A 54939-nucleotide genomic window follows, 5' to 3' on the forward strand; every position below is an offset into this window, starting at 1 on the left:
AGATCTGGCTCCTCACCCTCCAGGGGGTCGAGCATGCGGGGCCCACCCTGCGGGAAACGGCCCAGCTGCTGCAGCAGCTGGGCCGTTTCCCGCAGGGTGGGCCCCGCATGCTCGACCCCCTGGAGGGTGAGGAGCCAGATCTGAGAGCCATCGCTGGCGATCACCGTGCGGGGCGCCCCCTGCTGCAGGAAAGCGGCGCTGAAGCCTTCGGCGCTGCCATTGAGCACGGTGCGCCCGTTCAGCAGCAGCAGCGGACCACCCCCGAGCACCGAGCGGCTCTGGCCGAGCGTATGGGTCGGCTGGCTGCTCAGGCTCAACCGGCTGCCCACGTCCCACGGCGGCACAACCCCGCCCCGCCCCACCAGCAGCACGTCCTCGGGGCCAAGCGCGATGCCCTGTTCCAGCTGGGCACTGTTGAACTGCTGCCGCACCACGCTGCCGTTGATCAGCAGGGCCGTTTCCCCACCGCTGATCGCCCGATAGCTTCGCCCCCATTCAGCGGTGTAGCGCGCCAGGCCTCGCTGCACATAGCCACTGTTGAGGGCCATCACCGGCAGGCGCTGGCCGCTGCCGTCACTCACCCATTCCGTGAGGCTCAGCCAGCCGAACTGCGGTACGGCGCCGTCCTGCCAGCCCACGGCCCCCCGGTTGAGGATCGGTCCTGAAAGCCAGCGCCCGTCGTCTTTGAGGGCTCCCAGGGGCAGACGCCGCACCCGGTTGAAGAACCCGCCGTTGATGGCCACCAGGGCCTGTTCCTGCCCTGCCAGCTGAGGAAGGGAGGTGAGGCCTTCCATCCCCTCGGCGCTGGTGAGCAGGCGCAGCTCCACAGGGCTGCGGCGGGGATCGAGCCGCACGCTGTTCACCAGCATGCGTCGGTTGCCTAGAGTGCGCACCTGCCGCTCCACGGTGATGCCCTTGTTGAGCAGGGCCTGCAGCTGGGCGGTGCTTGGCGCGGTGGCGCGCACCGGACCTGGAGCTGCACCGGTCAGATCAAGCACCACGCGGGCCGGCCCGCCCAGGGTGAGCACGGCCCCAGGTCCGCTGGCCGGCAAGGCGATCGTCAGGCCGTCGCTGCCGGGGCGCGCCTGCAGGCCGAGGGATTGCAGCTGGGCCAGCTGGGCCGGGGTGCTGCGCAGCGCCATCTGCAGTTCGCCAGCCTCGCGTCGCACGAACGCTGGGCCGCTGAGATCGAGCACCACACGCCGCACGCCCGAGCTGGCGATCGCCCCCGGCGAGGACACCCGGATCTGCTCCAGCGTGGCCGCCGGCAGTTCCAGCCGCAGGGTGCCCCGCTCCTGCCGCTGCCAGCTCACGCCGGCATCCAGCAGCAGGCGGCTCACATCCACGGCCACCTCGTCGTCGAGGCTGCGCTGAGCCCCGGCAGGCACCAGCAGCGTGCGGCCGAACCACTCGAGTTCCAGACCTCCCTGTGTGGACGAGCGGCTGGTGAAGCCCAGCTGGCCCTCCAGCACTTCCAGGGGCAGCCACAGCTCCAGATCCCCCCGGCTGGCGGAGCCCCGCTGCTCCCAGCGAGCCGTCTGCCGGCGGCCGTTGATCTCCAGGCGCTGGCCGGTCTCAGCGGTGGATGCTGTGCCGAACCGGTGCGGCAGGCGCTGAGGTTCGAGGGCCGGGGGCGGCGGAACGGGCGGCGGCCACCGGTTCTGCGCCCCAGCGCCCGGAGCGACGAGCAGCGGTGCGGCGCAAAGGCTGCCGCTGACGAACGCGCTGCCCAGCAGCAGCACACGCCTCAGGCCGCCGCTCACCTGGATAGCGCCAGACCCAGCAACGGCTTCCCGCCTGGCACGACGGCGGAACAGCGGCAATGGCCAAGGCCTCGGCATCAGGCCAGCTTCCGTTGGTGGTGAACGCTAACCCCGTGGGCCTGTCTCTAGAGTTCCCCTTCCTCAAGGAGCGGTCAATCCCGCAGTTCGGGTTTGCCGCCGGTCACCGCAGGTCTCTCCTGGGTTATGCCTCACTTCTCCCGTCCCGTCTGGCCCCATTGCGACAGTCCGGCGCCTGAGGCCGTGGCGGGCGAGCGCGATGCCTGCGGCGTTGGCTTTCTGGCCCAGCTCAGCGGCGAGGCGAGCCATGCTCTGCTCGCCCAGGCCCTGCATGGTCTCCACTGCATGGAGCACCGCGGTGGCTGCGGTGGAGACGGCGATTCCGGGGATGGCGCCGGCATCCTCTGTGGCATCCCCTGGCCCTACCTGGAAGCGGTCTGGCCCGCCGCCCGCAGCGAACAGGGTCGGCCCCGCGGTCTGGCGATGCTGTTCCTGCCCGCCGAGGCGGAGCGCCGAGCCGTGGCACGCGCCTTCTGTGAGCAGGCGGCCGCCGGCCTGGGCCTGCGCAGCATCGGCTGGCGTGAGGTGCCTGTAGCGCCTGAGGTGCTCGGCCCACTGGCCCGCCAGACCGCCCCCGCGATCGAGCAGTGGCTCGTGGAAGGCGAGGTGGCTGGCGATGCTCTTGAAGCCCTGCTCTTCCGCTGCCGCCGCCGCGTCGGGGATCTGGTGCGGGAAGCCTGGGGCCCCGGCCCCAGCGATCTCTACTTCGCCTCCTTCAGCAGCCGCACGGTCGTCTACAAGGGCATGGTGCGCTCCGAGGTGTTGCCGGCGTTCTACGCCGACCTGCGCGACCCCCGCTTCGCGGTGAGCTTCGCCGTATACCACCGCCGCTTCAGCACCAACACGTTGCCGCGCTGGCCCCTGGCGCAGCCGATGCGGCTGCTGGGTCACAACGGTGAGATCAACACCCTGCTGGGCAACATCAACTGGGCTCACGCTGCCCAGTCGCACCTCGATGCGATCTGGGGCGACGCCGCCAACGACCTCAAGCCGGTGGTCAACGCCGCCTTCAGCGATTCCGCCAACCTCGACGCCATGCTCGAGCTCATGGTGCGCAGCGGTCGGCCGATCACCGACAGCCTGCTCACGCTCGTGCCCGAGGCGTTCCGGCAGCAACCGGAGCTGGAATCACGGCCAGCGATCCAGGCCTTCTATGACTACTCAGCCTGTCTGCAGGAACCCTGGGATGGCCCGGCCCTGCTGGTGTTCAGCGATGGCCGCAGCGTGGGTGCCACGCTCGATCGCAACGGTCTGCGCCCCGCCCGCTACTGCATCACCAGCGACGGCCTGGTGGCGATGGGATCGGAAACCGGCGTCCTGGAGATCGACGAAAGCCGCATCATCGAAAAGGGCCGCCTCGGCCCCGGTCAGATGCTCGCCGTCGATCTCGAGCAGGGCCGCCTGTTGCGCAACTGGCAGGTGAAGGAGGAAGTGGCGGCCCGCCATCCCTACGGCGCCTGGCTGCTGGAGCACCGCCGCTCGCTCGACAGCCGGCCCTGGATCACCGAGACGAGCCTGGGGGCCCTCGACCTGCTGCAGCACCAGACCGCTTTCGGCTTCACCGCCGAAGACTTCGATCTGGTGATCGAGGACATGGCTGGCCAGGGCAAGGAGCCCACGTATTGCATGGGCGACGACATCCCCCTGGCGGTGCTGTCCTCCAAGCCCCACCTCCTTTACGACTACTTCAAGCAACGCTTCGCCCAGGTCACCAACCCGCCGATCGATCCCCTGCGCGAAGAGTTGGTGATGAGCCTGGAGATGCACCTCGGCCGCCGGGGCTCACCGCTGCGGCCCGAGCCCGGTTCTGCCTCGGTGCTGCATCTGCAGTCGCCGCTGCTCAATGAGGCCGAGCTCAAGGCACTGCCGGAGCAGGGCCTGGCCACCATCACCCTCTCCACCCTGTTGCCGGTGGAAGCGGGGCCGGCCGGCCTCGGCGACGCGCTGCAGAGGCTCTGCCAGGAGGCGGAGCAGGCCGTGCGCAACCAGGCCGAAATCCTGGTGCTCTCCGACCGCTGCGGATCCGGTCTTTCGCCCACAACCTCCTATATCCCGCCTCTGCTGGCCGTGGGTGCGGTGCACCACCACCTGCTGGGTCTGGGCCTGCGGCTGCATTGCTCTCTAGTGGTGGACACCGCTCAGTGCTGGAGCACCCATCACCTGGCCTGCCTGATCGGCTTCGGTGCCAGTGCAGTGTGCCCCTGGCTCACCTGGGAAACCACGCGCCACTGGCTGCAGCTGCCCAAGACCATCTCTCTGATCGAGCGGGGTCGGCTGCCCGCCATTGATGCCGCTGCGGCCCAGGCGAATGTGCGCCAGGCCCTGGAAGCCGGCCTTCGCAAGATCCTCTCCAAGATCGGCATCTCGATGCTGGCCAGCTATCACGGGGCTCAGATCTTTGAGGCGATCGGCATCGGCGCCGACCTGATCGAGCTGGCATTCCGAGGCACCACCAGCCGGGTGGCGGGCCTCACCCTGGCGGATCTCGCGAGCGAAACCCTCACCTTCCACGCCAAGGCCTTCCCCGAACTCCATCGCACCAAACTGGAGTTCATGGGCTTCGTTCAATACCGCACCGGCGGCGAATTCCATCTCAACAGCCCGGAGATGGCCAAGGCCCTCCATGCCGCCGTGGCAGCGGGCCCCGGCTACGACCACTTCTCCACCTACCGCACTCTGCTGGAGAACCGTCCGGTCACCTCCCTGCGCGACCTGCTTGAGCTCACCCCCGCCCCCCAGCCGCTGCCCCTTGATCAGGTGGAGAGCGCCGAAAGCATCTGCTCCCGTTTCTGCACCGGTGGCATGAGCCTCGGGGCCCTCTCGCGTGAGGCCCACGAAGTGCTGGCGGTGGCGATGAACCGCATCGGCGGCAAGAGCAACAGCGGTGAAGGGGGCGAGGATCCCGCCCGCTATCACCCGCTCCACGACGTCGACGCCGGCGGCCATTCCCCCACCCTCCCCACCATCGGTGGCCTGCGCAACGGCGACACAGCCTGCTCCGCCATCAAGCAGATCGCTTCCGGCCGCTTCGGCGTCACGCCGGAGTATCTGCGCAGCGGCACCCAGCTGGAGATCAAGGTGGCCCAGGGAGCCAAGCCCGGCGAGGGCGGCCAACTGCCCGGCCCCAAGGTGGATGCTTACATCGCCTGGCTGCGTAACAGCAAACCCGGCGTTGCCCTGATCTCACCGCCGCCGCACCACGACATCTATTCCATCGAGGATCTGGCCCAGCTGATCCACGACCTTCACCAGGTCCATCCGGCCGCGAAGGTGTCGGTGAAGCTCGTGTCTGAGATCGGCATCGGCACGATCGCCGCCGGTGTGGCCAAGGCCAATGCCGATGTGATCCAGATCTCCGGCCACGACGGAGGCACAGGTGCCTCGCCGCTCAGTTCGATCAAGCACGCCGGCAGCCCCTGGGAGCTGGGTCTGTCGGAAGTGCACCGCAGCCTGCTGGCCAACGGCCTGCGCGACCGGGTGCTGCTGCGTGCCGACGGCGGCCTCAAGACCGGTTGGGACGTGGTGATGGCCGCCCTGCTCGGTGCCGAGGAATTCGGCTTCGGCTCGGTGGCTATGATTGCCGAGGGCTGCATCATGGCCCGCGTCTGCCACACCAACAATTGCCCCGTGGGTGTGGCCAGCCAGAAGGAGGCGTTGCGCAAGCGCTTCACCGGCATCCCCGAACACGTGGTGAACTTCTTCGCCTACGTGGCCGAGGAAGTGCGCCAGTTGCTCAGCGTGCTGGGCGTGGCGCGGCTGGAGGACCTGATCGGCCGCAACGACCTGCTCCAGCGCCGGTCGGTGCAGCTGGTCAAGACCAGCTCGGTGGATCTCTCCTGCCTGCTGGATAAGGTTCCCCACGCCGGCGACCGTTCCTGGCTGCAGCATGAGGCGGCCGCCCACGGCAATGGCCCCATCCTCGAAGACAGCCTCTTGGAGGACGCTGAAGTGCTGGCGGCGATCGAAGGCCATGGCAAGATCCAGCGCCAGCTGCGAATCCTCACCACCGACCGCAGTGTGGGAGCGCGGGTTGCAGGCGAAATCGCCGCGCTTCACGGCAACAAGGGGTTCAACGGTCTGCTCGATCTCCGCTTTCAGGGCGGGGCCGGCCAAAGCTTTGGTGCCTTCCTGCTGCGCGGCATGCAGCTCACCCTGGTGGGCGAGGCCAACGATTACGTCGGCAAGGGCATCAACGGCGGGCGGCTCGTGGTGGTGCCCCCTGCCGGCGCGGCCGATCCCGGCGCCCAGGTGATCTTGGGCAACACCTGCCTCTATGGCGCCACCGGCGGCGAGTTGTTTGCGCTGGGCCGGGCGGGCGAGCGCTTCGCCGTGCGCAACAGCGGTGCGGTCGCTGTGGTCGAAGGCAGCGGCGATCACGCCTGCGAATACATGACCGGAGGCGTGGTGGTGATTCTCGGCAGCACCGGCCGCAACGTGGCCGCCGGGATGACCGGTGGTGTCGCGTTCCTGCTCGACGAGCACGACGGACTCGCCGCCCGGCTCAACCCGGAGATCGTCTCAATGGTTCCGCTGGACACCCCCGAGCAGGAGCAACTGCTCAAGCCACTGCTAGAGACCCATCTCGAGCTCACCGGCAGCCGCCGGGCTGCAGAGGTGCTTGCCAACTGGCCTCAGTGGCGTCCCCGCTTCAAGGTGCTTGTTCCCCCCAGTGAGCTGGCCACCGTCGGCCTGGCTGAGGGCCGCGTCACGGTGCCCGCCTAGGACCCCAACTAGCTCAGCGTTGCCACCAGGGGCTGTGCTGTGCCGCCAGCCCCCGTTTCCTTGCCGAGGTTGGCGTCGCCGCGTGGATGTTCCCGCATCAGGCGCCTTACCTCCCCGGCGTGGTAGCTGCTGCGGGTGAGCGGTGAGCTCACCACCTGCAGGAATCCCAGCTCCCCTTCCCCCTGCTGGCGGAAGGCTGCAAAGGTGGCAGGCTCCACGAAACGCTGAACGGCCAGGTGTTTCGGCCCTGGAGAGAGGTATTGGCCGATCGTCACGATGTCAACGTGGTTCTGGCGCAGGTCGGCGAGCACGTCGAGCACTTCGGCGTCGGTTTCGCCCAGACCCACCATCAGGCCCGATTTGGTGTAGGTGGCTGGCCATTGGTCGTGAACCCGCGCCAGGAGTTCCAGCGAGCGGCTGTACACCCCCTGAGGACGCACCTGCCGGTACAGACGCGGCACCGTTTCGATGTTGTGGTTCAACACCTCGGGCTTACCTGCCATGACGGCGGCCAGGGCCTCCCAGTTGCCGCAGAGGTCGGGGATCAACAGCTCGATGGTGGTGCCGGGGGAGCGCTCACGCACGGCGGCGATGCAGGCCACAAACTGGCTGGCGCCCCCGTCGTCGAGGTCGTCGCGGTTCACCGACGTGATCACCACATGCTGCAGACCCAGCCGCGCCACGGCCTCGCCCAGGCGTGCCGGTTCGGTGGGATCCAGTGCCCGCACGCTTCGGTCGAAATCGATGTCGCAGTAAGGGCAGGCGCGGGTGCAACCCGGCCCCATGATCAAGAACGTGGCCGTGCCACCGGCGAAGCACTCGCCGATGTTGGGGCAACTGGCTTCCTGGCAGACCGTGTTCAGCTTCAGGTCGACCAACAGGTCGGCAACCGCGCCGATGCGCTCCCGTTGCGGGGCTTTGACGCGCAGCCAGTCGGGTTTGAGCTGCGACACGGACCCACGCCTGAACAGCCCATGAATTTAGGGGCCCCGGAGCGGCGATCGCCTATCCTCTCCCCATCGGGATGTAGCGCAGCTTGGTAGCGCACTTCGTTCGGGACGAAGGGGCCGCAGGTTCGAATCCTGTCATCCCGACTTTCATCTTCAAGGCATCCGCTGATTTCGGTGCATCGTCACCGTCGTGGACCCGGAACACCGTGGCTCAGGCCAGATCAGCCCCGGGGTAACCGCGGGGGGTCACCATGCGACCGTCCTGAATCCGTGTGGTGCTGTTGCCGATCAGCACCAGCGTGAGCATGTCCACCTCCGCCACCGGCAGGTCCGCCAATCGGTGCAGGCTCACCTGCTCGTCCTGCCGCCCCAGCTGCCGGGCCAGGGCCACCGGCGTGTCGCCACCCCGCTGTTCGAGCAGAAGGGCGCAGGCCCGGGCCAGTTGCCAGTCGCGTCCGCGCGACCGCGGGTTGTAGAGGGCCACCACGAAATCCCCCGCAGCTGCCCCGCGCAGGCGGGTTTCGATCGTCTCCCATGGCGTGAGCCGATCGCTCAGGCTGATGGTGCAGAAATCGTGCATCAACGGGGCTCCGGCGCGGGCGGCCGCCAGCTGCAGCGCGGAAATGCCCGGGTGCACCGTGAAGCCGGGTCGGGCCTCGGCCGGCAGGGCCAGCCACAGCTCCAGCGCCAGCCCGGCCATGCCATAGATGCCACTGTCGCCCGATGACACCAGTGCCACCGTCAGGCCTTGCGCCGCCAGCTCCAGCGCCTGGCGGCACCGTTCCCGCTCCAGGGTGAGCTGGCCGTCGCAGCGCAGCTGATCAGGCCGACGCAGTGGTTCCAGCAGGTCGAGGTACAGGCCGTAGCCCACCCAGACCGTGCTCGCCGCCAGTGCGGCACGGGCATCGGGAGTGAGCAGCGCCAGCTCGCCAGGCCCGCTGCCGATCAGATGCAGCCGGCCCCGTTGCGGCGCCCACTGCTCGGCGGCGGCCGCGACCGCCACCGTGGCGGCCCCGCGTTCGTCGCTGCGGCAGCGTTCGATGCGTTTGGCCTGGCGCAGGCAGCCCCCGGGTCCGGCGGCCAGCAGCGCTGCCGCCTCCGCCACGCTGGCCGTGCCCATCTCCCGCGCCACGGCCGCCGAAGGGGTCGGCACCGGCACCACGGCGAGCTCGGCGGCACTGAACAGCCGCAGCGGCCACTGGCGCTCAGCGGCCAGCGCCAGCAGTGCCGGCTCATCCCCTTTGCGGTCGGCGCTGCAGAGGCCGGCGACGGCCTCCGGCGCCAACCCAGCCTCCTGCAGCGCAGCCAGCACCGCCCGCTCCAGCAGAGTGAAGCTCGTGCCGCGCTCGCAGCCCACCCCCAGCCAGAGGCTGGGAGGGTGCCAGCGACAGCCCGTGCCCAGTTGATCGCTGATCACCAGCACAGGAGCTGCCGGGTCGGGCACGCCGCTTAGCGGCTGGGTCGCTTCAAGCTCGCGCCAGAGGGGTGAGCCGCTGGTCTGCTGCACCAGTGGCTGCTCCCCCCTGGCCGCTGCCTGCATCAGGCTGTCCCAGTCACCGCTGCCGCGCCGCCATCCCCACGCGGTGCCGAAGCAATCGAGAGCAAGGCGGCCGCTGCCGCTGCTGGCGCCTGTCAGCACGGCCTGGCCGCCCAGCAGGGCCGCCACCTGCTGGCTCAGACGCTCTGCCCCGGCGCCATGGCCGCCCAGCAGCGGGATGGCGAAGCGTCCGGCCGGGTCCACCACCACCACCGCCGGATCCTGGCGTTTGCCCTGCAGCAGTGGTGCGATCAGCCGGGTGATGGCGCCGCAGGCACCCACGGCCACGAAGGAGCGGCTGTTGCCCCACTGCCGCGTCAGATAGGTGCCGCCGGCTTCCTCGGGGCTGGCGATGTCCTGCACAAGTCCGGCCTGGTGCAGCCGCTGAAGCAGGGGCAGGCCGGCAGGACTGAGGCTGAGTCCCCGGCAGGGCAAGGGCAGGGCGTCAGGCGTGGGGTCGTTCATGCGCCGAACCTGGCACGCACGATCGCCGGCGATTCGCCCGCATCGGCGGACGGGCCGGCTGTCGGTCCGTCGTCGGCATTGCTTTCGCTAGGTGCACCAGGGATGGAGACAATCCCATCGCTAAGAGCTGGCGGGTCTTCCGGCTCGTGTTCTGGTTCGATTTCGGGCCGAGGTTCGTTACCCGTTTTGAGCTGAGTTTCGATTTCGGCTTTGGCCTGACGTTCAGGTTGGCTCTCGAGCTCAGGCTCAGGTGGGGGGGCGTCCTTCTCGGCGATGGATGCTTCCCCCACCTGTTCCCCGTCTGCCAGGCCGGCAGCGGAGAGCGCAGCAGTGGCAGAAGGAGCGGCGAGGGTGGCAGGTTCCAGCTCCTCCGCCTCTGCTTCCTCCTCCGCATTTCTGGCGCTGGCGCCCGAGCTGTCGCTCGGATCCTGCGGCCCAGGAGCAGACGATTGCCCAGAAGCAGATGACTGCCCCAGTGGAAATGGCTTCCCTGGTGGCGCCGGCGGATTGGGCGGCGCAGGCTCTGCTGGGGAGGTTCCGACCGCTCCGCCCAGCAGGGCCCGCTTCAGCTCAGCGTCATTGAGGGGAGTGGAGGGCCAGCGCGATGGAGCCCCAGCCGTAAGTGTCACCGCCGTCACCAGGGAGTTGAAGGGTGCATTGAGCGGGTCGCCCCTCCCATCAAGCAGTTCCAGCTGGATGGCGTTTTCCCCGCTGGTCAGTCCCTTCAGCCAGATCGGGGTCTGACGGTCCACCAGGAAGCTGTCGCCGTTGAGGGTGATCCGCAACCGCCAGCTGTCGTCGCCGTCGCGCAGGTGTTGCAGGGGGGCATCGAACAGCAGCCAGTCGATCAGCACCGGTTCTGCCTGGATCAGGTCGAAAGGAATGGCCGGAATCAGCTGGGGGCTGGCGGGTTGTGGCACCCCCAGGGTGTTGGTGGCGGCGCGGTGCAACCGGATCTGGGTGCTGGCGCCGGGCGCTTTCACCGCTTCACCCCAGGGGTAGGCGGCGTAGACGCTGATCCGATGGCTCCCCGGGGTGAGCGGCTCCATCGGCACCTTCACTGTGCGCGGATCGGCGGAGTCCTCATCGCTGCGGCTGGCAGGCATCGCACCGACCCGGATCGGTGTCTCCTGGTCGCGCTGCACCACCAGATGGGTGCCGGGAGCGCCTGGGTTGGTCCCCGCCAGCGGCCAGTCAGACACACGCAGCTCCAGGGTCCAGGGGTCGGCGGGAAGAACGGTGTCCGGCGCTGGCGCAACGATCGTCAGCTGCGGGCGATGGGCGCTGAGCACCTCCTTGAGTTGCTCAGTCGGGCGGGGCGGCGCGACTTCGCGCACGGTGCCGCTGGCAAGCGGAGCCGGTGCAGCGGTAGGCGGAGGTGAGCCGGCGTTTCTCCAGCCCCAGCCTCCGCTGAGCAACACGCTGAGGCACAGCAGGCCGGCGCTGATGGTCCGCCCCAAGGCGCGTGAACCCCGCAAGTGCGGCAGCTTCCGGGCAGGCAGGCTCGCCATGACCATCTCCTTGCTCCTGCCCTGACGACGGCCTGGGCATTCTGCTGGCCCATTGGTGAGCGCAGAATCGATGCCGCACTGAGGACTTGAATCAACGCTCCAACATCCGGAATTGCCGGATAACAAATGGGGGCTTATCCCCGGCATTTCAATGACAAGAATCGGGCGGGAGAGCCCAGTCCCAGACAGGAGAGCCAGGGGATTGAACCTTTGTTACTTCCTCGGCAAACGGCCAGAAGCTCGCCCCTATACTCTCGCCAGCGGTCCCCTCATCGGGGCCCTTGCCCCAGTCGTGGCAACGGGTTTTGGCTTTCGCCACGCCCCTGCCCTCTGGAGTCAACGGCATGGCGGATTCCGATCCGCGGTGCTGTTCGGCCCGCCGGCCAGGTGCCTGCACCCGGCCGGAGCGGTGGACCTCCACCTCCACCTCGACCCCGTCCCTCGAGGAACGTCTCGATGACCATCAGCCCACCAGAGCGTGGGAAAACGGCGAAGGCCATGGTTGACCGGAACCCCGTTCCCGTCGACTTCGATGTTCTCGGTAAGCCCGGGCACTTCGATCGCACCCTCGCCAAAGGTCCCAAAACCACCACCTGGGTTTGGAACCTCCACGCCAACGCTCACGATTTCGACAGCCACACGAGCGACCTTGAAGAGGTCTCCCGGAAGATCTTCAGCGCTCACTTCGGCCATCTGGCCGTCATCTTCATCTGGCTGAGCGGCGCCTTCTATCACGGTGCCCGCTTCTCCAACTACACCGGCTGGCTGGCCGACCCCCTGCACGTCAAACCGAGTGCTCAGGTGGTCTGGCCCATTTTCGGCCAGGAAATTCTCAACGCCGATGTGGGCGCCGGCTTCCACGGCATCCAGATCACCTCAGGTCTTTTCCACGTGTGGAGAGCCTGGGGTTTCACCAGTGAGTTCCAGTTGCTCTGCACGGCAATCGGCGCCCTGGTGATGGCCGGTCTGATGCTCAACGCCGGTGTCTTCCACTACCACAAGGCAGCCCCCAAGCTGGAGTGGTTCCAGAACGTTGAGTCGATGCTCAACCACCATCTGGCCGGTCTGCTCGGGCTGGGGTCCCTGTCCTGGACGGGTCACCTCCTGCACGTGTCCCTGCCGACCACGGCCCTGATGGATGCCATGGATGCCGGCAAGCCGCTGGTGCTCAATGGCAAGACCATCGCCTCGGTGGCGGACATTCCCCTCCCCCACGAATTCCTCAACCAGGACCTGATCGCTCAGCTGTTCCCCGGTTTCGGAGCGGGCCTTTCCGCCTTCTTCACGGGCAACTGGGCCGCCTACAGCGATTTCCTCACCTTCAAAGGTGGGTTGAATCCCGTTACGGGCAGCCTCTGGATGACCGACATCGCGCATCACCACCTGGCGATCGCTGTCCTGTTCATCGTTGCCGGCCACCAGTACCGCACCAACTGGGGCATCGGCCACAGCATCAAGGAGATCCTTGAGGGTCAGAAGGGCGATCCCCTGCTGTTCCCCGCACCCAAGGGTCACGACGGCCTGTTCGAGTTCATGACCACCTCCTGGCATGCCCAGCTGGCAGTCAACCTCGCGCTGTTCGGTTCGCTCACGATCATCGTGGCGCACCACATGTATTCGATGCCCCCCTATCCCTACATCGGCATCGACTACGCCACCCAGCTCTCGCTGTTCACGCATCACATGTGGATCGGCGGATTCCTGGTGGTGGGTGCTGGCGCTCACGCTGCCATTGCCCTGATCCGCGACTACGACCCTGCCCAGCACATCGATAACGTGCTTGACCGGGTTCTGAAAGCTCGTGATGCCCTGATCAGCCACCTCAACTGGGTGTGCATCTGGCTTGGCTTCCACAGCTTCGGCCTCTATATCCACAACGACACCATGCGTGCCCTGGGCCGTCCCCAGGACATGTTCAGTGACACCGCCATTCAGCTGAAGCCCATCTTCGCTCAATGGATTCAGGGCCTGCACGCCGCTGCAGCCGGCACCACTGCGCCCAACGCGCTGGCCGGTGTGAGCGAAGTGTTCAATGGCGCTGTTGTTGCTGTGGGTGGCAAGGTGGCTGCCGGCCCGATCCCCCTGGGAACGGCCGACTTCATGGTCCACCACATCCACGCCTTCACGATCCACGTCACCGTGCTGATCCTGCTGAAGGGTGTGCTTTACAGCCGCAGCTCCAGGCTCATCCCCGATAAGGCGAACCTGGGCTTCCGCTTCCCCTGCGACGGCCCCGGCCGTGGCGGTACCTGCCAGGTTTCGGCTTGGGACCATGTGTTCCTCGGCCTCTTCTGGATGTACAACTCCATCTCGATCGTGATCTTCCACTTCAGCTGGAAGATGCAGAGCGATGTGTGGGGCACGGTGAATGCGGACGGCAGCGTTCAGCACATCACCAATGGCAACTTCGCTCAGAGCGCCATCACCATCAATGGCTGGTTGCGCGATTTCCTCTGGGCGCAGGCCGCTCAGGTCATCAACAGCTACGGCACCTCTTCCAGTGCTTATGGCCTGATGTTCCTGGGTGCTCACTTCGTCTGGGCTTTCAGCCTGATGTTCCTGTTCAGCGGCCGCGGCTACTGGCAAGAGCTGATTGAGTCCATCGTCTGGGCTCACAACAAGCTGAAAGTGGCTCCGGCCATCCAGCCACGTGCTCTGAGCATCACTCAGGGTCGTGCCGTGGGCGTTGCTCACTACCTTCTGGGCGGTATCGCTACCACCTGGGCCTTCTTCCTGTCCCGACTCATCGCGGTCGGCTGACCTCACACCTGACCTTTCCCAATGGCAACGAAATTTCCTTCGTTCAGCCAGGGTCTGGCACAGGACCCGACGACCCGCCGTATCTGGTACGGCATCGCCACGGCTCACGACTTCGAGAGCCATGACGGGATGACCGAGGAGAAGCTTTACCAGAAGCTCTTCTCCACCCACTTCGGTCATCTGGCCATCATTGGCCTCTGGGTTTCCGGCAACCTGTTCCATATCGCCTGGCAGGGCAACTTCGAGCAGTGGGTCGCCGATCCGCTGCATGTCCGTCCCATCGCTCACGCGATCTGGGATCCTCACTTCGGCCAAGGGGCCATCACCGCCTTCACTCAGGCGGGTGCCACCTCTCCGGTGAACATCGCTTATTCCGGCCTGTACCACTGGTGGTACACGATCGGAATGAAGACCAACGCCGAGCTTTATCAGGGTTCCATCTTCATGATGATCCTGTCGGCCTGGGCTCTGTTCGCTGGCTGGCTTCACCTTCAGCCCAAGTTCCGGCCTTCCCTGGCCTGGTTCAAGAACGCTGAATCCCGTCTGAACCACCACCTGGCTGTTCTGTTCGGTTTCAGCTCCATCGCCTGGACCGGTCACCTGGTCCACGTGGCGATTCCCGAAGCCCGCGGTCAGCACGTCGGCTGGGACAACTTCCTCAACGTGCTGCCCCACCCCGCCGGTCTGGCTCCGTTCTTCACCGGCAACTGGGGTGTGTATGCCGAGAACCCCGACACCGTCAACCAGGTGTTCGGTACTGCTGAGGGATCCGGCACCGCGATCCTCACCTTCCTTGGCGGCTTCCACCCCCAGACTGAGGCGCTCTGGCTCACGGATATTGCCCATCACCATCTGGCGATCGGCTGCATCTTCGTGATCGCCGGTCACATGTACCGGACCAACTTCGGAATCGGTCACTCGATCCGCGAGATCCTTGATGCTCACAACCCCCCCAAGGGCACCCCTGGTGACCTCGGCGCTGGGCACAAGGGCCTCTACGACACCGTCAACAACTCGCTCCACTTCCAGCTCGGCCTGGCCCTGGCTTCGCTGGGTGTGGTCACGAGCCTGGTGGCGCAGCACATGTATGCCATGCCGTCCTATGCGTTCATCGCCAAGGACTACACGACGCAGGCTGCTCTCTATACCCACCACCAGTACATCGCCATCTTCCTGATGGTCGGTGCCTTCGCTCACGGTGCGATCTTCTTCATTCGTGATTACGACCCCGAAGCCAACAAGAACAATGTTCTGGCTCGGATGCTTGATCACAAGGAAGCTCTGATCAGCCACCTCAGCTGGGTCTCCCTGTTCCTTGGTTTCCACACCCTCGGCCTCTACGTCCACAACGACGTGGTCGTGGCGTTCGGAACCCCCGAGAAGCAGATCCTGGTGGAGCCCGTGTTTGCCCAGTTCGTGCAGGCTGCCTCCGGCAAAGCCATGTACGGAATGGATGTGCTGCTCTCGAACCCCAGCAGTGCCGCCAGCCTGGCTTCGGCCAACATCCCTGGTGATCACTTCTGGCTCGATGCCATCAACGGCAACACCGATGTGTTTCTGCCCATCGGCCCTGGCGACTTCCTTGTGCACCATGCCATCGCGCTTGGCCTGCACACCACCACCTTGATCCTGGTCAAAGGTGCTCTGGACGCCCGTGGTTCCAAGCTGATGCCCGATAAAAAGGACTTCGGCTACTCCTTCCCCTGCGACGGCCCCGGCCGTGGCGGCACCTGTGACATCTCTGCTTGGGACGCCTTCTACCTGTCGGTGTTCTGGGCTCTGAACACGGTGGGTTGGGTCACCTTCTACTGGCACTGGAAGCACCTGGCGATCTGGCAGGGCAACGTGGCTCAGTTCAACGAATCCAGCACCTATCTGATGGGCTGGTTCCGCGACTACCTCTGGCTCAACAGCTCCCAGCTGATCAACGGGTACAACCCGTTCGGGTCGAACAACCTGGCCGTCTGGTCCTGGATGTTCCTCTTCGGTCACCTGGTGTGGGCCACTGGCTTCATGTTCCTGATCTCCTGGCGCGGTTACTGGCAGGAGCTGATCGAAACCATCGTCTGGGCACACCAGCGCACCCCGCTCGCCAACCTGGTGGGCTGGCGTGACAAGCCCGTCGCTCTCTCGATCGTTCAGGCCCGTGTGGTCGGTCTGGCGCACTTCTCCGTTGGCTACGTGCTCACATACGCAGCCTTCTTGATCGCATCCACCTCCGGCAAATTCGGCTGACCCTGCGGCCAGCCTGATCTTCGAGGGACGATCCTCCTTCACCCCCGGGTATACCCGGGGGTTTTTTCATGTGCTGAAGCAGGTGCTGACACAACGATGACATCGCAATCCCGTAACCCTCGCGACACGCTGAAGTCTTGGGGGTTTGGCACCAAATCCTGCCGTGCGGAAGTGGGGCCAAGGGATGGAAGGGGTGGCCCGGCTTCACTGTCTCACTGGTGAAACCTGCTTCGCGAGGTTATGCCTTCAGTGCCGACCTTCGAGCATCTTCACTTCGACGTACACCACCGGCACGACAAACAACGTGAGAACAGTTGCTACCAGCTGGCCGTAGAAGAGAACTGTGCTGATGCTGGTCATGCTGGCCCTTCCTGCAGCCCCGCTGCCCCCTGCCAGCAAGAGCGGCAGGATGCTGGCCAGTGATGCCAGAGCAGTGAGCAGGATCGGCCGCAGGCGGCTTAGGGCGGCTTCCTCCACCGACTCCTGCAGTCCACTTCCTTCCGCCATCCTTTGGTTGGCGAACTCGACAATCAGAATGCCGTTCTTGGCGGCAAGGCTCACCAATACCAACATCCCCATTTGGGCGTAGATATCAAGAAAGTTGCCCCTGCTTGCCAGACCCACCACCGCCCCGACCAAGGCAAGGGGAACAGTGATCAGAATGATCAGAGGATCGATGAAGTTCTCGTAGAGGGCGGCCAACACCAACGCCATGACGGCCACACCGAATGCAAACACCAGCCAGGCCCTTCCGCCTGACTGGCGTTCCTCGCGGGCCAGTCCCACCCATTCGAGGTCAGTGGTCAGGTTGGGTCGCGCCTGATGCACCTGCTCCAGCATGGCGATGGCTTGGCCGGTGCTGACTCCTGCCCTGGGCACAGCCTGAACGGTGATCGCTCGTCTCAGGCGGCTGTGGTTGATCGCCACCGGACCACTTGCTTGCTCCATCTGCACGATTTCCCGCAGCGGTATCAGTGCCCCGGCGGCACTGCGGATTTTCAGGGCCAACACGTCCTCAGCCGTGCTTCGGTCTGCGCCATCCAGTTGCACGACCACACGGCGCACCCGGTCGCCCTCGAAGCTGTCGTTGACGTAGCTGCTGCCGAAGCTGGCTCCCAGGGTGGACACCACCGTTTCCAGATCAACCCCGAGCGATGCCATTCGCAGTCGATCCGGCCGCAGTCGCAGCAGGGGGGAATCGGCGCTGAAGCGGGTGCTTACCCGCTCAAAGGCGTCGGTGGTGTTGGCAGCGGCGATGAAATCGCGTACCTCGCGCTCGAAATCTGCCAGGCTCATACGGCCGCCGCTGATGTCAAGGAGCTCCAGCTCCAGGCCTCCTTCGCCGCTGAAGCCCCGCACGGAAGGGGGAACGCTGACTTGCACAGATGCTTCCGGTAGGCGTTCTCTCAGAATCCTTCCGAGCCGCCGAGCGACGGCTTCATTGCTCATCTCCCTGCCTGATCCTCTCTCTGCCTGGGGCTTGAGCCGCAGGAAGAAGGTGCCCCGGTTCGCGGCACTGTCGCCGAAGGAGCGGCCTGCATTGAACGTGCCCACGCGGACGGCAGGCTCTTGTTGCACGACGATTTGCCTCACTTTTTCCAGCACCGTCTCGGTGCTTTCCAGGGAGGAGCCGCCGGGCAACACCACCACGCCCCGCACCTGACCGTCGTCCTCTTGGGGAATGAAGGCGGTGGGCAACTGACCCAGGCCCCACACTGCCAGGACCAGGCCTGCCGCCAGCCCGACCAGGATCAGCCGGCGCAAGCGGAAGCAATGCTGCAGTGCTTCGCCATAGTGACGCCGCAGCCTGTCGAGCCAACGCTGGGGACGAGCAAGGATCTTCAGCAGCCAGTGGGGTTCCTTCCAGCCGTGAACGAGGAGCCAGCTCGCTGCTACAGGCGTGAACGTGAGCGCGTTGACCGTGGAGATGAGAATCGTGGCGCTGATCGTGATGGCGATGGGCTGGTAGAGCCTGCCAACACTGCCGGGCAGCGCCAACACCGGCAGAAACACCACAACGAGCACCAGCGACGTGGCGATCACCGCCCCGGCCAGTTCGTTCATGGCGTTCCGCGCAGCCTGCAGCGGCGTTTCCCCCAGCTCCAGCCGGCGACCGATGTCCTCGCTCACCACGATGGCGTCGTCCACAAGGATCCCTGTGGCCAGCACCATGCCGAACAGCGTGAGGGTATTGATCGAGCTGCCGGCAAGCCTCAGGATCGTGAGGCTTCCGACCAAGGACACCGGTACTGCCACGGCGGTGACGATGGCCAGCCGCGTGTTGCCGAGCGAGAGCAGCAGGACGATAAGGACGAGCAGCACCGCCTCCCGCAGACTCGCCCAGGTGAGATCGATGCTTTCTCGAACGCTGTCGGCCACATCCACGATCTGCTGCAAGGCGATGCCAGGCGGAAAGCTGGGCGCCAGTTCCGCCAGTGCCGCATTCACGGCTTTGCTCACTTGCAGTGCATTGCTGCCGTCCCTCTGGAAGATCTGAACCACCACCGTGGTGTTTCCTTCCAGATTCCGGGCGGAGTTGTCGAAACTCTCGGGCTCAAGGCTGGCGCGTCCTACGTCGCTCAGCAGCACCACCCCGCCGTTGGCCGACCGGCTGACCACCAGCGACTCCAGTTCCTGCACGCTGCGCAGGCGGCCCTCCATCTCCAGGGGCAGGGTCGTCAGCTGTCCGGCTGGACTGGGGGCGTCGCCCACCTGGCCGAGGGCTGCCAGAACGTTCTGGCCGACCACTGCCCGTTCAACATCGCTGATCGTCAGCTGGCGCTGCTCCAGTGCCGCAGGATCGAGCCAGAGGCGGAAGGCGAGCTGCCCTCCACCGGAGATGGTGACATTGCCGACACCCGGCACTCGCTGCAGCTGGTCCTTGAGCTGTTGGTCGATCCAGCCGCTGAGGAAGGATGGTGCATAAAGGCCTCGCTGTGCGCTGAAACTCAGCACCATCAGCAGATCGTCAGAGCTGCGCCGTACCTGAACCCCCAGACGGGCCACCTGGGGCGGCAGCTGCCTGTTCACCAGGGCCGCTTCGTTCTGCGCATTGATCTGGTTGAGCTCCGCGTTACCGCCATCGAAGGTGAGGGTGATTGCGCTGCCATTCGCAGAGCTGGTGGAGCGGATGCTCTCCAGTCGCTCCAGGCCATTGAGCTGCTGCTCCAGAGGTGTGGTGACACCCTGTTCAACCACCGTTGCTCCACCGCCGGGATAACTGGCCCGGACGATCACGCGGATTGGCGCGATCGGCGGCAGGTTCTCCACTTGCAGTGCCGGCAGGCTGATCAGCCCGGCCAGCAGGATCAGCAGGGTCACCACCAGGGTGAGCACCGGCCGGCGCAGAAACGGATCAGACACCGACATGGATCCGATCCCGCAACTCAAGCCTGTCGTTCACCAATCCTTACAGAAACTGCCCCCGCTCCTGAGCCGTTTTGGCACCGCGCCGGCTGCTGGCGCCGCTGCTTCTGCCCCAGAGGCGGTGTGGGCCTCTTGCCAACCTTGGTTCCGGCCATGAAAAAGCCCCGCCTGGGCGGGGCTTCAAGGTGAACGTCGAAGACTCAGCGCATTCAGTTGACGCTCCAGACGCCACCGGCGAGGTTGGTGAGCGGAGCCACCAGAGCGGTACCGGCCAGGAACCAGGCGAAGGCGGCGCCGCCGCAGCCACCCAGCCAGAAGCCGCTGGCGAACTCAGCCCAACCGGCCTTGGTGAAGAGGTCTGCGGGGGGATTGTCGATCGTGGCGTCGGGGGGCTGCACGTTGGGGCCGGTGCCGGCGGTGCCGTAGATCGACAGGCAGACCGTGAGGATCGAAACCAGACCGATCGTGGCCAGCAGGCCGGCGGTGCTGGCGTACTCGGTGAGACGCAGCGGCCCGGTGAGGGCGAAAGGCCCATAGAGGAAGAAACCGTGGGCCATGCCCACTTCCAGACCACGCCGGTTGGGGGACAAGGCCGGACGGTAGGCGGGCAGCGCGTTCAGGAACGCCTTGGTGAAGTAGCTGCTGTTGATCGGGGTGGCCAGGTTGCCGACGGTGGGGTCGGCGACGGGGTGGACGGTCATGAGATGAAGCGAGCGAAGGGGAGGCGAACGGGCGAAGCGAAAGACCGGCGGGCGTTGACCCGTGCACCGGTTCAGTCGCGGGCTTCGATCACGTTGAACAGCAGGGCCATGGCGACAGCAGGACCGAGGATTCCCACCAGAGGCACGAACACAGACGGCAGCCAGGCAGCTACGAATTCTCCAGTCATGGCGTGGGCCAATACAGCAACCGCCGGTACTGTAAGGATCGCTTTCGGCCAGGCTCAGAAGCCTGCACAGGGCGACATAAAAGTTCAATCCGGCAGGGACAAACCCTCGCTCAGGCCGGGCCCACCGCTGCGGCCAGTTCAGCGCCACGGGGCCCCTTGAGGGTCTGCCGCACCCGGTAGATGGGCCGCCCCTGGCTTTCGTGATAGGTGCGCATCTGCAGCTCCGCCAGCAGCCCAAAGCAGAACAGCTGGATGCCGGCCACAATCGCCAGCACCGCCACCAGCAGCAGGGGACGATTGCCGATATCGGCATCGAGGAAAACCTTCTCGCCCAGCAGATAGAGGCTGATCAGTAGGCCCACCGCCAGGGAGGCCAGCCCCCCGAATCCGAACACGTGCATGGGACGGGTGAGGAACCGCTTCATGAACCAGACCGTGAGCAGATCCATCAGCACCCGGAAGGTGCGATCGATGCCGTATTTGCTGCTGCCGAAGCGCCGTGGATGGTGGTTCACCTTCACCTCGGCGATCCGGGCGCCCTCGATGAACGCGAGTGCCGGAAGGAAGCGATGCAGCTCGCCGTAGAGGTTCATGTCGGCCACCACTTCACGGCGGTAGGCCTTGAGCGAGCAGCCGTAATCGTGCAGGCGCACCCCGGTCACCCGCGCGATCAGCCGGTTGGCGATCAACGACGGCAGCAGCCGTTGCACGGCAGCGTCCTTGCGCAGGTGCCGCCAGCCGCTCACCAGGTCGTAGCCATCCTCCAGCCGCTCCAGCAGCAGTGGGATATCGGCCGGATCGTTCTGTAGGTCTCCGTCGAGGGTCACGATCATGGCGCCGGTGCTGGCATCGAAACCCGCCGCCATCGCAGCGGTCTGGCCGTAGTTCCGCCGCAGCAGCACGGCCACCAGCTCCGGCACGCGCGCGGCCAGCCCGGTCAGCACCTCGGCGGTGCGGTCGGTGGAGCCGTCGTCGACGAGCACCAGTTCGAAGGGCCGCCCCAGGGGACGCACGGCGCTCAGCACCTGCTCCACCAGCGGCGGCAGGCTTTCTTCCTCGTTGTAGAGGGGGATCACCACCGAGAGCTCCAGCCGAAGGGGCGCGCTCATGGGGCTGGCGGAAAGAGGTGAGCCTGCAACTTACGGGAGTGGGCTGCCGTCATGGCAGTGGACCACCCTGCCGGCGTCCCGCAGTTCCCGGCGGTAGTGGCTGGCCACCGGATGCGTGTCCCAGGGGGCCAGCTGGTCGATGCCCAGACCGTTGCGGCCGTGGTCGCGTCCGGAGCTGTGCAGATAGCGCCCGGAGCCCAGGTGCAGTCCCACATGGGTGCAGCGCTGGGGACGGCCGAAGAAGATCAGGTCCCCCGGTCGCAGCAGCGTCAAGGTGGAGGGGCTCACCGCCACCGGCTGGCAGAACCGTTCCTGTTGATAGGCGTCACGGGGAATCCAGATCCCCGCCTGGGCAAACGCGCTCTGGATGAACCCGGAGCAGTCGTAGTGGGGGCCGGTGGTGCCTCCCCAGAGGTAGTGGTTGGGGCAGGCGGCAGCGCCGGCCGCGAATGCCAGCACCTCAGGCAGCCGGGCCTGGATCGCTGCCGCCGTCAGCAGCCGCGGCACCGGACGGGCTGCCACTTCCGCTCTGCCAGCCAGTTCACCCGCGTCCAGCCAGCAGCCGTAGCCGTCTTCGAGCAGCCGCACCCGCAGCCTTCCCTCCGGCGGCGTTTCTGCCTGGAGCACCTCCAGGCAGCGCCCTGCCGCGGCCTGGGTGGCGAGTCCAGCCCCGCTGGGGCGGCTGTACCCGTCCAGCGGGGCCAGCAGGCGCCAGCGGCTGCCTGTCACCAGCAGTTCCGCCGCTGCGGGAGTGCCTAATCTCACCATTGCTGTGGCTGACATCGATGGCGTTCTACCGCCCGGATGGGGCCATGGGCACGATCCTGCAGGAGCGGCTCCGCGAACTGGAAGGGCAGGCCCGGCCCGGTCTTGCCGATCAGCTTGCCGTCACCTGGCTGCGGTACGAGACCTCCTTGATCGGCCAGGCCGATGGGCTTGATCCGGCGACGTTCTGGGCCCTGCCGCCGGCCGGAGCGAGCTGGGCGGGTGGCCGCTCCGTCTACCCCGCCAGCGTGGTGAAGCTCTTCTATCTGGCGGCGGCGGAAGCCTGGCTGCAGCGCCAGTTGCTGGAGGAGTCGCCGGAGCTGCGGCGCTCCCTCGCGGACATGATCCGTGACTCGAGCAACGACGCCACCGGCTATGTGGTGGACATGCTGACCGGCACCACCAGCGGTCCGGACCTGCCTCCGGCCGCTCTGGACGCCTGGATGGCGCAACGTCAGCTGGTGAATCGCTGGTTCGCCCGCCTGGGCTGGCCCGAGATGGAGGCCTGCAACCTCTGTCAGAAGACCTGGGGCGATGGCCCTTACGGGCGGGAGCGCCAGTTCTACGGACCCGATCGCGCCAACCGCAACCGGCTGAGCAGCGATGCCACTGCCCGCCTGCTGCATGCCGCCATGGCGGGCGCCTTCGTATCGCCACTGGCGAGCGCCCGTATGCGCGAGCTGCTGCGGCGTCCGCTCGATCCAGCGCTGCGGGCAGCGGATCCGGAGAATCAGGTGGACGGCTTCCTCGGTGAAGGGCTGCCGCTGTCCGCCCGGCTCTGGAGCAAGGCGGGCTGGATGAGCCAGGCCCGCCACGATGCTGCCTATGTGGAGATGGAGGGCCATCGTCCCTTTCTACTGGTGGTGTTCAGCGAGGGGTCCGAGCGGGCGCAGGATGCACGCCTGTTGCCCCAGCTGGCTGCCGGCCTGCTGAAAGCCAGCGCCGTGGATCCAGAGGTGCGGCCTGCCGATGCAAAGGGCGCCACTGACCACCAGCGCCAAGGCAGGCCCACGCTTCAGTGAGCCAGGAACAACGCGGGAGCTGCAGAACCAGGGAACGGAGAGGGAGGGATTCGAACCCTCGACAGAAGTTGCCTCCTGTAACTCCTTAGCAGGGAGCCGCTTTCAACCACTCAGCCACCTCTCCAGGGGCTGGCAAAGCTTATCAGCGCCTGTGACAGGCCTCCTCGGGACGGAGCCGCGGTAACCGATGCTTGAAGCCGCAGAGGATCTCCCAGGGGATGGTGCCGCAGGTGGCGGCCCAGTGCTCCGGACCGATGCGAATGTCCCCGTCGCAGCCCAGCAACGTCACCACCGATCCCACGCGCAGCTCGGGTTCGTCGGTGGCATCGATCAACAGCTGATCCATGGTGATCGCACCCACCTGGCGCAGCCGATGGCCCGCGAACAGCACCTCCATGCGGCTGGAGAGGGAGCGCGGCACGCCATCGGCGTATCCGATCGCCACCACCGCCAGGCGGCTGGGCCGCGGCGCGCGCCATTGGTGGCCGTAGCTCACCCCCACGCCGGCTGGGACATCGCGCAGCAGGGTGACCCGGGCACGAACCCCCATGGCCGGCTCCAGCTGCACCTGAGTGGCCAGATGGGGGGCAGGCGCATGGCCGTAGAGGGCCAGGCCGACCCGCACCAGGTCGTAGTGGAGGGAAGGCCCGCGCAGGCTGCCGGCGGAGTTGGCGAGATGACGCAGGCCGGTGGCCAGCCCGCGGTTCGCGGCCTGGCACAGCACGCATTCGAACCGCTCCTGCTGCTGGCGGGTCAGATCGGAGCCGCCGGCGTCAGGGGCATCGGCATCAGCGAGATGGGAATACAGCCCGGCCACCTCCAGGTGGTCGAGGTCATGCAGCGACTCCAGCAGCTGGGCACCCACGCGCCAGTCGACCCCCAGCCGGGCCATGCCGGTGTCGAGCTTGAGATGCACCGCCATACGGCGACCGGTGCCTGCCGCCAGGCGGTGGCTCAAGCTGGCCTCCTCCAGCGTGCTGATCGTGGGCATCAGCTGCCAGTGCAGGCAGCTGTGAAGCTCTTCGGCGCCCACCAGACTGCCCATCACCAGGATCGGTGCCTTAACTCCCCGCTGCCGCAGATCCACACCTTCCTGCAGGGTGGCCACCCCGAGTGAGCTGGCACCGCCGGCCAGCGCCGCCTGCGCCACGGGCAGGGCGCCATGGCCATAGCCATCGGCCTTGACAACGGCCATCAACGCGCAGCCGGGGCTGAGAAAGCGCTGCAACCGGCTGGCGTTGCGCTGGATTGCCGCAGCATCCACCTCCACCCATGCTCGCTGGGTGGGATGCAGACCGCAAGCGAGCGGGGCGTCGGTGGTGGAGGGAGTGGCGGAGGGGAAGGAAGGAGCGTCGGAAGCGGGAATCATCCGGGCGAGGGCGTGGCAGGGAGCCGCGTAGAGCGAACCTGGAGCGGATCTGAAGCAGGACCAGAAACTCCCATTAGCATGCCGCCACGCAGGAGGTCTGGCATGCCTCCCCTCGACAGAGCGTCGTGAGCCAGGTTCTCGTACTGAACGCCTCCTATGAGCCGTTGAACATCACGACCTGGCGTCGTGCCACGGTGATGGTGCTGAAGGGGAAGGCGGAAGGCCTCGAACACGACAGCAGCCGCATCCTGCGGGACGATCTGCTGCTGCCATCGGTGATCCGGCTGCGCCAGTTCGTGCGCGTGCCCTTCAAGGAGCTGCCCCTGACCCGCCGCAATGTCTTTCAGCGCGACGGCCATTCCTGCCAATACTGCGGCTATCAGGGCGATCAGCTGTCGATCGATCACGTGATCCCCCGCAGCAGAGGAGGGGGCGACAGCTGGGAAAACGTGACCACCGCCTGTCTGCGCTGCAACGTTCGCAAGGGCAACCGCACCCCGCGCGAGGCCTCCATGCCACTGGCGAGGGTGCCGCGGCGGCCCGTGAGCACCCTCTACTTCGAGGCCACACGCCAGATCCGCTCCGGCCGTCGCGAGTGGGCCAAGTATGTGATCGGGGCCTGAAGCCGGCGCCAGACAACGGACCTCCCGCTGATGGGCCAAGCAGCCCATCAGTGTTCACGCCGCTGCGTCAGCCGCCAGCTGCTCCAGTTGCCGGCGTTGATCGGCGGCGATGCAGGCTGCGATCACTTCGCCCAACTGGCCCTGCAGCACCGCCTCGAGCGCGAAGTTTCGGCCGAGCCGGTGATCGGTCACCCGGTTGTCTTTCACGTTGTAGGTGCGGATCTTTTCGCTGCGGTCGCCGCTGCCGACCTGGGCCCGTCGCTGCGAACTTTCGGCTGCGGCCGCGGCCGCCAGTTCACGCTCCAGCAGCTTCGCCCGCAGGATCGCCAGAGCCCGCTCCCGGTTCTGAAGCTGGGAGCGCTCCTGGGTACAGAAGACGCGAATGCCGGTGGGTTTGTGGAGGAGATCGACGGCGGTCTCCACCTTGTTGACGTTCTGTCCGCCGGCGCCCCCTGAGCGGGCCGTGCTGATCTCCAGGTCGCTGGGATCAAGCTGCACTTCCACTGGATCCGCTTCGGGCATGACGGCCACGGTGGCGGTGGAGGTGTGCACCCGCCCCTGCGACTCGGTGGCGGGAACCCGCTGCACCCGGTGCACGCCGGCTTCGTACTTCAGCTGGCTGTACACCCCATCCCCACGGATCGAGAGGATCACCTCCTTGTAGCCACCGAGATCGGCTTCAGACGCGCTGACGGGCTGCACCTGCCAGCCGAGCGTCTGGGCATGGCGTTCGTACATCCGGGCCAGGTCCCCGGCCCAGAGCGAGGCTTCGTCGCCGCCGGCGCCGGCGCGGATCTCCAGCATCACGCTGCGCTCATCGCGGGGATCGCTCGGCAGCAAGGCGAGGGTGAGGCGTTCCTCGGTGGCACCGATCCGGGCCGTCAGGCTCGCCAGCTCTTCCTGGGCCATCAGCTCCAGTTCAGCGTCGCCGCGGCTCTCCTTCAGCAGTTGGCGGGTCTGGGTCCACTCTCGCCGCAGCTCGTTCCAGCAGGCGTAATCGAGCACCAGCGGTTCGAGCCGTGACCGTTCGCGGGCCAGGTGCTGCAGCTGGGCCGGATCGGCGGCCACCGCCGGATCGGCGAGTTGCCGCTCCAGGGTGGTGAAGGTCAGACGGACGGCTTCCAGACGTTCGGCGAGGAAGGCAGGGTCCATGGCAGCGGTGGCGCGCTCAGCAAAAAGCCGGATGCCCTGGAGCATCCGGCCGTGGGTGTGAAATCAGCACGGTGCCGGGTGGGAGGCCAGACCGGCAGGGTCTCAAGCGTCGGCTGCAGGGGTTTCGCTGACTGCTTCGGCCGCCGGTGCTGTGGCCTTCTTGGCGCTGTCGGTGCTGGCCATGCCGTACTTGCGCATGAAGCGGTCGACGCGACCTTCGGTGTCGAGGATCTTCTGGGTGCCTGTGTAGAAGGGGTGATTGCCGCTCCACACGTCGACGTTGAGCTCGGGATGAGTGGAGCCGGTGGTCATCACCACCTCTCCGTTGCAGATCACCTTGGCATCGGGGTACCAGGTGGGATGGATGTCGCTCTTGGGCATGACGTGGATCAGCGCTTGGAGAACTGGGGAGCCTTGCGGGCTTTCTTGAGGCCGTATTTGCGACGCTCCTTGGCCCGGGGGTCGCGGCTCAGGTGGCCTTCGGTCTTCAGCGGTTTGCGGTTGTCTGGGGAGAGATCACAAAGCGCACGGGCAGCCCCCTGCTTGATCGCATCGGCTTGCCCAGTGAGGCCGCCGCCTTTGACGTTGACCAACAGGTCGTAGTCGGTGGACAGTCCCAGGGTGTCGAGAGGTGCTTTGACCGCAGCGAGGTAGCTGGGGTTGTAGTTCAGGTAGTTGTCGCCGGGGCGGCCATTGATCGTGATGGCGCCGGTGCCGGGCACCACGCGCACACGGGCGACGGCTGTCTTGCGGCGGCCGGTTCCCCAGTAGACGACGCGATTGGTGGAGGTGCTCATCGTGCGGAAGCGGAAGGATCGAGGGCCAGGGGCTGGGGCTGCTGAGCGGCGTGCGGATGCTCGGCACCCTTGTAGACCTTCAGCTTGCGGAACATCTGCCGCCCTAGGGCGTTGTGGGGCAGCATCCCCTTGATCGCCTTCTCAACGATGCGCTCAGGGAGGCGAGCCTGCAGGGCGGCGAAGGTTTCGGTTTTCATGCCGCCGGGGCGGCCGGAATGGCGCCGGTAGATCTTCTGCTCGGGCTTGTTGCCGCTCACACGCACCTTGTCGGCGTTGACGACCACGACGAAATCGCCGGTATCAAGGTGAGGGGTGAAGGAAGGGCTGTTCTTGCCGCGCAGCACGCTGGCCACCTCGCTGGCCAGACGGCCGAGCGTTTGATTCTCTGCATCAACCAGGTACCACTGGCGATCAAGGGAATCAGGAGAGGGGACGGAGGTCTTGTTCATTGCACCGGCAGGCCGGACGGAGGGATTGCGCCATCCCGCTGAATGGGGGGGCTGGACAGGAGGGAGGTGGCCCTGTTGTCTCCGCATGGAGAGAACGTTGAGGCCATCGCTGATCCGGAGCCTAGACCGTCGCCTTCTCCAGCTCCTGGGTAAATCCCTTGGAGGCGGCCGCGAAAGGCCCACTGGACTTGGTTTCAGGAGCTGGGCGAAAGAGGCGAAAACTCCGGCGGATCCTGGCTTCTCAACCTGAATCGCGGTTGGCAATCATACCATGCGCTCATGGGGAAGATTGGCTGTGGGTACCCAACCCGCAGCAGGCAGAGACCCTGGGGCGGAGCCGCTTCCTTCACCTCAGCGCGCGCTCCGGTGCGCCAACGGTGCTCGAACTGCTCCAGGCTGAGCCGGCCCTCCCCGAGCGCCACAAGCTGGCCCAGCACCAAGCGCACCATGCCGTACAGGAAGCCACTGGCCTGGATCTCCACGGTGATCAGGTCGCCGTCGCGCTCAAGGCTCACGTCCTGAACGGTGGTGCGGGCATGGGGGCGGCTGCTCCCGGCCCGCTGGAAAGCGGCGAAGTTGTGGGTGCCGAGCATTCCTTCCAGCGCGGCACGCATCCGGTTCTCATCGAGCCGGTGGCGGTAGCGATGCCAGGTGAATGGCGCCAGGAAGAGGTTGGGAGTGCGCCCGTTGTAGAGGGTGTAGCGGTAGCGCCGATAGGTGGCGGAGAAGCAGGCGTGCCAGCTCTGAGGCTGCTCAGAGGCAGCAAGCACGCGGATGCTCGCAGGTAAGCGTCCGTTCAGCGCGGCGGGCCAGCGCTCGGCAGGAATCGGGCCTGTGGCATCGAAATGCACCACCTGGGCTGCGGCATGCACGCCCGCATCGGTGCGGCCTGCCGCAACTGTGGATGGTGAAGGTGGGGGCTCAAGCGCGGCGATGGCTAGATCCAGGGTGGCCTGAACGCTCGCCTGGTGAGGCTGCCGTTGCCAGCCGTGATAGCAGGAGCCCTCGTACTGAAGACAAAGGGCGATGCGGCGCGGCGTTTTCAGACCAGCTCGATGATGGCCATCTCGGCGTTGTCGCCGCGCCGGGGCACCGTGCGGATGATGCGGGTGTAGCCACCTTGGCGGTCGCCGTAACGCTCCTGGGCCTTGTCGAAGAGCGAGTGGACCAGTTGCTTGTCGAAGATGTAGCCCATGGCCCGGCGGCGGGCCGCCAGGGTGCCCTCCTTGGCCAGGGTGATCATGCGCTCGGTCTCGTCACGCAGGGCCTTGGCCCGGGCCTTGGTGGTGGTGACGCGGCCCTCGCGAATCAACTGGGTGGTGAGTCCGCGCAGCAGTGCCTTGCGTTGGTCAGCTGGGCGACCAAGAAGGGGGACTCGGCATTGGTGGCGCATGGTTCCGGGGTGGTGTACGTCGAAGGGGAGAGATCGCGCAGGGAAGCGGGGTCTAGGCCGTGGTGCGGCTCTGGGGCAGAGAAATGCCGATGCGCTCAAGGGCTTCGATCACCTCGTCGGCCGATTTGGAACCGAAGTTCTTGATCTCGAGGAGGTCTTCGTAGCTGAAGCCCATGAGATCGGAAACCGAGTTCACCTGGGCACGCTTCAGGCAGTTGTAAGCCCTCACGGACAGGTTGAGTTCTTCCAGAGGGATCTGGCTTTCAGCAGAGGGCTCCGGCTCCGCGCCCGGCTCGTCGTCGATGGTGAGGCTGGCCAGCGGCTGGAACAGGGCAATCAACTGATTGGCGGCCTGGGCCATGGCGTCGTCGGGGGTGATCGCGCCGCTGGTGTGGATCTCGAGCCGCAGCCGCTCCCGCGCCGAGCCGCCTTCGCCGACAGCGGTTTCGTCGACGGTGTAGTTCACCCGCCGCACCGGCATGAACACGGCATCGATCTGGAGCAGGTCGATGGCGCTGGTGTCTTCGTTGTGACGGTCGACGGGGCGATAGCCCACACCCCGCTCCACGTGCACTTCAAGCTCGAGGCTGTGGCCTTCCGCGACGGTGGCGATCGGCCGTTCAAGGTCGATCACCTGAACCTGCGAGGAGAATTGAAGGTCGCCGGCGGTAACGGTGGCGGGGCCGGTGGCCACAAGCCGGCCGATCTCAAGATCGCGGCTGCGGCTGCTGACGACCACTTCCTTGCAGTTCAGGAGAATGTCGAGAACGTCTTCGCGGACACCCGGCACCGTGGCGTATTCATGGTTCACGCCGGCGATGCGCACGGCCGTGATCGCACTGCCTTCCATCCCACCCATGAGCACCCGACGCAGGGCGTTGCCCAGGGTGATGGCCTGGCCGCGATCGAGGGGCCCGATCACAAAGACGCCCGTCTGGGAGCGGTCTTCGCCGATCTGATGCTCGACGCGATCGATCTGATACTGATGCACGGCCTGAAGGTGGTGAAGAGGAATGCCCGAGGGCTTGGAAGTGAAGCGACTCAGACCCGGCGGCGCTTGGAGCGCCGGCAACCGTTGTGAGGCAGCGGGGTGACATCACGGATCAGGGTGATCTCAAGACCTGCCACCTGCAGAGCACGAATGGCGGTTTCACGGCCAGATCCAGGCCCGCGCACCAGCACTTCGATCTGCCGCATGCCCTGCTCGAGGGCGCGGCGGCCGGCAGCTTCGGCGGCCGTCTGGGCGGCGAACGGGGTGCCCTTGCGGGCTCCCTTGAAGCCACTGGCCCCGGCAGACGACCAGGAAATCACCTCGCCAGCGGTGTCGGTGATCGACACGATGGTGTTGTTGAAGGTGCTCTGGATGTGTGCCACGCCGTTGGGCACATTCCGCTTGGTTTTCTTTGCGCCGGTTTTCTTGGCTGGCTTCGCCATGGACAGGGGCCTGGGGTAGGGGACTGGGAAGGACTGACGCCGGTGAGGCGCTGGGCGAGAGGATTACTTCTTCTTGCCGGCCACGGTTTTGCGCGCGCCGCGGCGGGTGCGTGCGTTGGTGCGGGTGCGCTGCCCACGGACCGGCAGGCCCATGCGATGGCGGCGGCCACGAACGCAGCCGATGTCCTGCAGACGCTTGAGCGCCATGCCCTCCTGACGGCGCAGGTCGCCTTCGAGGGTGAAGGATTCCGCTGCGGCGCGCAGTTTCTGCACGTCAGCGTCGTCAAGGTCTTTCACCCGGATGTCCGGGCTGACACCGGCCTTGGCCAGGATCTTCTGGGCACGGGTCAAGCCGATGCCATAGACGTAAGTGAGAGAAATCTCAACCCTCTTGTCACGAGGGATATCGACACCGGCAATCCGAGCCACGAAGAAACGATTCAGTTGGGCAGAGGGGAGCCCAGCCACGGTGGGCTGGGTGGTGCGCCCAAGAGGGCGCAGATGAATGAGGCGGGAACAGCGCAGGTCAGCCCTGGCGCTGTTTGTGTTTGGGGTTGGTGCAGATCACCATGACCCGGCCATGGCGGCGGATCACCCGGCACTTGTCACACATTTTCTTGACCGAGGCACGCACCTTCATGAGCAGCGGTGCTCCAAATTTCCAAACAGATAACGTACCACAGCGCTCAACCCACAACAGCGGAGATTCGCTCGGCAATCGCCTCGACCGTGCCACTGGCCTCGACGGAACTGAGCAGCCCCTTGGCGCGGTAGTACGCGATCAAAGGCTCCGTCTGATCGCTGTAGACGACAAGACGGTTGCGGATCACAGCTTCGTTGTCGTCGGCGCGGCCGCGTGCCAGCAGGCGCTCCACGAGGGTTTCGTCATCGAGGGCCAGGAGCACCACCAATTCGATCGGTTGGCCGATCTCCTCCAGCAGTTGCTGGAGGGCTTCGGCCTGGGCCAGGTTGCGTGGGAAACCATCGAGCAGCCAGCCGCCGTTGCAGCAGGTCAGACGGGCACGAACGATCGCCAGCACCAAGGTGTCGCTGACCAGTTCGCCACGGGCCATCACGGCCTCCGCTTCCTGGCCGAGCGCACTGCCCGCAGCTACTTCGGCGCGCAACAACTCGCCGGTGGAGAGGTGCAGGAGGTTGTGGCTGGCCGCGAGACGCTCGGCCTGGGTGCCCTTGCCGGCTCCTGGGGGGCCGAGAAAAAGAATGCGCTGCTTCATGGAAGGGGGCGGATGAGCGGAAACCAGAGAAGGGGCGGGGGAGTGGCGATGACCTGTGGAGCCCTGGAAGGGGTGGGGCGCGTCACTGGCGCACCATCCCCTCGTAGCGCTGCGAGATCACGTAGGTCTGGACCTGCTTGGCGGTGTCGATCGCAACGCCCACCAGGATCAGCAGGGAGGTGGCCCCCAGACCCTGGAAGGTGCGCACCTGCGTGGCGCCCTCCACAGCCGAGGGAATGATTGCCACCGCACCGAGAAAGAGACCCCCGAGGATGGTGAGCCGGTTCTGCACGCCACTGAGATAAATGGCAGTGGCAGAGCCGGGACGCACACCCGGAACGGCTACACCGCTGCGCTTGAGGTTGGTGGCGATGTCGACCGGATTGATCGTGAGGGTGGCGTAGAACAGCGAAAAGCCGATGATCAACGCGAAGAACAGCAGGGCATAAAGCCATGGCGTGCTGCTGTTGGGGCTGAGGTAGCCGGCCAGCTGGATCAGCCAGGGGGCGCGGGTGAGGTTGGCGATGGTGAGGGGCAGGAACACCACGGCTGACGCAAAGATGATCGGCATCACCCCACCGGCATTGAGCTTCAAGGGCAGGTAGCTCTGACGCGCGGAAAGGGGGGTGTTTTGCCCGACCTGACGCTTGGCGCTCACGATCGGGATGCGACGGCTGCCTTCCTGCACGAAAATGATGCCAACGATCGTGACCAGGAAAATCAGCACCAGCACCACGATCCCGCCCACGGTGGCCCGGTCGCCGCTCTGGGCCAGCTCCACGGTGGAGCCAAGGGCACGCGGCAGCGTGGCCACAATGTTCACAAAGATCACCAGCGACGCTCCCTGGCCGATCCCCCGCTCGGTGATCACTTCGCTGATCCACATCACCACCATCGATCCCGCCACAAGTGCGAGGGAGGTCTGGATGACGAACACAGGAGCTGACACTCCCGGGATGGCGTATTGCCGCAGGATCAGGGCGAAGACCGTGCTCTGCAGGATCCCCCAACCCAGTGCCACATAGCGGGTGATCTGAGCGATCTTGCGCCGGCCGGCTTCCCCTTCGTTCTTCTGGAGGTCCTCCAGCTGGGGCACCGCCGCCGTGAGGAGCTGAAGAATGATCGAGGCGTTGATGAACGGCAGGATGCCAAGCGCGAACACACCAAGGGTGGAGATGCCCCCACCCGTGAAGATGTCGAGGAAGCCGATCAGCTGGCCGCCCTGCTGGATGAACTGCTGGAAGGCCACCCGGTCGATGCCGGGAACGGGGATGTAAATCCCCAGGCGCACCAACAGCAGCAAGCCAAGCGTGGTGAGCACCCGGTCACGGAGACCCTTGGACTGGATCAGCTGGGTGAGGATTTCGCCGGCGCTGGGATTGCGCCCCCGGCTAAGGAGCATGGTGTGTTCTCAGGCGGTGGGGAGGCAGAAAGGAGACGCTGCGGAGTGACACGAAAGCCGCCTGCCGTTCCGCAGGACGGTGGCAGACGGCTCTGAGACCAGGAAACCCCACCAGCATGGCTGGCGGGGTGTGGAGATGGGGTCAGGTGAGCTCGCAGGTGCCACCAGCGGCTTCGATCTTTTCACGGGCAGACGCAGTGAAAGCAGCAGCCTGAACGGTCAGTTTCACACTGAGATCGCCGTCGCCGAGGATCTTCAGAGGGTGCTTAGGGCTGGTGACCAGCCCTTCTTTCACCAGCACATCCAGGTTGACGGTGCTGCCGGCCTTGAGGCCCGACAGCTTGGCCACGTTCAGCACGGTGAACGACTTGGGGTTCACCAGTGGGAAGTGCTTGAGCTTGGGGACCCGCCGGTAGAGCGGCATCTGGCCGCCTTCAAAGCCGGGGCGGGTGGGGCTGCCGGAGCGGGACTTCTGTCCGCGCATGCCGAAGCCGCAGCTGGCACCCTGACCGGCGGCGATGCCGCGGCCTTTGCGGAGCTTGCGGCGCCGGGCACCGGCCTGGGGCTTGAGGGACTGGAGAGTGTGGGTCATGGGGCTCAGGAGTAAATCTGCTCGAGGGAGATGCCCCGTTCCTTGGCGGTTTCCTTGTGGGTGCGGAGCGCCTGCAGCGCCTCAATGGCGGCGCGGGCATTGTTGAGGGGCGTCTTGCTGCCCAGGCGCTTCGCCAGCACGTTCTTGATGCCCGCGAGCTCAAGCACGGTGCGGATGGAGCCGCCTGCGATCACGCCGGTGCCCGGGGCGGCCGGGCGCATGAGCACGCTGGCAGCGCCATCGACCCCACGGCTCTCGGTGGGAATCGAGCTGGTGCGGGTGAGCGGAACCTTGACGAGGTGCTTCTTGCCGTCGGCCACGCCCTTGCGGACGGCACCGATGACATCGCCGGCCTTACCGACGCCCACACCGACCTGACCGCGTTCGTTGCCGACCACGATGATGGCGCGGAAGCTCATCTTCTTACCGCCTTTGACGGTTTTGGAGACCCGGCGGATCTGGACCACACGCTCCTGCCATTCGGAGTCGCGCTCCTGACCGCCGCGCCGCCCTTCACCACGGCGACCACCGCCGCTGCCGCCGCGACGATCGCCGCCTTTGCCGCCACCGCCACCGCGCCGCTGTTCGGGCTGGCCTTCAGCCGCCGCTGGCACGTCGCTGGACTGGATCGTTTCGTTGATTTCGGTCATGGTTGGATCCGGTTCAGAACTGAAGGCCCGCTTCACGGGCAGCGTCGGCAAGGGCCTTGACGCGGCCGTGATAGAGGTTGCCGCCACGATCGAACACCACCTGTTGAATGCCTTTGGCGAGGGCACGTTGGGCCACCAGTTGACCCACGGCCACGGAGGCATCGCAGGTGGAGCTGGCGGTCAGGCTGGTGCGCAGATCTTTGTCGAGCGTCGAAGCGGCACAGAGCGTGCTCTGTGCGTCGTCGTCGATGACCTGGGCGTAGATGTGATTGTTGGAGCGGAACACCGCCAGCCGCGGACGGGCGGCGGATCCGGTGAGATGGCGACGCAGACGGCGGTGACGCTTCTGGGTCTGGGCTTTGCGGGAAACGGTGGACATGGGAGTGGAGGGGTGGGACGCTCAGGCAGGCCTCATTTCTTACCGGTTTTGCCGGCCTTGCGCAGAATGCGCTCGCCCTCGTACTTGATGCCCTTGCCCTTGTAGGGCTCAGGAGGACGAATGGCGCGGACCTTGGCCGCTTCGTTGCCGACCAGTTCCTTGTCGAAACCGGAGACCAGCACCTGGGTGTTGCCCTCCACGGTGAAGACGATGCCTTCGGGGGGCACCACTTCGACCGGGTGGCTGTAGCCGGCGCTCACCACGAGCTTCGTACCCTGAACTTGGGCCCGGTAGCCCACGCCCACGATTTCGAGCTTGCGGGTGAAGCCTTTGCTCACCCCTTCGACCATGTTGGCCACCAGCGTACGGCAGAGTCCGTGGCGCTCCCGCGAGCGGCGGGTGGCTGTGGAAGGGGCAACAACGAGCGTGTTGTCTTCCTGGCGAATCTGGACACCTTCAGGGAGGGTGCGGTTCAGTTCGCCTTTGGGCCCCTTGACATGGACCGAGAGGCCGTTGAGGCTCACGGTCACCTTGTCGGGGATCGGGATCGGTGCTTTACCAATACGTGACATGAATCAACTCCCTTTTCAGTAGATGTAGCAGAGGACTTCACCGCCGACACCCTGCTTACGGGCGTCACGGTCGCTCATCACACCCTTGGAGGTGGAAATGATCGCGACGCCGAGACCACCCAGCACCTTGGGGAGTTGACGTGTGTTCTTGTAGATCCGCAGACCCGGCTTGCTGACGCGCTTGACGGAGCGGATCGTGGGCTGACGATGCTTGCCGCTGTATTTCAGCTCAAGAACGAGATGCCTTTGCACCCCTTCACCTTCTTCGCTGATCTGGGCAATGAACCCTTCCTGCTGCAGCACTTTGGCGATGCTGTGCGACAGGCGGGAAGCAGGCACCTTGGTGGTCTGATGCTTTTTCTCACTCGCATTACGAATGCGGGTGAGCATGTCTGAAATCGGGTCGTGGTTGGCCATGTTGGGGGTCCGAAGAGGGCTCAGTTGCTGCGGAACGGCATTCCCATCTCGCGGAGGAGGGCCCGGCCCTCTTCGTCGTTACGGGCACTGGTCACGATGGTGATGTCCATGCCCCGGATGGCATCGATCTTGTCGTAGGAGATTTCCGGAAAGATGATCTGTTCCCGGACTCCAAGGGTGTAATTCCCCCGTCCATCGAAACTCTTGGGGCTCACACCGCGGAAATCGCGGATGCGGGGCAAGGCCAGATGGATCAGGCGCTCGAGGAAGGCATACATCCGGTCACCACGAAGGGTGACGGCGACGCCGATCGGCATGCCCTGGCGGATCTTGAAGCTGGCGATGGCCTTCTTGGCACGGGTCACCACCACCTTCTGACCGGTGATCGTGGCCAGTTCAGCGATCGAAGCCTCAAGGGCCTTGGCGTTCTGGGCGGCCTCGCCGAGACCTCGGTTCACGGTGACTTTCATCACCTTGGGAACCTCATGAATGTTGGAGAGGCTGAGATCCTTCAGCAGCTTGGGCTGGATCGTCTCCCGGTAGCGCTGTTTGAGTGACATGGCGGGGTGGGGGAAATTCGCTTCTGGGCGTTGTCAGAAGGCGGACAGGAACGGGGAGTGCAGGGACGGGCGGGGGAGGTGACTCCATGGCCGAGGCCACCGAATCGAGGATGTGCTCAATCGAGCAGTTCGCCGGTCTTGGTGAGGCGGCGCTTCTTGGTGCCGTCGGCCTGGATGGCAATGGCGACACGGCTGGGAACGTTCTGGCTGGTGGAGAACACCATCACATTCGAAGCATGCACAGAGGCTTCTTCCGTGACGATCCGGCCGGTTTCGCCTTCCTGGGTGGGCTTCACGTGACGGGTGCGCAGGTTGATCCCCTGCACCACCACGCGGTTCTCGTAAGGAAGGGTGCGCAGGACTTCACCGGTTTTTCCCTTGTCCTTGCCAGCGATCACCTTGACGGTGTCACCTTTGCGGATGCGCATCTTGACCCGCTTGGCGGGCCGTGGCTGGGGTGTTGCGGCGGCCATTTCAGATCACCTCCGGGGCGAGTGACACGATCTTGGTGAAGTTGCGCTCGCGCAGTTCACGGGCGACCGGACCGAACACACGCGTGCCCTTCGGGTTGTTGTCGTTGCCGAGGATCACGGCGGCGTTGTCGTCGAAGCGGATCGAGTTGCCCGTGTCGCGGCGCAGCGTGGCGCGGGTGCGCACCACCACAGCCTTGACGACGTCCGACTTCTTCACCCCCATGTTGGGCATGGCGTCTTTGACGGCAGCGACGATCACATCGCCGACGTGGGCATATCGGCGGTTGGTGCCCAGCACACGGATGCACTGGATGCGCTTGGCGCCGCTGTTGTCAGCGACATTGAGGAAGGTTTCCTGCTGAATCATGGTGTGACCTCCTCAGCTCGCGCCGGATGGGGTGAGAACTTCCGCCACCGCCCAGCGCTTGGTGCGGCTGAGGGGACGGGTTTCGGTGATGCGGACGCGATCACCGACCCGACAACGGTTGTCTTCGTCGTGGGCCTTGTAGCGGGTGGTGCGGCTGACGGTCTTTTGATAGATGGGATGGGGGAAGCGGTTCTCCACCGCGACCACCACCGTTTTTTCCATCTTGTCGCTGACGACGGTGCCGACCCTTTCCTTGAGTGCCATGGGGTGGTGGGGGATCAGGAGGCGGAGGGAGCGGAGCGTTGCCGCTCCTGCTGCACCGTCAACAGCTGAGCCAGCTTGGTGCGGCTCTGCTTGAACAGGTGCGGTTGCTCCAGCCGGCGGGTGGCCCGCTGGAAGCGGAGGTTGAACAGTTCACGGCGGCAACCGCCGATCTGTTCGACCAATTCGGCATCGGTGAGGGTTCGCACCTCGGCGATGGCAGGACGTGCCATGTTCAGGACTCCAGGGCGAGAGAGGGTTCGGGGGAAGCTTCCGGCTCCTGGTCGGCCAAGGCGAGGAACTTCGTCTTGACCGGCAGCTTGTACTGCGCCAGGCGCATGGCCTCCTTGGCGATGGCCGGGGTGATTTCAGGCCCGCCCATCTCAAAGAGAATCCGGCCGGGTTTGATCACCGCCACCCAGAATTCAGGGTTGCCTTTACCGGAACCCATACGGGTTTCGGCGGGGCGCATGGTGACCGGCTTGTCGGGGAAGATCCGGATCCAGATCTTTCCTCCCCGCTTGACATAGCGGGTCATCGCCCGACGACTGGCTTCGATCTGGCGAGAAGTGATCCAGCCACATTCCTGGGCCTGGAGGGCAAACTCACCGAAGGCAATCGTGTTGCCCCGGGTGGCGACGCCGCGCATGCGACCTCGCTGTTGTTTGCGGAATTTGACGCGTTTGGGACTCAGCATGGTTCAGGCCTCCTGATCACTCCTCGTTCGAGCGGTCTTCGAACTGTTGGGGCCGCCGGCTGCTCCGGCGCCTGGGTGCTCCACCAGCGGGCAGTTGCTCCTTCTGCCCAGGAAGCACCTCTCCTTTGAACACCCAGACCTTGATGCCCAGCACCCCGTAGGTGGTGGTGGCCACCTTGGTGGCGTAATCGATGTCGGCGCGCAGCGTGTGCAGGGGCACGCGGCCTTCGCGGGTCCATTCCGTCCGGGCGATTTCGGCGCCGTTGAGACGACCGCTCACCTGGATTTTCAGCCCGAGCACACCGGCCCGCTGGGCGCGCTGCACCGTCATCCGCATGACGCGGCGGAAGGCGACCCGCTTTTCCAGTTGCTGAGCGATGTATTCGGCCAGCAGGTAGGCGTCAGCGTCGACCCGCTCCACCTCAACGACATTGATGCGCACCTGGCGCTGGCGGTCGCCGAGCGTGGTCTGGATGCCGGCACGAAGCTCTTCGATGCCGCTGCCCTGGCGGCCGACCAGCACGCCGGGGCGTGCCGTTTTGAGCTCCACTTCGAGTTGATCGGCCTTGCGGGCGATCAGCACGTCGGAGATGCCGGCGCTGGCGTATTTCTTGTGGATGAAGCGACGAATCCGATCGTCTTCCTGGAGAAGAATCGGATAGGTCTTGCTGGGGGCATACCAGCGGGAGCGGTGGTCCTGGGTGATCCCCAGGCGCAATCCGGTTGGATGGATCTTGTGTCCCATCGGGCGGTGTCCTCGGGGGTCAGGCGGAAGTGGACGCCACAGCAATGCTGATGTGGCAGGTTTGTTTCTTGATCGCGTAAGCCCGCCCCTGGGCGCGGGGACGGAATCGCTTCAGGGAAGGACCCATGTCGGCGATCGCGGTGCTGATCACCAGGGAAGCGGGATCAAGACCAAGGTTGTGTTCCGCATTGGCGACCGCCGAACGGAGCACCTTGGTGATCGGTCCGGTGGAGCGGTAAGGCATGAACTCGAGCAGGATCAGCGCCTCGCGATAGGAGCGGCCGCGGATCTGGTCGAGCACCCGGCGCACCTTGGAAACGGATCCGCGGATGTAGCGGCCGTGGGCGCGGGCTTCTGAGCTGGGGGAAGGGTTGGCCATGGTGTGTCGCTCCTTAACGGGCACCTTTTTTGTCTTTGATGTGACCCCGGAAGGTGCGGGTGGGGGCGAATTCCCCCAGCTTGTGGCCCACCATCTGCTCGGTGACATACACCGGCACGTGGCTCTTGCCGTTGTGAACGGCAATCGTGTGGCCGATCATCATCGGCAGGATGGTGGAAGCCCGCGACCAGGTTTTGATCACGGTTTTGTCGCCAGCGCTGTTCTGCGCTTCGACCTTGCGCAGCAGGTGGTCGGCGACGAATGGTCCTTTTTTGAGTGAACGTCCCATGGCGGTTTAAGCAGACAGCAAAACAGTGTTGACCATCAGGAATCCCGTCCGCCACGGCTCCGTTTGGAGGTGCGGCGACGTTTCCGCAGGACAAACCGATTGCTGGGTTTGTTCCGCTTCCGGGTTTTGAGGCCCAGGGCCGGTTTGCCCCAGGGGGTGACCGGGCCGGAGCGGCCGATCGGTGCGCGTCCCTCACCACCACCGTGGGGGTGGTCGCAGGGGTTCATCACACTGCCGCGCACTTCGGGGCGACGCCCCAGCCAGCGCTTGCGACCGGCTTTGCCGAGGCTCGTGTTGCGAACTTCAGCGTTGCCCACTTCCCCGAGGGTGGCGTAGCACTCCCGCCGCACGAGACGAACCTCGGTGGACGGCAGCTTGAGGGCGACGTAATCGCCTTCCTTGGCCATCACCTGGGCGCTGGCGCCGGCGGTGCGAACCATCTGGCCACCGCGTCCGGCGTAGAGCTCGACGTTGTGGACGGCGGAGCCCAGAGGAATCGAGGAGAGCGGCAGGGCATTGCCGGTTTCAATCGGGGATCCGGGGCCGGACACCACCGTTTGGCCGACTTCGATGCCTGCAGGAGCAAGGATGTAGCGCTTCTCACCATCGGTGTAGAAGAGCAGAGCCAGACGCGCGTTGCGGTGCGGGTCGTAGTGGATGGCGGCCACGCGGGCCTCCACGCCGTGCTTGTCGCGGCGGAAATCCACCAGGCGATAGAGGCGCTTGTGGCCACCGCCACGGTGGCGGCAGGTGATCACGCCCCGGTTGTTGCGGCCTTTGCGGCGGTGCTTGGCCACCACCAGGCTGCGTTCGGGCTTGCGCTCAGTGACTTCGCTGAAGTCGCTGGCGACCCGGGTGCGGGTGCCGGGGGTGTAGGGACGGTAGTTGCGGATTGCCATAACGATTCAGAACCCTCAGGCCTCGGGGAACAGCTGGATGGCATTGCCTGCGGCGAGCCGCACCACCGCCTTTTTCACCTGGGCGCGCTTGCCGGCGAAGCGTCCGACCCGCCGGGCACGGCGAGGGGGATTCATGGTGCTCACGCCGATGACGCGCACATCGAAGAGGTGCTCGACGGCGGCCTTGATGTCGGGCTTGGCAGCCCTGGGGTCCACCTCAAAGGTGTACTGGTTGAGTTCGAGCGCGCGGGTGGCTTTCTCGGTGATCAGCGGGCGCCGGATCACATCCGCCAGCCGGTTGGCGAAACGTTCAGTCATCTCCGTAGACCTCCTGGATCTTGGCGAGAGCTTCCTCGCTGAGCACCAGCTTCCTGGCGTTGAGCAAGTCGAAGACATTCAGCTGATCGGCGGCGATCAGTTTCACGTTTTCGAGGTTGCGGACCGACAGGCGGACCACATCGGTGGGGGCATCCAGCACCAGCAGCACCTTGGCGCCGGCGGGGATGTCCCAGCGCTGCAGAGCAGCGACGATTTCGCGGGTTTTCGGCTGCTCCAGCGCCGCGCCGAAGCCTTGCACCACCACCATGTCGGCGGCCCGGCTGATCAGGGCGGTGCGCAGCGCCAGGCGACGTTCCTTGCGGTTCATCGCCAGGCTGTAGGTGCGGGGCTTGGGCCCGAACACCACGCCGCCACCGGGGCGGAGCGGGGTGCGGATCGAGCCCTGGCGGGCACGACCCGTTCCTTTCTGTTTGTAGGGCTTGCGGCCGCCACCACGCACTTCGGCGCGGGTGAGGCTGCTGGCCGTGCCCTGGCGGGCGTGGGCGAGCTGGCGCACGACCGCGCGCTGCAGCAGGCCGCCGGCCGAGGCTTCCTTGGCGACCCTCAGATCAAGGCTGGCCTTGCCGGCTTCCTTGCCCTGCCAATCACGAACGACACAGTTGACCATGGCTGACATCCTCAGTTCGCGACCTTGTCACCGACCCGCCGAGCGGGTCGGATGTTGAGCAGGGCGCCGGGCTTGCCGGGCACCGAACCCTTCACCACCAGGAGGTTGCGCTCGACATCCACCTTGAGAATGACGAGACCCTTTGTGGTGATCTGCTTGCCGCCGTAGCGGCCTGCCATCCGTTTGCCGGGGTAGACCCGACCGGGGGTGGTGCCGGCGCCGGTGGATCCGGGTTCGCGGTGGTTCTTGGAACCGTGCGTCATTGGACCGCGGCTGAAGCCGTGGCGCTTCTGGTAACCACTGAAACCGCGGCCGATCGTGTCACCGCTGACATCGACTTTCTGGCCGGGCTCGAAGCCTTCGACCGTGATCGTGCCACCGAGTTCGAGGCCTTCGACAGAATCGAGCCGGTATTCGGTGAGGTGCCGCAGGGGCTCACTGCCGGATTTGGCCAGGTGACCCGCAGCCGGGCGGTTGACGAGCTTCTCGCGAATGTCGCCAAAGCCAATCTGAGCGGCGGTGTAGCCGTCGGTGGCAGGGGTTTTGAGTTGGGTGATGCGGCAGGGGCCCGCCTCGATCACGGTGACCGGGATGGACTTGCCGTCGGGGGCGAAGAACTGGGACATGCCCAATTTCTTGCCGAGGATGCCGATGGACATGGGGGGAAGAACGCCAGCAGGACCACGGCCGAGACCATCCGGAGATGACGGGCCGCCTGGAGGCTGAATCGATGAACGCGCTGGATCCGCTTGACTGGATCCCGTGGAAACGGAGCATCCGGCCATGGCCTGACGGGCAGGCAGGGCCGGGGGCTAGCGGTGGGCGAAACAGCAGGCTGGGACTTTTCCGTCGGGCCGTAGCCGGAGGACGGCGAGTTTCCCGTCGGCGGTGAGGCAGCAGAGCTGCTCGTTGCCGAACTGGCCGGGAGGATCCACCGACAGCGGTGGACCCGCGCAAGGTTCCGGAGGCCCGGCTAGCGGACGGGCACAGAACACATGCACAAGAATCCACAGTACCGCATGGTCCGACCCCCTATTCCTGAAAGCGTCCTGCCAGACTGCCGCCGTTCCTGGCACTGCCCTCCATGCCGCTCCTTCTTACCGGCCGTCGCTTTCGGGAGGATCTGGAGAAGGCTGGTGCCCTGGCCCTCTATGCCCCCCTGGAAGGTGGTGCGGAGACACGGCTGATGCGGCGTCTGCGCGCCGCCGGCTACCGCGCACAGATGACCTCAGCCCGCGGCCTCGGTGATCCCGAAGTGTTCCTGCTCCAGTCGCACGGCATCCGTCCGCCGCACCTTGGCCACCACAGCGTTGGCAATGCCGCTGCCGTCGGTGACGTCCAACAGGTGATGCCCCAGCTCGGCCCCCTGCTGGAAGGCACCAAACCGATCCTGCTCTGGCTGCTGGAAGCCCAGGTGCTTTCCGCCGCAGAGCTCTCGGCCCTGTGCGGGCTCACCCAGAGGGAGCCGCGCCTGCGCATCGTGGCGGAAATGGGTGGCTCGAGGTCGCTGCGCTGGCATCCGCTCGATCAGTGCGTTGCCGCCTGAGCAAGCGCTGCGCTCCGGCCGCTGGGTCAAGTTGATCTGCGGCGCCAGCAACCAGGATCTGGCTGCGATCGTCGATCTCTGCGGCATCTACACCCTGGCGGGTGTTCAGGCGATCGATGTGGCTGCCGATCCCGCTGTGGTGGTGGCAGCGCGGCGCGGCATCGCCTGGGGTCTGGAGCGCTCCGCTGGCGGCTGTCCCCCCTGGCTGATGCTGAGCCTCAGCGATGGCGCCGACCCCCATTTCCGCAAGGCCCACTTCGATCCGGAGCGTTGTCCGCCGTCCTGCCCCCGACCCTGCGCGCGGGTGTGCCCGGCCCTGGCCATCGGCGAGAGCGGCGGTGTGATCGACGAGCGCTGCTACGGCTGCGGCCGCTGCCTGCCGGCCTGCCCCCTCGGCCTGATCGCGGCCAGGGAGCATGCGCTGCCGGCGGAGGCTGTGACCCCTCTGCTGGAAGCGCTGCGGCCGGATGCGGTGGAGATTCACACCCAGCCGGGCCGAGGCGCCGCTTTCGCTCAGCGTCTCGACCAGGTGGTGGCTGCGCGACTGCCCCTGCAGCGCCTGTCGGTGAGTTGCGGCTGGGAAGCGCCCTCCAACGGCCGCAGGCAGGCGGTGGCTGACGGCGTGGACGGTTCAGGTGCGGAATCTGCAGGCATGGAACGTCCAGGGGTGGAGGGTCTGGCGGCGGAGCTCTGGCAGCGGTTCGCGCGCCTTAGAGCGGCGGGGTTGCGGCCCCTCTGGCAGCTCGATGGCCGGCCGATGAGCGGCGATGTGGGGGACGGTACGGCCCATGCCGCGGTGCGGCTGCTGGCGGCGCTGCGGCCCTGGGCACCACCGGGGCCCCTGCAACTGGCGGGTGGCACCAACGGCCACACCCTGGAGCTGCTGCGTCGTCTGGCGGGCTCGGCGGCGGAGGCGCGGCGCCTCAGCGCCGGTGTGGCCTTCGGCGGGATGGCGCGCCGTCAGCTGCAGCCGCTGCTGGTGGAGGCCGAGCGGCGGGGCACACGGCTGCTTGACGATGCGGACCTCTGGACCGAGGCGCTGGCAAGGGCCCGGGCGCTGGTCGGCCCGTGGCTGGCTTCCTGATGGCTAGAACGGCAGTCCTGGAGTGATGGGTCATGCAAGCTCCCGACGCTGCCCCCCTCGCCCTGGCTCACGCCGGCGCCCCTGAGGTCGCCCTTTCGCCGCACCGGGTGACCGACGATCTCGAAGCGCTGCTGGCGGTGCTGCCGGAGCGGGTGCGCGAGGCCTTCGCCGCCGCGGAGAGCCGCGACCAGCTGCTCGAGGTGGTGCTGGATCTTGGTCGCTGTCCTGAGGCCCGCTACCCCGGGCGCGCCATTGCCCTCACCGATCAGCCGATCGACCGCTCGGACCTGGCGGCCGTGGTGGAACGGCTCGGCCATTTCGGCGGCGACAACCGGGCGGGCATCGAGCGCACCCTGCACCGCATCAGCGCCATCCGCAACCGCACCGGCGATGTGGTGGGTCTCACCTGCCGGGTGGGCCGCGCTGTGTACGGCACGGTGGCGATGGTGCGGGATCTGCTGGATACCGGTCAGTCGCTGCTGCTGATGGGGCGTCCCGGTGTCGGCAAGACCACGGCCCTGCGGGAGATTGCCCGTGTGCTGGCGGACGACCTGGAACGCCGCGTGGTGGTGATCGACACGAGCAACGAGATCGCCGGCGACGGTGACATTCCCCACCCCGCCATCGGCCGGGCCCGCCGCATGCAGGTGGCGCGCCCCGAGCTGCAGCATCAGGTGATGATCGAGGCGGTGGAGAACCACATGCCGGAAGTCATCGTGATCGATGAGATCGGCACGTTGCTGGAGGCTCAGGCGGCCCGCACGATCGCCGAACGGGGGGTCCAGCTGGTGGCCACGGCCCACGGCAATGAGTTGGCCAACCTGATCAAGAACCCCACCCTCTGCGACCTGATCGGCGGCATTCAGTCAGTCACGCTCGGTGATGAGGAAGCGCGGCGGCGCGGCTCCCAGAAGACCGTGCTGGAGCGCTGCGCCGACCCCACCTTCCCGCTGGCGGTGGAGATGCACAGCCGCAGCCGTTGGCTGGTGCACCGTGACGTGGCCCGCACGGTGGATTTCCAGCTTCGGGGGCAGCCTGCCCGCCCCCAAGTGCGCGAATGCGATGCTTCCGGCCGCGTGCGGCTCGAAGACGCGGCCACTCCTCCGGCCCCACCCCGCTTGACGCGCGCGGAGCTACCAGCGCCACGCCGCGAGCTACGGCGGCCGGATCCGGCCCCGCCCCTGGCGCCGGTGCCGCTGCCCGACCCATCCATGCCCGCGCCGCACCGGCGCCCAGCGGTGGAGCCGGCAGCGACGACCCTGCGCCTGTTCAGCTGCGGCATCAGCGCTGCGCTGCTGGATCAGGCGGTGCGCAGCCGCCGCTATGCCGTTGAGCAGGTTGTTGATCTGGAGCAGGCGGATGCGGTGCTCACCGTGCGCAACCAGCTGGGCCAGGACCCGGAGGTGCGGCGGCAGGCCCAGCTCCACGGCGTGCCGATCCTGGTGATCAAGTCCGACAGCCTGCATCAGATCCAGCGAGGTCTCGAGCGGCTGCTGCAGCGGCGCCAGCCGGATGGGGTGGCGCCGCTGCAGGTACTGCCGGACGACGCCTACGGCGCCATGGAGGAATGCCGTCTGGCTGTGGAGCAGGTGGTGGTGCCCCGCGGCTGCCCGGTGGAGTTGCTGCCCCGCAGCGCCCGCGTCCGCCAGATTCAGGCGGAGCAGGTGCGCCGCTATGGATTGCGCTGTGCCGAGTTCGGCAGCGGCGGGGAGCTGCGGTTGCGTGTGTTCCCGCGCTGAGCGCTGCCATCAGCTGCCGTGATCCCTGTCGGCACAGCGGGAGATTGACGAAGGACGGCTCGCTGTGGGTAACTATCTGGATCCCGGGCGTCGGGTGTTCCACTGCGTTGGCGGCCTGCGGGCCCTCTTCCCCGGACCACCCCACAACTGCGCGTTGGGCCGTCGCCAAGTGGTAAGGCAGCGGGTTTTGGTCCCGCCATTCCTAGGTTCGAATCCTAGCGGCCCAGTTCTGACACTCCTTTGAGCTCCCCTGTGTCCTCCAGCCCCCTGCTGGTGTTCGATTTTGACGGGGTGCTGGTCGACGGCATGGCCGAGTACTGGTGGAGCGCCCGCCGGGCTGCTCTGCGGCTGCGCCCCGACCTTCATCTGCCCGTGTCGGCGCCGCCCGGCTTTGCCCAGCTGCGGCCCCTGATCCACAAGGGCTGGGAGATGGTGCTGCTGGCCGCTGAGCTGGGCCGCGACGACCATCGGCTCAGCGACACCCTGGCTGACTACGGCGGTGCTCTGGACCGTGCTCTGGAGCGCTGGGAGTGGCAGCCCTCCCAGCTGCAGGAGGTGCTGGAGCTCGTGCGCCGCGAGGCCATCGCCACCGACCGCAGCGCCTGGCTTGCGCTGCATCGCCCCTACCCCGGCGTGCCGGAGCGGCTGCGGGCCCTGAGCGGCGAGGCGGCCGATTGGGCGGTGCTGACCACCAAGGGGGCGGCCTTCGCCGCTGAGCTGCTCTCTGCCGAGGGCCTTGAGCCCTGGCAGCTGTTCGGTCATGAGCAGGGGCCGAAGCCCGAGGTTCTGCTCCAGTTGCGGTCGCTGAACAGGCCGATCTGGTTCATCGAAGACAGGCGCCCCACCCTGGAGCAGGTGCGGGCCACACCGGGATTGACCTCCGTGCGCTGCTTTCTGGTGTCGTGGGGGTACGTGCGCGCGGCTGATCTGACCGGCCTGCCGCCGGGCATCGCCCTGCTCCGCCCGGAGCGGTTCGCGGCCCCCTTGGCGACCTGGCCCTGATCCGCTAGCGTACGCCTGTACTAATTCCTGTCCGGCGCGCCGGCCTGATACGTCCACCCGATTCGGTGGCACCTGTGCCTTTGAGGCCGCAGGATGTCCCGCTTCGGACGTCTCGATCAGCGGCCTGTTCTCTCACCCACCGTTGACCATGCCTGCCGACCCCAAGAGCACCGACCTCAGGGCCGCTCATCCCCGCTCCGCCGCCGCCGGATCGTCGGCCGCCGCCCTCGGTTCCGCCGCCGCCGCCCGCGACAAGGCCCTTGACCTCGTACTCGGTCAGATCGAGCGCAACTTCGGCAAGGGTTCGATCATGCGCCTCGGGGATGCTTCCCGCATGCGGGTCGAAACCGTTTCCACCGGCGCGCTCACTCTTGATCTTGCCCTCGGTGGCGGCTATCCCAAGGGCCGGGTGGTGGAGATCTACGGCCCCGAGAGTTCGGGGAAAACCACGCTCACGCTGCATGCGATCGCCGAAGCCCAGCGCCGTGGTGGCGTGGCGGCCTTCGTCGACGCCGAGCATGCCCTGGATCCGGTCTATGCGGCGGCCCTCGGGGTCGATGTGGAGAACCTGCTGGTCTCCCAGCCGGACACCGGCGAAATGGCGCTCGAGATCGTGGATCAGCTGGTGCGTTCTGCGGCCGTCGACATCGTTGTGGTCGACTCGGTGGCGGCGCTCACCCCACGGGCGGAGATCGAAGGGGAGATGGGCGACCTGGCGGTGGGCAGTCAGGCCCGTCTGATGAGTCAGGCCATGCGCAAGATCACCGGCAACATCGGCAAATCCGGCTGCACGGTGATTTTCCTGAACCAGTTGCGGCAAAAGATCGGAGTGACCTACGGCAACCCGGAAACCACCACGGGAGGCAACGCGCTCAAGTTCTACGCCTCGGTTCGCCTCGACATCCGCCGCATTCAGACCCTCAAGCGTGGCACCGAGGAGTACGGCATCCGGGCCAAGGTGAAGGTGGCGAAGAACAAAGTGGCGCCCCCCTTCCGCATCGCTGAGTTCGACATTCTCTTTGGCCGCGGCATCAGCACCCTGGGCTGTCTGCTGGATCTGGCCGAGGAAACGGCCGTGGTGGTCCGCAAGGGTGCCTGGTACAGCTACGAGGGCGACAACATCGGCCAGGGGCGCGACAACACCATCACCTGGTTGGAGCAGAACCCCACCCAGAAGGAGGCGATCGAAGCGATCGTGCGCCGCAAGCTCACCGAAGGCGCCGATGTGACGGCCAACTCCGTCAAGCCCCTGGCGGCGGCGGCAAAGTTGGCTGCGGCTGAGGCTGAGGCCGACGACGGCTCCGACGCGGATGACGCCGTGGAGGTGGCTGGTCTGGCTGCGCGCTGAGGGCAGGCCGCAGGCCCAGCCCCACCATTCCAGCCGTATCAGCGGGGCGGGGGATTGAAAGGGTGATTCGGGCATCGACAGAGAGCCCGGATCGCCCCAGCGTGGTGCGGAAATCCAGGTGAAGTCTCGACGGCAACGAGAGCCTGGGCAGGCCAGCCATCGGCCTGAAAGCTGGCCGCAGCTGGAACGCTCCCTCCGATTCCCAGCCAGCTGTCCAGCTCACCGGTCCAGTGCTGAGGCGTCCTGGGCCTCGCCTGGGCACAATTCAGCCTTCCGAAGAACCAGCCTTCCGGTCAGTACACGAGCAGCTCTGCAGCTCAGAAGTTGAGCAGAGGCGTACACCCGTGGGTCGACTGTCCCCAGAACGCCAGCGGCTCACCCGCTCAGCCGAGCTGGTCACCCCACCAATTCCTCGAGGGGTTGGGACGTTGCGCTGATCAGCACAGCCTGCCGTTGGTCCGCAGTCTTTATGGCGTTGCCGTCGGCGGGAACCTGTTGCAGGAAGGCGGTCACCCGTTGCAGTTCCTGGATCGCATCGGCCCCGTCCAGCCGTACCAGCTCGTGACCATTGCGCGATTCCACCCAGCTGATGCCGCAGTCAGACACCAGAAAGCGGATGGTGTGGGTATCCCCCAGGTCTGCAACGAAGGAAGCGCCTTGCCGCTCCTGGCCGTCTCCGCAGACGTAGCAGGTGGCCACCAGCCCTTTGCGCTGCAGGCTGCTGGCAAGAGCCTGAAGGCTCATGACGAGATCCTGAGCCAGCGAGCGGTATTGCTCAGCCAGACGGGTAAACATCACGCGGAACCGTTGGTCCGCCCGATCATAAGGTTTTCTTCCGATTGTTGCGACCGTTCATAGTGGCGCGTCAGCAGGCGGTGACGTCTGTGGTGCTCAGCGGGTACACCTGCGGCGCTCAGCAGGAACGCCTGCGGCGGCCAGGGGGTGGATGTCAGGGCGATGTCTCAGGGGGTGTCGGACAGTTGCCACCAGCCGGCGGCCGGGCCGATGAAGCGCACGACCACCCAGAAGAGGACCAGTGAGCCAATGCCGACCCAGGCGCCGCGGGTGGTGAGCTTCACGAAGCGATCGGCCTGGTCGCGCGTGAGCGGAAACCATTCCACCAGGCGTGGTGAGGCGTCCTTGGCTGCGGATGGCTTGGCCTTCTGGCGTGGTGGCAGACCCTGTTGCGCCCTCCGCCTTGCTTCACCCATGACCGTTCTGCTCCCATTGCGATGCAGCGTAGAGGTGGCCACCGGGCGTATCTGCAGCTGGCGGCTCAGCCCGGGAGCAGGCGATTCAGGGCCACCCAGGGTTCCAGGGCACGCAACACCTGCCGCCCCCAGCTGCGGCTGCGGACCCGGCCATCCAGCACAGCCAGTCGTCCCGCCCCTCCGCGCCTGAGGCTGGCCAGGCCGCGCTGCAGTCGATCAAGCGCTTCGGGCAGCAGCAGTTCGCGGAACCAGTCGCGTCCCTGCTGGCGCAGCCGCATCACCCGGGCGGCGGTCAGCGGGTCTTCCAGGCTGGCGATCGGCAGTGGACCGACCACCACCTGGCAGGGCACCGGCAATCGCTCCTGATGCTCCAGCCACCAGCTCCAGCCGCAGCAGATCACACCATTGCTCTCCGGGGCTGTGTCCTGATGGCACACCCGCGTGCCGAACTCGGCCGCCAGCGCCGCCGCCAGCGGCAGGCGCAGGCCAGCCTCATCGACGAGCACGATCGTCAGGCCAGCCTGGCCCAGCACCAGACGGCGGCAGTGATCGAGCAGATGCTCGCCGTACTGGGGGCTGTTGGGCAGGGGCTGGCGCAGGGGCGCGTAGAGCGGCAACGGGTCGGAAAGGAGCGGATCGGCCAGATCCACCCGCACCTGGGGGGTGAACCCCGCCAGCTGCACAGGCGCTCCGCGCTGGCCCACCAGCACCAGGGCCCGGCCATCCAGCAGTCCCTGCATCACCTCCAGCGGTTCGAGCGGCACCCGGTGGAGGTCCCACTGCAGCAGCTGGCGGTCCACGGTGGCCCAGCTCGTCCAGCCCGGGCCGCTGGCCGCCATCCACTCGGGCCATGGATGCGGCAGCGGCCCCAGCAGCGACAGCAACTGCCGCAGGGGCGCTTCGTCTTCGGGCGGCAGGGGCACCTGGGCCGAGGGGGTGCCCGGGTGGCTGAGGATCCGGCGGCCGAGCCGCTGGTGCAGCTCCAGCAGGCTCGCGTCCGCCGCCGGCAGACTGAGGCGGATCTGGTCCCAATGCTGAGGAGCGAGCTGCTGATCCAGCGCCGTGCGCAGCCGTGCTTCGAGGATCTCCTCCTCGGGAATCACCAGGTGGCGATCTCCAAGGGTGCCGCTCTGCCAGGCCTTCACCAACTGCTGATGGTTCATCAGCCAGAGGGTGCTGTCGCGGGGCGGTGTTTCCCCTTCCCAGCACGGCAGGGTGAGCCCGGCGGCTCGCAGCCGGGGCAGCTCGACCTGCAGCAAGCGCCGGCGCATCGGCTCGCTCACCACCAGCACCAGCGGTGCCGTCGCCAGGGCCATCGGCACGAGCAGGGCTACAAGCCAGCCCGGATCGCTGCCAGGCGCAAGCTGCAGGCAGCAGTGATCGCCGCGCCGCAGGCTGCGCCCCACCACCCGGCTGAGCGTGAGGTGATGCGGCCAGCCCACGCCACCCTCCTGCCGCAGGAGTTGCTTGAGCTGCTGGTGGGCGCGGGCTTCCAACATCCGCGAATCGTAGGAAGCTGCTCCGAGTGGACCGTGGCAGCCATGACAGCCCAGACGATGCACCCCGACGGCACGGCCGGAGTGGTGGGGCTGGTGGGGCTGGGCCTGATCGGCGGCTCCCTGGGCCTCGATCTGCGTGCCCGCGGCTGGGATGTGCGCGGGCTTGTACGGCGGGAGAGCACGGCGGAGCGGGCTTGCCAGCGCGGACTGGCTGGCCGGGTCAGCACCGATCCCTCCGTGCTGGCGGGCTGTCCGCTCGTGGTGCTGGCGCTGCCGCTTGATCAGTTGCTGGCGCCGGACCCGGCGTTGCTGGCTGCCCTGCCGCCGGACGCGGTGATCACCGATGTGGGCTCGGTCAAGGCACCCGTGCTGCGCACCTGGCAGGGGATCGTGCCCCGTTTCGTCGCCAGTCACCCGATGGCCGGCACCGCGGAGGCCGGGGTGGAAGCGGGGGTGCGCCACCTGTTCCGCGGTCGCCCCTGGGTGGTGACGCCCACGCCAGACACCGACCCGGCAGCTCTGGAGCTCGTGCGCACCCTCTCGGAAGCCGTGGAGGCCCGATGGCTGCTGTGCGACCCCCAGGCCCACGACCGCGCCGTGGCGCTGATTTCCCACCTGCCGGTGCTGGTGGGTGCCGCCCTGCTGCAGGCGGCGGATCGGGGCGCCGTGGCGGCGCCGGCCTCTGGCGATGGGCAAGCCGGCTACGAGCAGGTGGACACTGAGGCCAGGGTGCTGGTGCGTGCGCTGGCCTCCAGTGGCTTTGCCGACACCACACGTGTGGGGGGCGGCAACCCGGAACTGGGTGCCCTGATGGCCCGTTGCAACCGGGAGCAGGTGCTGGCGGCCCTGGCCTCCTATCGGCGATCGCTCGATCAGCTGGAGGGCTTGCTGCAGCAGGAGCGCTGGGCCGATCTGCGCGAGGCACTGGCGGCCGGCCAGCGCCTGCGGCCGGAGTTCCTCTAGGCAGCGATCCCCCGCCGAGCCAGCAGTTGCCGGCTCACCATCTGCGCCGACAGGCTCACGCCCGCGGTGCCTTCGCCGGGGTAGATGGCATCGCCGCAGAGCCAGAAGCCAGGCAGGGGTGTGCGGCTGGCCAGCCCGAAGGGGCCGAAACGGGAGGGATGCTGGCCCAGCCCGCCCACGAAGCCGAAGGGCCGCCCGGTCCAGCGGGCGAAGCTGCGTGGTGTGGACAGTTCCGCGTGGTGGTAGTGCGCCGGCGTGAGACCGAGCAACCGATTCAGCCCTGCCTGGAGGCCCGCCATCGCCGTCTGTTTGCGGGAGTGGTAGGCGGCTTCGTCGCCCTCGAACCAGGGCCGGGCCGGAGTGAACACGCTGGCGATCAGGGTGGCCTCCCCCGCCGGCGCCCGGCCATCCCCCTCCCGGCTCACCGACACGAACAGGGAGCCAGGGTCGGCCCAGTCGAGCTGCAGATGAGCGGGGCAGTCGGCGGGCAGGGCGCTGCGCTCCACGGCCGCGTACAGCACCAGCGCACCGCTGGGATCCTCCAGGTGCCGCAGCCGCGCTCCGTAACCGGCCGGCAGGGCATCCCCTGGCAACAGATCCGGCAACGACTGGGGGGGAAGGCTGCAGACAAGTTCACGGGCGAGCAGCTGCCAGCGGCTCCCGCCTGGCCCTGTGCCATGCACCCTCCAGCCGCCGCCGTGCTGCCGCAGCTCGCTCGCCCGGTGCCGCAAGCGCAGGCTGCCGCCGGCGCGGGCCAGCCCCAGCTCCAGCGCATCGCTCAAGGCCTGCATCGAGGGCGCCAGATGGAACAGGCCCAGAGGCTCCTGTGCCATCGCCAGCACGCTGGCGCCGTAGAGCGCGGCAGTGCGGTGGGCCGGCTCCTGGGAATAGAGACGCAGCTGCAGATCGAGAAAGCGCCGCAGCCGCGCGTCGTTGGCGCAGCCCGTGAGCCTCAGCAGATCGGCGATCGTGCTTCCCACCAGCACACCGCTGGCCAGGTTGGCGGGGCGCAGGGCGCCCAGCAGCTGGCCCAGGTCCCAGAGGCTGCGGGGGGGCAGTACCGGTTCCCGTCCAGCGAAGCCCCAGTTGGCCTGGTGGATTGCTGCGCACAGGCTCCAGAAGCGCTCCGAGCCCGGGAAATGCCGCTGCCGTTCCTGCCGCCAGCGCTCGGGATCACGCCAGAGCCGCACCGCCCGCTGGCCATCGGCCAGATCCACGACGCAACCGGGGTCCAGTGGGGTGGCTGCCGGCGCCTCCACTCCCAGCTGCTCGAAGATCCGCGCGTGAATGCCGCCCGGCTCCAGGCCGGCCACCTGGGTGGCCCCCACATCGAACACATAGCCCCGGCGGCGGAAGGTGCCGGCGCAGCCGCCGCTCTGGTGATGGGCTTCCAGCAGCTGCACGTCCAGGCCCTGGCGCGCCAGCAGGGCCGCTGCCGTGAGGCCGGCGATGCCGGCGCCGAGCACGGCCACGTCGCACTGGCCTTTGGCCGCATCGGCTTGCGCGCCCACCTTCGCTGCCCCGCCACAGAATTGCAGGCATGCTGGCCATGCTGACGGGGCGGCCGTGACGGACGATTCGCTGGCGGCCTGGGTGCGGCAGCACCTGAAGGCGCCACTGCTGTCCCGCCAGCCGGTGGGCGGTGGCTGCATCCACCGGGCCTGGCAGCTGCAGCTTGCCGATGGCCGCCGCTTCTTCGCCAAAACCAACGGCGCGGCAGCGCTGCCCCTGCTTCAGGCCGAAGCGGACGGTCTCAAGGCCCTTGCTGCCGCCGCCGGCGCCGACCTGGTGGTGCCGCAACCGCTGCACTGCGCCGTGGTGGAGGGGGAAGCGGTGCTGTTGCTGCCGTGGCTGACGCTGGCCCATGGCGGCAGCTCCCAGGCCTGGAGTGATTTCGGTGCTGCCCTCGCCTGCCTGCACCGGCGCAGCGCCGCTGGCCCGTCGTTGCGTTTCGGCTGGCCGCACGACAACTTCATCGGCTCGAACCCCCAGCGCAACGGTTGGGGGGATCACTGGGGTCGCTTCTTCGCAGAGCGACGTCTGGGCGTGCAGCTGGAGCTGGCGGCGGCGAAGGGCAAACAGCTACCTGGCAGCCAGCAACTGCTGGCAGACCTGCCCGGCTGGCTCGACGACCACGGCCCTGATCCCTGCCTCGTGCACGGGGATCTGTGGAGCGGCAATGCGGCGCTTCTGCATGATTCGTCGCTGCCGGCTCTGTTTGATCCGGCCGTCTACCGCGGCGACAGGGAAGTGGACCTGGCCATGGCGCGGTTGTTCGGAGGCTTTCCGGCGGACTTCTTCCTGGGCTATGGGCGTGAATGGCCGTTGCCGCCGGGCGAAGCGCGCCGGCGGCTTGTCTACGACCTGTATCACCTGCTCAATCACGCCAACCTGTTCGGTGGCGGTTACTGGCGACAGGCGCAGGCGTTGATCGACCGGTTGCTCTAGGCCTCAGCCCAGATACTCCTGGCGCAGGTTGCGCAGGCGCTCAACCACGGCGGAGCGCTTTTCGCTGGTGGTGAGGTTCTTCCAGCTCCAGCTGCCCACCACCACCAAACCGAGCAGTTCGAGCAGGCCGGGAACCACAGGCAGCAGGTTGATCGTGTCGAGGACTCCCTTGATCAGGATCTGGGCCACGATCACTGCCAGCAGGATGCCGAGCGCCTTGCCCGCCTTGCCGGCCTGATTCCAGTCCACCTGCTCGAGGGACTGGTTCACCTTGGTGAGGATCTCGCCGTAACGGGCGTTGAAGCTCGCTCCAGCGTCGGAGCTCTCAGAAGCGGGCACATGGCTGGTCGGTTGCACGTCCTGCTCGGTGATTGTTTCGTTCATTGAATGAGCGGGGTGCGGTGACGGCCCATAACGTATCGGCATGGGTGGCTCTTGGCCAGAACAGCTGGTGATCGATCGGCGCGCCCTGACGGTGCTGGAGGCGATCGTGCGGGCGGCCCACCCTCAGGAGGGCTGCGCTCTGTTGATCGGCCCGATTCCGACAGGCCACGCAGACCACCGCTGGCGGATCACCACGGCGTGGCCGTGCCTGAATGTGTGGGAACCGGAACCGGAGCGTCATCGGCGTTTCGCCCTCGATCCGCGCGAGCAGCTGCAGGCACAGAAGTGGGCGCGCAGCCGTGGCCTCTCGGTGATCGGCGCCGCGCACAGCCATCCCACCAGCGCGGCGGTGCCTTCGGCGCTGGATCTGGAGCTGGCGATGCCCCCCACCGTGCTGCTGATCGCCTCAGGCCTGCACCAGGAGTTGCGGGGCTGGTGGCTGACGGAGACCGGCGATGGCACG

Annotated in this window: 57 protein-coding genes, 3 tRNA genes and 1 pseudogene (1 of these 61 only partly in view); 15 read left to right on the forward strand and 46 right to left on the reverse strand. The window is 66.7% G+C overall.

The window, feature by feature from the left end; all coding sequences use genetic code 11:
- The coding region (locus KQ303_RS08880) for a phosphodiester glycosidase family protein (RefSeq protein ID WP_259730022.1) at positions 1 to 1841 on the reverse strand (1841 nt) is incomplete at its 3' end.
- Between the two features lie 126 nt (positions 1842 to 1967).
- Between KQ303_RS08880 and gltB the strand changes: the two genes are divergently transcribed.
- Positions 1968 to 6563 carry a glutamate synthase large subunit gene (gene gltB, locus KQ303_RS08885; RefSeq protein WP_259730023.1) on the forward strand — a complete coding sequence of 1532 codons (4596 nt, stop codon included), beginning with the start codon at positions 1968 to 1970 and terminating at the stop codon, positions 6561 to 6563.
- Between the two features lie 80 nt (positions 6564 to 6643).
- On the opposite strand, the pseudogene lipA reads toward gltB, so the two are convergent.
- A pseudogene (lipA, locus tag KQ303_RS08890) lies at positions 6644 to 7516 on the reverse strand (lipoyl synthase); the annotation flags it as partial.
- 67 nt (positions 7517 to 7583) lie between these two features.
- Between lipA and KQ303_RS08895 the strand changes: the two are divergent.
- Positions 7584 to 7657 (forward strand) — tRNA-Pro (locus KQ303_RS08895).
- A 67-nt stretch (positions 7658 to 7724) separates the two neighbouring features.
- Here the strand turns inward: KQ303_RS08895 and cobJ are convergent.
- Both cobJ and KQ303_RS08905 read right to left on the reverse strand, forming a co-directional pair.
- Positions 7725 to 9515, reverse strand: coding sequence for a precorrin-3B C(17)-methyltransferase (cobJ, locus tag KQ303_RS08900; RefSeq protein WP_259730024.1), 1791 nt, complete (start codon positions 9513 to 9515; stop codon positions 7725 to 7727).
- Entirely contained in the window at positions 9512 to 10975 is a 1464-nt protein-coding gene (locus tag KQ303_RS08905) for a hypothetical protein (RefSeq protein ID WP_259730025.1), read from the reverse strand. Before KQ303_RS08905 ends, cobJ begins: the two co-directional genes overlap by 4 nt.
- Before the next feature lie 507 nt (positions 10976 to 11482).
- Here KQ303_RS08905 and psaA point away from each other — a divergent pair.
- Both psaA and psaB read left to right on the forward strand, forming a co-directional pair.
- Positions 11483 to 13786 (forward strand): photosystem I core protein PsaA, encoded by a 2304-nt coding sequence (psaA, locus tag KQ303_RS08910; RefSeq protein WP_094514341.1) that lies wholly within the window; start codon positions 11483 to 11485, stop codon positions 13784 to 13786.
- 21 nt (positions 13787 to 13807) lie between these two features.
- Complete coding sequence (gene psaB / locus KQ303_RS08915; RefSeq protein WP_094514338.1) at positions 13808 to 16021, forward strand: photosystem I core protein PsaB; 2214 nt, start codon at positions 13808 to 13810, stop codon at positions 16019 to 16021.
- Between the two features lie 246 nt (positions 16022 to 16267).
- Here the strand turns inward: psaB and KQ303_RS08920 are convergent, their stop codons facing one another.
- The 5 genes from KQ303_RS08920 to KQ303_RS08940 form a co-directional block, all read right to left on the reverse strand.
- Positions 16268 to 19390, reverse strand: a complete 3123-nt coding sequence (locus KQ303_RS08920) for an efflux RND transporter permease subunit (RefSeq protein WP_259730026.1) — start codon at positions 19388 to 19390, stop codon at positions 16268 to 16270.
- 206 nt (positions 19391 to 19596) lie between these two features.
- Complete coding sequence (locus KQ303_RS08925; protein WP_094514333.1) at positions 19597 to 20088, reverse strand: photosystem I reaction center subunit XI; 492 nt, start codon at positions 20086 to 20088, stop codon at positions 19597 to 19599.
- 71 nt (positions 20089 to 20159) lie between these two features.
- Positions 20160 to 20276, reverse strand: a complete 117-nt coding sequence (locus KQ303_RS08930; RefSeq protein WP_094514330.1) for a photosystem I reaction center subunit VIII — start codon at positions 20274 to 20276, stop codon at positions 20160 to 20162.
- Positions 20277 to 20386: 110 nt separating this feature from the next.
- Positions 20387 to 21385 carry a glycosyltransferase family 2 protein gene (locus KQ303_RS08935; RefSeq protein WP_259730027.1) on the reverse strand — a complete coding sequence of 333 codons (999 nt, stop codon included), beginning with the start codon at positions 21383 to 21385 and terminating at the stop codon, positions 20387 to 20389.
- 30 nt (positions 21386 to 21415) lie between these two features.
- Complete coding sequence (locus tag KQ303_RS08940) at positions 21416 to 22168, reverse strand: NlpC/P60 family protein (RefSeq protein ID WP_399233321.1); 753 nt, start codon at positions 22166 to 22168, stop codon at positions 21416 to 21418.
- A gap of 2 nt (positions 22169 to 22170) precedes the next feature.
- Here KQ303_RS08940 and KQ303_RS08945 point away from each other — a divergent pair, with 2 nt between their 5' ends.
- Complete coding sequence (locus KQ303_RS08945; protein WP_259730028.1) at positions 22171 to 23172, forward strand: class A beta-lactamase-related serine hydrolase; 1002 nt, start codon at positions 22171 to 22173, stop codon at positions 23170 to 23172.
- A 35-nt stretch (positions 23173 to 23207) separates the two neighbouring features.
- On the opposite strand, the gene KQ303_RS08950 is transcribed toward KQ303_RS08945, so the two are convergent.
- Together KQ303_RS08950 and alr are read right to left on the reverse strand one after the other, a co-directional pair.
- Positions 23208 to 23296 (reverse strand) — tRNA-Ser (locus tag KQ303_RS08950).
- Positions 23297 to 23314: 18 nt separating this feature from the next.
- Positions 23315 to 24541, reverse strand: coding sequence for an alanine racemase (gene alr, locus KQ303_RS08955; protein ID WP_259730029.1), 1227 nt, complete (start codon positions 24539 to 24541; stop codon positions 23315 to 23317).
- Positions 24542 to 24666: 125 nt separating this feature from the next.
- On the opposite strand from alr, the gene KQ303_RS08960 reads away from it, so the two are divergent.
- Positions 24667 to 25164 (forward strand): HNH endonuclease, encoded by a 498-nt coding sequence (locus tag KQ303_RS08960; protein WP_094514316.1) that lies wholly within the window; start codon positions 24667 to 24669, stop codon positions 25162 to 25164.
- Between the two features lie 54 nt (positions 25165 to 25218).
- Here KQ303_RS08960 and prfA read toward each other — a convergent pair whose 3' ends face one another.
- From prfA to rplC, 30 genes are all read right to left on the reverse strand, one after another.
- Positions 25219 to 26316 (reverse strand): peptide chain release factor 1, encoded by a 1098-nt coding sequence (gene prfA / locus KQ303_RS08965; protein ID WP_094514424.1) that lies wholly within the window; start codon positions 26314 to 26316, stop codon positions 25219 to 25221.
- Positions 26317 to 26418: 102 nt separating this feature from the next.
- Positions 26419 to 26697, reverse strand: coding sequence for a 50S ribosomal protein L31 (gene rpmE / locus KQ303_RS08970; protein WP_094514314.1), 279 nt, complete (start codon positions 26695 to 26697; stop codon positions 26419 to 26421).
- A gap of 8 nt (positions 26698 to 26705) precedes the next feature.
- Positions 26706 to 27113, reverse strand: a complete 408-nt coding sequence (gene rpsI / locus KQ303_RS08975; RefSeq protein WP_094514311.1) for a 30S ribosomal protein S9 — start codon at positions 27111 to 27113, stop codon at positions 26706 to 26708.
- The gene (gene rplM / locus KQ303_RS08980; RefSeq protein ID WP_094514307.1) at positions 27110 to 27562 is read right to left on the reverse strand and encodes a 50S ribosomal protein L13; all 453 of its coding nucleotides are present in this window, start codon (positions 27560 to 27562) and stop codon (positions 27110 to 27112) included. The genes rpsI and rplM overlap by 4 nt, the downstream gene beginning before the upstream one ends.
- A gap of 194 nt (positions 27563 to 27756) precedes the next feature.
- Entirely contained in the window at positions 27757 to 28608 is an 852-nt protein-coding gene (gene truA, locus KQ303_RS08985) for a tRNA pseudouridine(38-40) synthase TruA (RefSeq protein ID WP_259730057.1), read from the reverse strand.
- Positions 28605 to 28955, reverse strand: coding sequence for a 50S ribosomal protein L17 (gene rplQ, locus KQ303_RS08990; protein WP_094514299.1), 351 nt, complete (start codon positions 28953 to 28955; stop codon positions 28605 to 28607). The genes truA and rplQ overlap by 4 nt, the downstream gene beginning before the upstream one ends.
- A 52-nt stretch (positions 28956 to 29007) precedes the next feature.
- Complete coding sequence (locus tag KQ303_RS08995) at positions 29008 to 29946, reverse strand: DNA-directed RNA polymerase subunit alpha (protein ID WP_259730030.1); 939 nt, start codon at positions 29944 to 29946, stop codon at positions 29008 to 29010.
- Positions 29947 to 29996: 50 nt separating this feature from the next.
- On the reverse strand, positions 29997 to 30389 hold the full coding sequence (rpsK, locus tag KQ303_RS09000; RefSeq protein WP_006173334.1) for a 30S ribosomal protein S11: 393 nt from the start codon (positions 30387 to 30389) through the stop codon (positions 29997 to 29999).
- Positions 30390 to 30452: 63 nt separating this feature from the next.
- A complete protein-coding gene (gene rpsM / locus KQ303_RS09005) occupies positions 30453 to 30818 on the reverse strand; it encodes a 30S ribosomal protein S13 (protein WP_094514420.1) in 366 nt (121 codons plus the stop codon).
- Between the two features lie 97 nt (positions 30819 to 30915).
- Positions 30916 to 31029: a 50S ribosomal protein L36 gene (gene rpmJ / locus KQ303_RS09010; RefSeq protein WP_006173336.1), complete on the reverse strand. Its 114-nt coding sequence runs from the start codon at positions 31027 to 31029 to the stop codon at positions 30916 to 30918.
- A 46-nt stretch (positions 31030 to 31075) separates the two neighbouring features.
- A complete protein-coding gene (locus KQ303_RS09015) occupies positions 31076 to 31624 on the reverse strand; it encodes an adenylate kinase (protein ID WP_094514294.1) in 549 nt (182 codons plus the stop codon).
- 82 nt (positions 31625 to 31706) lie between these two features.
- A complete protein-coding gene (gene secY / locus KQ303_RS09020) occupies positions 31707 to 33026 on the reverse strand; it encodes a preprotein translocase subunit SecY (protein WP_094514291.1) in 1320 nt (439 codons plus the stop codon).
- 142 nt (positions 33027 to 33168) lie between these two features.
- A complete protein-coding gene (gene rplO, locus KQ303_RS09025; RefSeq protein ID WP_094514288.1) occupies positions 33169 to 33618 on the reverse strand; it encodes a 50S ribosomal protein L15 in 450 nt (149 codons plus the stop codon).
- Between the two features lie 5 nt (positions 33619 to 33623).
- Positions 33624 to 34268: a 30S ribosomal protein S5 gene (gene rpsE, locus KQ303_RS09030; RefSeq protein WP_255101352.1), complete on the reverse strand. Its 645-nt coding sequence runs from the start codon at positions 34266 to 34268 to the stop codon at positions 33624 to 33626.
- 13 nt (positions 34269 to 34281) lie between these two features.
- The gene (rplR, locus tag KQ303_RS09035) at positions 34282 to 34647 is read right to left on the reverse strand and encodes a 50S ribosomal protein L18 (protein ID WP_094514283.1); all 366 of its coding nucleotides are present in this window, start codon (positions 34645 to 34647) and stop codon (positions 34282 to 34284) included.
- Positions 34648 to 34679: 32 nt separating this feature from the next.
- Complete coding sequence (rplF, locus tag KQ303_RS09040) at positions 34680 to 35219, reverse strand: 50S ribosomal protein L6 (protein ID WP_094514279.1); 540 nt, start codon at positions 35217 to 35219, stop codon at positions 34680 to 34682.
- 15 nt (positions 35220 to 35234) lie between these two features.
- Positions 35235 to 35636: a 30S ribosomal protein S8 gene (gene rpsH, locus KQ303_RS09045; protein ID WP_094514276.1), complete on the reverse strand. Its 402-nt coding sequence runs from the start codon at positions 35634 to 35636 to the stop codon at positions 35235 to 35237.
- Positions 35637 to 35656: 20 nt separating this feature from the next.
- Entirely contained in the window at positions 35657 to 36196 is a 540-nt protein-coding gene (gene rplE, locus KQ303_RS09050; protein ID WP_094514273.1) for a 50S ribosomal protein L5, read from the reverse strand.
- A gap of 116 nt (positions 36197 to 36312) precedes the next feature.
- Positions 36313 to 36669: a 50S ribosomal protein L24 gene (gene rplX / locus KQ303_RS09055; protein ID WP_094514269.1), complete on the reverse strand. Its 357-nt coding sequence runs from the start codon at positions 36667 to 36669 to the stop codon at positions 36313 to 36315.
- Between the two features lies 1 nt (position 36670).
- On the reverse strand, positions 36671 to 37036 hold the full coding sequence (gene rplN / locus KQ303_RS09060) for a 50S ribosomal protein L14 (protein WP_094514267.1): 366 nt from the start codon (positions 37034 to 37036) through the stop codon (positions 36671 to 36673).
- Between the two features lie 12 nt (positions 37037 to 37048).
- On the reverse strand, positions 37049 to 37300 hold the full coding sequence (rpsQ, locus tag KQ303_RS09065; RefSeq protein WP_094514265.1) for a 30S ribosomal protein S17: 252 nt from the start codon (positions 37298 to 37300) through the stop codon (positions 37049 to 37051).
- Positions 37301 to 37314: 14 nt separating this feature from the next.
- Positions 37315 to 37530, reverse strand: a complete 216-nt coding sequence (rpmC, locus tag KQ303_RS09070; protein WP_094514264.1) for a 50S ribosomal protein L29 — start codon at positions 37528 to 37530, stop codon at positions 37315 to 37317.
- 2 nt (positions 37531 to 37532) lie between these two features.
- Positions 37533 to 37994, reverse strand: a complete 462-nt coding sequence (gene rplP / locus KQ303_RS09075) for a 50S ribosomal protein L16 (protein ID WP_094514261.1) — start codon at positions 37992 to 37994, stop codon at positions 37533 to 37535.
- Positions 37995 to 38010: 16 nt separating this feature from the next.
- A complete protein-coding gene (rpsC, locus tag KQ303_RS09080; protein WP_094514258.1) occupies positions 38011 to 38739 on the reverse strand; it encodes a 30S ribosomal protein S3 in 729 nt (242 codons plus the stop codon).
- Between the two features lie 19 nt (positions 38740 to 38758).
- A complete protein-coding gene (gene rplV / locus KQ303_RS09085) occupies positions 38759 to 39118 on the reverse strand; it encodes a 50S ribosomal protein L22 (protein WP_094514255.1) in 360 nt (119 codons plus the stop codon).
- A gap of 13 nt (positions 39119 to 39131) precedes the next feature.
- The gene (gene rpsS, locus KQ303_RS09090; protein ID WP_006173352.1) at positions 39132 to 39407 is read right to left on the reverse strand and encodes a 30S ribosomal protein S19; all 276 of its coding nucleotides are present in this window, start codon (positions 39405 to 39407) and stop codon (positions 39132 to 39134) included.
- Positions 39408 to 39442: 35 nt separating this feature from the next.
- Complete coding sequence (gene rplB / locus KQ303_RS09095) at positions 39443 to 40306, reverse strand: 50S ribosomal protein L2 (protein ID WP_094514251.1); 864 nt, start codon at positions 40304 to 40306, stop codon at positions 39443 to 39445.
- A gap of 15 nt (positions 40307 to 40321) precedes the next feature.
- Positions 40322 to 40624: a 50S ribosomal protein L23 gene (locus KQ303_RS09100; RefSeq protein WP_094514247.1), complete on the reverse strand. Its 303-nt coding sequence runs from the start codon at positions 40622 to 40624 to the stop codon at positions 40322 to 40324.
- On the reverse strand, positions 40617 to 41252 hold the full coding sequence (gene rplD / locus KQ303_RS09105; protein WP_094514242.1) for a 50S ribosomal protein L4: 636 nt from the start codon (positions 41250 to 41252) through the stop codon (positions 40617 to 40619). Before rplD ends, KQ303_RS09100 begins: the two co-directional genes overlap by 8 nt.
- 11 nt (positions 41253 to 41263) lie before the next feature.
- Positions 41264 to 41911 (reverse strand): 50S ribosomal protein L3, encoded by a 648-nt coding sequence (rplC, locus tag KQ303_RS09110; protein ID WP_094514239.1) that lies wholly within the window; start codon positions 41909 to 41911, stop codon positions 41264 to 41266.
- Between the two features lie 425 nt (positions 41912 to 42336).
- Here rplC and KQ303_RS09115 point away from each other — a divergent pair, with 425 nt between their 5' ends.
- From KQ303_RS09115 to recA, 6 genes are all read left to right on the forward strand, one after another.
- Entirely contained in the window at positions 42337 to 42798 is a 462-nt protein-coding gene (locus KQ303_RS09115; RefSeq protein ID WP_094514235.1) for an NAD(P)H-quinone oxidoreductase subunit N, read from the forward strand.
- On the forward strand, positions 42788 to 43882 hold the full coding sequence (locus KQ303_RS09120; protein ID WP_094514231.1) for an LdpA C-terminal domain-containing domain: 1095 nt from the start codon (positions 42788 to 42790) through the stop codon (positions 43880 to 43882). The genes KQ303_RS09115 and KQ303_RS09120 overlap by 11 nt, the downstream gene beginning before the upstream one ends.
- A gap of 32 nt (positions 43883 to 43914) precedes the next feature.
- On the forward strand, positions 43915 to 45621 hold the full coding sequence (locus tag KQ303_RS09125) for an AAA family ATPase (protein ID WP_259730031.1): 1707 nt from the start codon (positions 43915 to 43917) through the stop codon (positions 45619 to 45621).
- A 155-nt stretch (positions 45622 to 45776) separates the two neighbouring features.
- Positions 45777 to 45848: transfer RNA gene (locus tag KQ303_RS09130), tRNA-Gln, on the forward strand.
- A gap of 25 nt (positions 45849 to 45873) precedes the next feature.
- Positions 45874 to 46623, forward strand: a complete 750-nt coding sequence (locus KQ303_RS09135; RefSeq protein ID WP_259730032.1) for an HAD family hydrolase — start codon at positions 45874 to 45876, stop codon at positions 46621 to 46623.
- Positions 46624 to 46771: 148 nt separating this feature from the next.
- A complete protein-coding gene (recA, locus tag KQ303_RS09140; protein ID WP_259730033.1) occupies positions 46772 to 47971 on the forward strand; it encodes a recombinase RecA in 1200 nt (399 codons plus the stop codon).
- 396 nt (positions 47972 to 48367) lie between these two features.
- Here the strand turns inward: recA and KQ303_RS09145 are convergent, their stop codons facing one another.
- From KQ303_RS09145 to KQ303_RS09155, 3 genes are all read right to left on the reverse strand, one after another.
- Positions 48368 to 48766: a DUF1815 family protein gene (locus tag KQ303_RS09145; protein ID WP_094514218.1), complete on the reverse strand. Its 399-nt coding sequence runs from the start codon at positions 48764 to 48766 to the stop codon at positions 48368 to 48370.
- 167 nt (positions 48767 to 48933) lie between these two features.
- Entirely contained in the window at positions 48934 to 49182 is a 249-nt protein-coding gene (locus KQ303_RS09150) for a DUF2839 domain-containing protein (protein ID WP_094514216.1), read from the reverse strand.
- Positions 49183 to 49247: 65 nt separating this feature from the next.
- Positions 49248 to 50681, reverse strand: a complete 1434-nt coding sequence (locus KQ303_RS09155; protein ID WP_259730034.1) for a helicase — start codon at positions 50679 to 50681, stop codon at positions 49248 to 49250.
- Between the two features lie 42 nt (positions 50682 to 50723).
- Here KQ303_RS09155 and KQ303_RS09160 point away from each other — a divergent pair, with 42 nt between their 5' ends.
- Positions 50724 to 51644 (forward strand): prephenate/arogenate dehydrogenase, encoded by a 921-nt coding sequence (locus KQ303_RS09160; protein ID WP_259730035.1) that lies wholly within the window; start codon positions 50724 to 50726, stop codon positions 51642 to 51644.
- On the opposite strand, the gene crtD is transcribed toward KQ303_RS09160, so the two are convergent.
- The gene (gene crtD / locus KQ303_RS09165) at positions 51641 to 53155 is read right to left on the reverse strand and encodes a C-3',4' desaturase CrtD (protein WP_259730036.1); all 1515 of its coding nucleotides are present in this window, start codon (positions 53153 to 53155) and stop codon (positions 51641 to 51643) included. The two genes, KQ303_RS09160 and crtD, sit on opposite strands and share 4 nt — an antisense overlap.
- Positions 53156 to 53210: 55 nt before the next feature.
- Here crtD and KQ303_RS09170 point away from each other — a divergent pair, with 55 nt between their 5' ends.
- Positions 53211 to 54092, forward strand: a complete 882-nt coding sequence (locus KQ303_RS09170; protein ID WP_259730037.1) for a fructosamine kinase family protein — start codon at positions 53211 to 53213, stop codon at positions 54090 to 54092.
- Positions 54093 to 54095: 3 nt separating this feature from the next.
- On the opposite strand, the gene KQ303_RS09175 is transcribed toward KQ303_RS09170, so the two are convergent.
- Positions 54096 to 54476, reverse strand: a complete 381-nt coding sequence (locus tag KQ303_RS09175) for a CAAD domain-containing protein (RefSeq protein ID WP_259730038.1) — start codon at positions 54474 to 54476, stop codon at positions 54096 to 54098.
- A 40-nt stretch (positions 54477 to 54516) separates the two neighbouring features.
- Here KQ303_RS09175 and KQ303_RS09180 point away from each other — a divergent pair, with 40 nt between their 5' ends.
- A protein-coding gene (locus KQ303_RS09180) for a M67 family metallopeptidase (protein WP_259730039.1) crosses the window boundary here: on the forward strand, positions 54517 to 54939 show its 5' portion. It continues 63 nt past the right edge of the window; only the first 423 of its 486 coding nucleotides appear in the window; the start codon lies at positions 54517 to 54519; its stop codon lies beyond the right edge, outside the window.

The organism is Synechococcus sp. CS-1333 (assembly GCF_025128015.1).
Taxonomy (GTDB): domain Bacteria; phylum Cyanobacteriota; class Cyanobacteriia; order PCC-6307; family Cyanobiaceae; genus MW101C3.

Coding starts and splice junctions, on each gene's coding strand:
- gltB (WP_259730023.1), top strand. CDS start 1,968: ATGCCTCACTTCTCCCGTCCCGTCTGGCCCCATTGCGACAGTCCGGCG.
- cobJ (WP_259730024.1), bottom strand. CDS start 9,515: ATGAACGACCCCACGCCTGACGCCCTGCCCTTGCCCTGCCGGGGACTC.
- psaA (WP_094514341.1), top strand. CDS start 11,483: ATGACCATCAGCCCACCAGAGCGTGGGAAAACGGCGAAGGCCATGGTT.
- psaB (WP_094514338.1), top strand. CDS start 13,808: ATGGCAACGAAATTTCCTTCGTTCAGCCAGGGTCTGGCACAGGACCCG.
- KQ303_RS08920 (WP_259730026.1), bottom strand. CDS start 19,390: ATGTCGGTGTCTGATCCGTTTCTGCGCCGGCCGGTGCTCACCCTGGTG.
- KQ303_RS08925 (WP_094514333.1), bottom strand. CDS start 20,088: ATGACCGTCCACCCCGTCGCCGACCCCACCGTCGGCAACCTGGCCACC.
- KQ303_RS08930 (WP_094514330.1), bottom strand. CDS start 20,276: ATGACTGGAGAATTCGTAGCTGCCTGGCTGCCGTCTGTGTTCGTGCCT.
- KQ303_RS08935 (WP_259730027.1), bottom strand. CDS start 21,385: ATGAGCGCGCCCCTTCGGCTGGAGCTCTCGGTGGTGATCCCCCTCTAC.
- KQ303_RS08940 (WP_399233321.1), bottom strand. CDS start 22,168: ATGTCAGCCACAGCAATGGTGAGATTAGGCACTCCCGCAGCGGCGGAA.
- KQ303_RS08945 (WP_259730028.1), top strand. CDS start 22,171: ATGGCGTTCTACCGCCCGGATGGGGCCATGGGCACGATCCTGCAGGAG.
- alr (WP_259730029.1), bottom strand. CDS start 24,541: ATGATTCCCGCTTCCGACGCTCCTTCCTTCCCCTCCGCCACTCCCTCC.
- prfA (WP_094514424.1), bottom strand. CDS start 26,316: ATGGACCCTGCCTTCCTCGCCGAACGTCTGGAAGCCGTCCGTCTGACC.
- rpmE (WP_094514314.1), bottom strand. CDS start 26,697: ATGCCCAAGAGCGACATCCATCCCACCTGGTACCCCGATGCCAAGGTG.
- rpsI (WP_094514311.1), bottom strand. CDS start 27,113: ATGAGCACCTCCACCAATCGCGTCGTCTACTGGGGAACCGGCCGCCGC.
- rplM (WP_094514307.1), bottom strand. CDS start 27,562: ATGAACAAGACCTCCGTCCCCTCTCCTGATTCCCTTGATCGCCAGTGG.
- rplQ (WP_094514299.1), bottom strand. CDS start 28,955: ATGCGCCACCAATGCCGAGTCCCCCTTCTTGGTCGCCCAGCTGACCAA.
- rpsK (WP_006173334.1), bottom strand. CDS start 30,389: ATGGCGAAGCCAGCCAAGAAAACCGGCGCAAAGAAAACCAAGCGGAAT.
- rpmJ (WP_006173336.1), bottom strand. CDS start 31,029: ATGAAGGTGCGTGCCTCGGTCAAGAAAATGTGTGACAAGTGCCGGGTG.
- KQ303_RS09015 (WP_094514294.1), bottom strand. CDS start 31,624: ATGAAGCAGCGCATTCTTTTTCTCGGCCCCCCAGGAGCCGGCAAGGGC.
- secY (WP_094514291.1), bottom strand. CDS start 33,026: ATGCTCCTTAGCCGGGGGCGCAATCCCAGCGCCGGCGAAATCCTCACC.
- rplO (WP_094514288.1), bottom strand. CDS start 33,618: ATGACCCACACTCTCCAGTCCCTCAAGCCCCAGGCCGGTGCCCGGCGC.
- rpsE (WP_255101352.1), bottom strand. CDS start 34,268: ATGACCGAAATCAACGAAACGATCCAGTCCAGCGACGTGCCAGCGGCG.
- rplR (WP_094514283.1), bottom strand. CDS start 34,647: ATGTCCACCGTTTCCCGCAAAGCCCAGACCCAGAAGCGTCACCGCCGT.
- rplF (WP_094514279.1), bottom strand. CDS start 35,219: ATGTCACGTATTGGTAAAGCACCGATCCCGATCCCCGACAAGGTGACC.
- rpsH (WP_094514276.1), bottom strand. CDS start 35,636: ATGGCCAACCACGACCCGATTTCAGACATGCTCACCCGCATTCGTAAT.
- rplE (WP_094514273.1), bottom strand. CDS start 36,196: ATGTCACTCAAACAGCGCTACCGGGAGACGATCCAGCCCAAGCTGCTG.
- rplX (WP_094514269.1), bottom strand. CDS start 36,669: ATGGCCGCCGCAACACCCCAGCCACGGCCCGCCAAGCGGGTCAAGATG.
- rplN (WP_094514267.1), bottom strand. CDS start 37,036: ATGATTCAGCAGGAAACCTTCCTCAATGTCGCTGACAACAGCGGCGCC.
- rpsQ (WP_094514265.1), bottom strand. CDS start 37,300: ATGGCACTCAAGGAAAGGGTCGGCACCGTCGTCAGCGACAAGATGGAA.
- rpmC (WP_094514264.1), bottom strand. CDS start 37,530: ATGGCACGTCCTGCCATCGCCGAGGTGCGAACCCTCACCGATGCCGAA.
- rplP (WP_094514261.1), bottom strand. CDS start 37,994: ATGCTGAGTCCCAAACGCGTCAAATTCCGCAAACAACAGCGAGGTCGC.
- rpsC (WP_094514258.1), bottom strand. CDS start 38,739: ATGGGACACAAGATCCATCCAACCGGATTGCGCCTGGGGATCACCCAG.
- rplV (WP_094514255.1), bottom strand. CDS start 39,118: ATGGCCAACCCTTCCCCCAGCTCAGAAGCCCGCGCCCACGGCCGCTAC.
- rpsS (WP_006173352.1), bottom strand. CDS start 39,407: ATGGGACGTTCACTCAAAAAAGGACCATTCGTCGCCGACCACCTGCTG.
- rplB (WP_094514251.1), bottom strand. CDS start 40,306: ATGGCAATCCGCAACTACCGTCCCTACACCCCCGGCACCCGCACCCGG.
- KQ303_RS09100 (WP_094514247.1), bottom strand. CDS start 40,624: ATGACTGAACGTTTCGCCAACCGGCTGGCGGATGTGATCCGGCGCCCG.
- rplD (WP_094514242.1), bottom strand. CDS start 41,252: ATGGTCAACTGTGTCGTTCGTGATTGGCAGGGCAAGGAAGCCGGCAAG.
- rplC (WP_094514239.1), bottom strand. CDS start 41,911: ATGTCCATCGGCATCCTCGGCAAGAAATTGGGCATGTCCCAGTTCTTC.
- KQ303_RS09115 (WP_094514235.1), top strand. CDS start 42,337: ATGCCGCTCCTTCTTACCGGCCGTCGCTTTCGGGAGGATCTGGAGAAG.
- KQ303_RS09125 (WP_259730031.1), top strand. CDS start 43,915: ATGCAAGCTCCCGACGCTGCCCCCCTCGCCCTGGCTCACGCCGGCGCC.
- recA (WP_259730033.1), top strand. CDS start 46,772: ATGCCTGCCGACCCCAAGAGCACCGACCTCAGGGCCGCTCATCCCCGC.
- KQ303_RS09145 (WP_094514218.1), bottom strand. CDS start 48,766: ATGTTTACCCGTCTGGCTGAGCAATACCGCTCGCTGGCTCAGGATCTC.
- KQ303_RS09150 (WP_094514216.1), bottom strand. CDS start 49,182: ATGGGTGAAGCAAGGCGGAGGGCGCAACAGGGTCTGCCACCACGCCAG.
- KQ303_RS09155 (WP_259730034.1), bottom strand. CDS start 50,681: ATGTTGGAAGCCCGCGCCCACCAGCAGCTCAAGCAACTCCTGCGGCAG.
- KQ303_RS09160 (WP_259730035.1), top strand. CDS start 50,724: ATGACAGCCCAGACGATGCACCCCGACGGCACGGCCGGAGTGGTGGGG.
- KQ303_RS09175 (WP_259730038.1), bottom strand. CDS start 54,476: ATGAACGAAACAATCACCGAGCAGGACGTGCAACCGACCAGCCATGTG.